Here is a 57,671-nt window from a genome sequence, read left to right on the forward strand (position 1 = left end):
GCAGCTGCGCGGTCTCGGGCTCTCCGGACGCCCGGTAGGTGGCGTAGGCGACGGCCATCGGGCCGCTCAGCGTCTGGTCCTCGCCCTTCTTCACGAGGGGCGAGGCGCCCTTCTTGCCCTTCTCATCCGGATCCGGCACGTCGGCGTTGGTGTCGATGTCGATGTTGCCGACCAGCTCGACGAGGTTGTTGAGGTAGGGGGTGTCGAGCCGCCAGGTGCCCTCGATCTCCGTGCCGAGCAGGGTGTCGAGGGACTCGCGCGTACCGTCCGAGCCGTCGTCGTCGACCGACTTCGCCAGCGTGCTGGTGGTGCCGTCGTCGTCCGCCAGGGCGAGGGAGTTGGGCAGCAGGACGGTGGTGCCCTGCTTGGTCGTGGTGTTGTCGACGAGCAGCGCCGTGGAGGTGCCGCCCTTCTTGGTGTTGTGGAGGTGGACGACGATCACGTCGCGGTTCTGGGCTCCCGCCGCGGCCGTGCCGCCCCCCTTGGTCTCGGCGGACATGCCGGGCAGCTTGCCCGCGTACCAGAGGTAGCCCACTCCGCCGGCGGCGACCAGCGCGAGCACGACGACCAGGGCGACCATGCGGTTGCGTCCGCGGCGCCGGGCCTCCTCGCGCCGCTCGGTGCGGCTCTCGGTGAACTTCAGCCAGTCGATGACATCTTCGGAGTTCTCGTCCGGCTCCTCCACGAAGGAGAACTGCCCGGTGTGGTACTCGCGGTCCTCACGCGGCCCGGACTCCGGCGTCGGCCGGCCCTGCTGCGGGATGTAGGCGGTCTGCTCGGCGGTACGCGCGGCTCCCCGCGGCTCCACACGCGGCTGCGGACCGGTGCCGGAGGCCCGCCCGTACGGGTCGTACGCGGCGGAAGAGGGGCCCGCGTCGCCGGGACCGGCGGACCCGTACGGATCGTAGGAGCCGTACGGGGACACGGGCGGCTGCCGGCCGGTCGACGCCGGGTCGTAGGGCGGGACGGGCGGCTGCTGCCCGGTCGACGCCGGGTCGTACGACGGGGCGGGCGGCTGCTGGCCCGTGGCGTACGGGTCGTAGCCGTAGCCCTGCGGCTGCCCTGAACCGTACGAACCGTATCCCTGAGGGGGCACCTGTGGTGGTTGCGGGGGCACCTGCCGGTAGACCGGCTGCCCGAACTCGTCGTAGCCAACGAGCTCGTACTGGTCGCCGTGGCCCCCGCCCGCCGCGTACCCGTCGTATCGGTCGTTCACCGGTGCCCCTCTCGGCTCACTCGCCGCGGTACAGCTTGCGCTTGTCGATGTAGCGCACGACGCCGTCCGGCACCAAGTACCAGACCGGGTCGCCCTTGGCGACTCTCGCACGGCAGTCTGTGGACGAGATGGCCAGCGCCGGAACCTCCACCAGGGAGACCCCGCCGTCCGGCAGGCCCGGATCGGCCAGCGGATGGCCGGGGCGCGTGACGCCGATGAAGTGCGCGAGGGAGAAGAGTTCGTCCGTGTCCCGCCAGGTCAGGATCTGACCGAGCGCGTCGGCGCCGGTGATGAAGAACAGATCCGTGTCGGGGTTGAGCGCGCGGAGCTCTCGCAGGGTGTCGGTCGTGTAGGTCGGCCCGCCGCGGTCGATGTCGATGCGGCTGACCGAGAACTGCGGGTTCTCGGCGGTCGCGATGACCGTCATGAGATAGCGGTCCTCGGCCGGGGAGACCTGCCGGCCGGTCTTCTGCCAGGGCTGCCCGGTCGGTACGAACACCACCTCGTCGAGGTGGAACTGGGCGGCGACCTCGCTGGCCGCCACCAGGTGGCCGTGGTGGATCGGGTCAAACGTTCCGCCCATGACGCCGAGGCGACGCTTGGCCGTACTCGCCGGACCGGTACCGGTAGGCATGTCCTGCTCTCCCATGCGTGCAGACCCTACCGGCCCGGTCGGCCGGCTCCGGCCGCGAGGGTCACGGCCCGGGGCCCGGGGATCAGCGGTCCCGGTTGAAGCGCGTGGTGATCCACAGCAGCAGAAGCAGGACGAGGAACGCACCGCCGCCGGTGAGGTACGGGCTGAGGCTTTCGTGGTTGCCGCCGTGCTCGCCCTCGGCAGCGAGGGGGACCAGCTGGGCGGCGGTGCTGTAGAGGCTCATCGTCGGCAGGACCTATCCGGAGGTGGGATCGGAAATGACTTCGCGCCCATCGTAAGCGCCGGTCTCGTTCGCGATCACGCCGACTCAGGTGTTGCCGGATGCAGGGCGCGCGGCCTCGTGCCCCATGGGCCCTGGGACGGCACGCCGACCACCTCGCCGAGCGCCGCGGATCAGTCGTTGTCGCCGCTCCCGCCGTCGCCGCCGCCGTCCCTGCGGTACCCCCGCAGCAGGAACCAGGCGAGCAGCACGGAGCCCACGATCGCGACGACCAGCACGGTGCGCAGCAGATTGCCCGCGCCCTGCTGTTCCTGCTGTGCGGCCGCGTTCGCAGCCTCGGTGAGCCAGGCGGCTGCGGGGATGTGCTCCATGACGGGCGACTCCTTCGGTCTGCTGCCCAGCCACGGTAACTCCGCCTACTGTGGACACATCTCGGGGGCAGCCGTACGCCGCGGCGGACGGTCGGCGGACAGACATCGAGGACATGGGGGACGGCATGACCGACGACAGCCACGACAACGTGCCCGGCAGGCAGCGGAGGCGCTTCCCGGGAATCTCGTCCCGGGCGTACGAGCATCCCGCGGACCGTTCGGCGCTGGTGGCCCTGCGCAGGCTCAGCGGATTCGACACCGTCTTCAAGGCGCTCAGCGGACTGCTGCCCGAGCGCAGCCTCCGGCTGCTGTTCCTGTCCGACTCGGTGCGGGTGTCCGACGCCCAGTTCGCGCACCTCAACGACATGCTGCGGGACGCCTGTTACATCCTGGACCTGGAGAAGGTCCCGCCGATGTACGTCAACCAGGACCCGCAGCCGAACGCGATGTGCATCGGCCTGGACGAGCCGATCATCGTGGTCACCACCGGCCTCGTCGAGCTGCTCGACGAGGAGGAGATGCGCGCGGTCGTCGGCCACGAGGTGGGCCACGCGCTCTCCGGCCACTCGGTGTACCGCACGATCCTGCTGTTCCTGACCAGCCTGGCGGTCCGGGTCGCCTGGATCCCGCTCGGCAACTTCGCGATCATGGCGATCGTGACGGCGCTGCGCGAGTGGTTCCGCAAGTCGGAGCTCTCCGCCGACCGCGCAGGGCTGCTGGTGGGCCAGGACCTGCAGGCCTCGATGCGCGGCCTGATGAAGATCGCGGGCGGCAACCATCTGCACGAGATGAACGTGGACGCTTTCCTCGCCCAGGCCGAGGAGTACGAGGCGGGCGGCGACCTGCGCGACTCCGTACTCAAGATCCTGAACGTGCTCCCCCGCTCGCACCCGTTCACCACGGTGCGCGCTGCCGAGCTGAAGAAGTGGGCCGAGACCCGCGACTACCAGCGGATCATGGAAGGTCACTACCCGCGACGCAGCGAGGACAAGGACACTTCGGTCTCGGAGTCCTTCCGCGAGTCGGCGGCGGGCTACGCCAGCGAGGTACGCGAGTCCAAGGACCCGCTGATGAAGCTGGTCACGGACATCGCGGGCGGCGCGGGCGACCTCGGCGGGAAGCTGCGGGACACGTTCCGCGGGGCCGGGGGCCGGGGCAGCAACGGCGACCGCGCGGACTGACCGCGCCTACCGCCGCCAGAGGGCCGGAACCGGAGGGGCCGGGGCGTCGCGGCGCGTCACAGCGAAGGCTGGGCGCCCGGCGCCAGCGTCCCGCACAGCGAGGCCGCATTGTCGGTCGCGAAGGGATCGGTACCGGCTGCGGGGCCGCCCTCCTTCGCCGTCTGGCCGGCGAGCAGCGGTTGCAGCAGGCTCGCCGAGTCCGCCGAGCAGGACAGCGGGCCGGCCTGGACGTACGAGACGACCAGCTCGGCCTGGTGCATCCGCAGGTCGTCGCGGTCGAAGCGGAACTGCAGCTCACGGCGGACGGTGAACAGCGAGGCCTTGTCGTCGCCCTCGGAGCCGGCCGGCCGCAGGGCGTAGACGAAGGTGTGGTCGGAGGTCACCTCGAGCGTGCCCGAGTCCGTCTCGACGGCGTTCAGGGTGCCCTGCACACGGATCTTCGGGTCGGCGAGCTGCGCCTTGGCCGGGTCGAAGCGCACCAGCCAGCCGGTGGCCGCATGCCGCCCGTCGGCGGTGGGGTGGTCGAAGCTCTGGTCGAACTGGTCGAGCTGCTGCGGGTCGAGCAGTATCCGCACGGACCGTACGGGACCGCCGCCGAGCACTTCCGGGTCGAGCGAGGACTCGACGAGATAGTCCTTCGCGGTGGTCAGCGCGGTCACGACCTGGCTGTCGGAGAAGTGCGAGGTGCGCCGGGACGCGGGCAGCGTGATGCCGTCGGCGCCGATCCTGAAGTCCGCGGCCTTGCTGTGCGCGAACAGCGTCTCGGTGTCGGCGGCGCCGGGCACGGGGTTCTGCGGGGCGAGCGGGATGACCGTCATGCGCAGCGGGTCGGGGTGCTGGGCGGTCGTCGGCGCCTGGTAGGGGTGGCGTACGCCCATGTAGATCGCGGTGCCGAAGGCGAGGGCGATCAGCAGGACGAGGATCAGGGCCTGGTGGGAGAAGCCGCGGCGCAGTGCCGGGCGGCGTCGCACAGCCGGGGCGTGGTCGGTCATCCGCTCCCGTGCCGAGGATTCCTGGAGGCGGGCAGCACGAACGAACGACTCGTCGAACACGACGGATCGGTACTCGTCCTCACCACCGCCGGGAGCTCCCTCGGGTACCCCCTCAGGTGGGTCTCCAGGCCCGCCCATACATTCAGAGTAGGTCTCCGGGCTCCCAGGTAAACGCCCTGCTGTGCGCCAAGTTCTGACAGGTTCTCACCAGGAATTCCGACGGGTGCGCACAGGCGCCTGCTGCCGCCCTCGGGGAACGGGCTCAGGGCGTGCGTGGCACGGCCGAGACGGCCGGCTGGGAGTAGTCGGCGGACGCGGAAGGGCCTGTCGGAGCGGGATCTTCCGCTCCCTGCTCCAGTCCGGTCGACGCGGGCGGCGGAGGCATGTCCTGGCTGCCGCCCGTGGAGGCGCCCCGGTAGACCGCGGTGAAGGCCAGGGCGACCATGCCGATGCCCATCAGGAGGGCGAGCATCCACGCGACGGGGCGGTGCCAGCGGGCGTGGCCCGTATAGGTTCCCGTCCGTTCGTATCGCTCCTCGACGAGGTCCGCGTCGTACAGATCGTCGTCGAAGTCGCGGTCGTGGCCGTACCCGATGTCGTCGTCCGGGCCGAAGCCGTCGTCGTAGAGGTCGTCGTCGGCGCCCGGGCCCCTGCCGCCCGCCCGGCGCGCTTCGGCATCCGAGGCCTCGGCACGTGCCTGCGCGGCAGCCACGAGCCGCTCCACGGCGGTGGGCTCGTGGAAGGCTGCCGAGCGGATGAAGTCCTCGTCGAAGACCACGGAGGCGAACTCTTCGTCCGCGCCCCCGCGGTCGTGGTCGTCGTCGGGCTCCCAGCCGTCGGGAAACGGCGTGCCCCCCACGTCCTCCGGCACGGATCCAGAGTAGACCTGGGGGGTCATTTTGGGCAGACGGTATGAGAATTCATGCGCAGGGCGCGCGCCCCCGCCTGATACCGCTCAGCGGGTGTGCCCGTCGCCGGTGACGATGTACTTCGTGCTGGTCAGCTCGGGCAGGCCCATGGGGCCGCGGGCGTGCAGCTTCTGCGTGGAGATGCCGATCTCGGCGCCGAATCCGAACTGGCCGCCGTCGGTGAACCGCGTCGAGGCGTTGACGGCGACCGTCGTCGAGTCCACCAGCTGCGTAAAGCGGCGGGCGGCCTGCTGCGAGGTGGTGACGATCGCCTCCGTGTGCCCGGAGGACCACAGCCGGATGTGCTCCACGGCCTTGTCGAGCGAGTCGACGACGGCGGCCGCGATGTCGTACGAGAGGTACTCGGTCTCCCAGTCGTCGGCGGTGGCCTCGACGACGGTGGCCTTGGACTGTTCGGCGTAGGCCAGGATCCGCTGATCGGCGTGGACGGTCACACCCGCATCGGCCAGGGCGTCCAGCGCGCGCGGTACGAAGGCGTCCGCGATGTCCTGGTGGACGAGGAGCGTCTCGGCGGCGTTGCACACGCTCACCCGCTGCGCCTTGGAGTTGACCAGGATGTCGACGGCCATGTCGAGGTCGGCCTGGGCGTCCACATAGACGTGGCAGTTTCCGGTGCCGGTCTCGATCACCGGGACGATGGACTCGGTCACCACCGTCTTGATCAGGGAGGCACCACCGCGCGGGATGAGCACGTCGACGAGGCCGCGGGCGCGCATCAGCTCGCGGACGGAGTCGCGGCTCTCGCCCGGGACGAGCTGGATGGCGTCGGCGGGCAGCCCGGCGCCGCCCACGGCGTCGCGCAGGACGCGCACGAGGGCGGTGTTCGACTCGTACGCCGAGGACGAGCCGCGCAGCAGCACCGCGTTTCCGGACTTCAGGCAGAGGGCGGCGGCGTCGACGGTGACGTTGGGCCGGGCCTCGTAGATGATCCCGACCACGCCGAGCGGGACGCGGACCTGGCGCAGGTCGATGCCGTTGGGGAGGGTCGAGCCGCGGACGACCTCGCCGACCGGGTCGGGCAGGGCGACGACGTCGCGCACGTCGGAGGCGATGGCCCGCACACGCTCGGGGGTGAGCGTCAGCCGGTCGATGATCGCCTCGCTGGTGCCTGCCTCACGGACCTTGGCGATGTCCTTGGCGTTGGCCTCGACGACCTCGGCCGCACGTACTTCCAGCGCGTCCGCGATGGCGAGCAGCGCGTCGTCCTTCGCGGCGCGCGGCAGCGGCGCGAGCTGCTCGGCGGCGGCCCTGGCCTGGTAGGCGGCCCGGGCGACGGGGGACAGGTTGTCGTACGGCAGGAGCGAGGTCATGGGGGAAGGGTAGTGCGGCGACGGGCCCATCCCAGCCGATGTCCCACAAACCGAGACACCCGCTCGGCCTCAGCCACCGGCCACCGGCCAGCTAGAACGGATGAACCCCCACCGGGCTCGCCGGCAGCGGGCCCTGACCCTCTGCGATGCGCTGGTGGTAGGTGTCCCGGTCGATGACCTCGAGGCCGACGATCTCCCAGGGCGGCAGCTGGGCGCTCTGCCGGTGCTCGCCCCACAGTCGCAGCGCCACCGCGGCCGCGTCGTGCAGGTCGCGGGCCTCCTCCCAGTACCGGATCTCCGCGTGGTCGTTCGCGTACCGGCTGGTGAGCAGGAAGGGGTGGTCGTGGGCGAGCTGCTCGAGGCTCCGGCGGACGTCCTTCAGCGGGGCCTCGTCACCCGAGACGCTCAGCGTGACGTGCCAGAGCCGGGGCGCCTCCCCGGCCTGCCCGTCCTCGCCGGCCTGCCCGTCCTCGTAGGTCTCCCCCGCCGCGACGCTGGTCAGCGCTCGCCCCTCGCCCACCGGACCGAAGGCACGGGAGGCACTCCCGCCGCGGGCCGCCGCTCCTGGGCGCACTCGTCTCACGACGGCCTCCTCCACGCAGTGGTCGTGTGAACCTTCCTGCACAGAAGTTGAGCAGGCCGAGAGCCGTCGTGTGGTGCTTTTACGGAACGTCCACCGGCGGGGCGGGCTTTCGGCCGTTTACGGGTGCAGTACGACCAGATCGTCCCGGTGTACGACCTCACGTTCGTACGCGGGTCCGAGCTCCTTGGCCAGCTCGCGGGTGGAGCGGCCGATCAGCTGGGGGATCTCCTTGGCGTCGAAGTTCACAAGGCCGCGGGCGACCGCGCGGCCCGTGGTGTCCCGCAGCTCGACGGGGTCGCCCGCGGTGAACTCGCCTTCGACCGCCGCGATGCCCGCAGGCAGCAGCGACTTGCGCCGCTCGACGACCGCGCGCACCGCCCCGTCGTCGAGGGTGATCGCGCCCTGCGGGGCCGAGGCGTGCTGCAGCCACAGCAGCCGGTCGGCGGAGCGGCGCCCCGTGGGGTGGAAGTACGTGCCGGTGTCGCGGCCGGCCAGGGCGTCGCCGGCGTCGATCGCGGTGGTCAGGACGACCGGGATGCCGGCCGCGGTGGCGATGTTGGCGGCCTCGACCTTGGTGACCATGCCGCCGGTGCCCACGCCCGCCTTGCCGGCACTGCCGATCTCGACGCCCGCCAGGTCCTCGGGCCCCCGGATCTCCGCGATCCGCGAGGTGCCGGGCTTGCTGGGGTCGCCGTCGTACACGCCGTCGATGTCGGAGAGGAGCACCAGCAGATCGGCGCGGACCAGATGGGCCACGAGCGCCGCGAGCCGGTCGTTGTCTCCGAAGCGGATCTCGTCGGTGGCGACGGTGTCGTTCTCGTTGACGACGGGCAGCGCCCCCATCGCGAGGAGCTTGTCGAGGGTGCGGGAGGCGTTGCGGTGGTGGGCGCGGCGGCTGGTGTCGTCGGTGGTCAGCAGCACCTGGCCGACGCGTACGCCGTAGCGCGCGAACGACGCGGTGTAGCGGGCGACCAGCAGGCCCTGGCCGACGCTGGCGGCGGCCTGCTGCCGGGCGAGGTCCTTGGGGCGGCGGCGCAGCCCGAGCGGGGCGAGCCCGGCGGCGATGGCTCCGGAGGAGACGAGCACGATCTCCTTCTCCCCGCCGCTTCTGCTCTTGGCCAGGACGTCGACGAGGGCGTCGACGCGGTCGGCGTCGAGCCCGCCCGCCGCGGTGGTGAGGGACGAGGAACCGACCTTGACCACGACCCTGCGGGCGTCCGCCACTTCCTGCCTTGCCGCTGACACGCGCTACCCCACCATTCCGACGTGCTCGGATCTCTCTTCTCTTCTGCAATCTACGTGAGAGCGCCCCGGGACGCCCTTGCATTCCGAGGGGCGGACTGGCGACGGGAGGCACGGGACGGTTGTCGAGGGGCCCGGTGGAGGTGACTGAAGGGCGCGTGAAGGTCCACTGAGAGGAGAGTGAAAGCCGTCACCAACTAGTGTCGTTTTCATCTGCTTTGCGGTGATTGTTCTCACTCAAGATTGCTTGCCAGGGTGCGAAAGTCATACGGTCGGTGGTCAGCCTTTCGTCATGTCGGCCCGGCATGACCACCGCGCGTCCCACCATCCGACCCCCCGCCAGGAGCCCAGCCCGTGCCCTCTGCCGGACTCGCCCCCCGCCGCATCGTGCAGCTCTCCGCGCTGTTCGCGATGTTCGCGCTCTTCACAGCGCAGCTAGTCGGCGCACTGCTGCCGAACGTCCCGGTGTTCGTCGCCGCCTCAGCCGCGGGGCTCGCACTCGACACGTATCTGCAGCACAGGCAGCCGGGGCTGCTCTCGCTCCTCGGCAAGGTCCGCTTCGACGTCACCGTGCGTCAGCTCCTGCGCGACATGCTGATCGTGGTGGGCCTGCTGCGCATCGACGGCATCAATCCGCTACGTGAGCAGGCTCCCCTCACCATCGCGCTGCTCTGCGTCTATCTGCTGCACTTCGCCTGCCAGGCGGTCGCCGTGCTGGTGCGCCGCACACGCACGCTGCCGATCGTCACCCGCAACATCGACGCCTCGGCGCTGCGGCTGACCGCCGCCCCGCCGCGCATCCTGGCCCGCCGCGCGAGCCACCGTCTCCTCGTCTTCTCCATCCCCGCGACCGCCGGCCTGCTGATCACCGCGGGCACCACGGCCGCGTACTGGGGCGGCATCGGCCTCGGCATCTCGATCGCGCTGATGCTCCTCGGCACGCTTCACCTCGCCACCTGGCTGCTCCCGAAGAAGCGGGCGAAGAGCGAGCAGAAGGTCATGGAGTGGCTGGACACGTGGCTGGCCGACTACCAGCCGACGGTCGCCATGTACTTCTCGGGCGGCACGTCCTCGGCGTACCAGGCCAACATGTGGCTCTCCACGCTCGCCCAGCTCGACGCCAAGCCGCTGATCGTGCTGCGCGAGCGGTTCATGGTGCAGAAGATCGACGCCACCGACGTGCCGATCATCTGCTTCCCCAAGGTCGCCACGATGTTCTCCCTGGAGAACTCGACGCTGAAGATGATGCTGCACCCGGCGAACTCCGGTAAGACCTCGCAGGTGCTGCGCATCCCCACCATCAAGCACGCATTCATCAACCACGGCGAGAGCGACAAGCTGTCCTCCTGCAACCCGTACGCGAAGGCGTACGACGAGGTGTGGGTCGCGGGCCCCGCCGCCCGCGAGCGCTATGCGCTGGCCGAGGTCGGCGTCGAGGACAAGGACATCGTGGAGGTCGGGCGCCCGCAGCTCGCGCCGATCCGCCCGTACGCGGGCCCGCCCACCGGTGAGTACACGAGCGTGCTGTACGCCCCCACGTGGGAGGGCTGGGACGGCAACCCGGGCAACACCTCGGTGGTCCTCGCCGGCGAGAACATCGTCCGGCAGCTCCTGGCCGACGACGGTGTGCGCCTGCTCTACAAGCCGCACCCGATGACCGGCTCCGTCGACCCGCGCGCGGGCGCCGCCAACGAGCGGATCATGGCGATGATCCGTGAGGCGAACGCCAAGCGGTCCGGTGACCGACCCGGACCGGAGGCCGCGGCCGAGCTGGCCCGCCGCACGGTCGAGCTGGACAAGCTGACCTCCACCGCCTTCCGCGACAGCGCCGACGAAATGGAGCGCATGCTGCTCCAGGGCGCCCCGCAGGGCGACCGCGACGCCGCCATCGCCAAGGCGACGTCGGCCTGGGAGACCGCGTACTGGTCGTCGTTCCCCGAGTGGGAGCACCAGATCATCACCGACGCCCGGCCGGCCATCTTCGCCTGCTTCAACCAGGCGGACCTGCTGATCAGCGACGTCTCCAGCGTGGTCTCGGACTGGCTGTCCAGCGAGAAGCCGTACGCCGTCGCCAACACCTCCGGTATGCCGGAGGTCGCGTTCCGGGCGGGCTTCCCGACGGTGCGGGCCGCCACGATCCTCGCCCCCGAGGCGGACGGCATCCCGTCGCTTCTGGAGTCCGTGCGGGCCCCCGAGAAGGACCGCTTCACGGAGGCGCGCACGGAGCTCAAGCAGCACCTGCTCGGCCCCTCGGACCCACCGTCCCTGGTCCGCTTCGACGAGGCCGCGCGTGCCCTGTGCGCCAAGGCCGACGAGCGGCGCGACCGGATGGCCACACGCCTCGCCGCGGAGATCCCCTCCCCCCGCGGCGCGGCCGACGCCGAGGACTTCGAGACGGATGCGAACGGCGCGGAGGACTCCGTCAACGGCGCCGAGGATTCCGTCAACGCCTAGGGCCTGTGTCGGAAGTGGCGCCTGCCTCGCGACGCCTGGCACGCACGCTCGCCGCGTTGCCGAAATGCCCTAGTAGCTCCTCCCCCAAGGTCTTAAGGACCAGGGGGGACCCCCACCGAGGACATTCCGGCGCCTTGCGATCGCACGCACCAGACGCCGCGAGGCCCGCCCTTCGGGCGAACGACGCCACTTCCGACACAGGCCCTAGGCCGTCACAGCCGATTGGGGCCCCGGGAGCACTCTCCCGGGGCCCTTCGCACAGGGTCACGCCTGATCTTGTACTGCCGCCACAGGAGGGCCCCCCGTACACGCCGGTGTCGACGGCGACCGAGCACACGTGCTCCATCGACCCGTCAACAACCGGCTGATCGTCCGCTACCACCTCAGCGACGGGCAAGCACATCGCGGTCTACGACCTCGCGGCCGCGGCCAACGACGACTTCAGCTCACGGCTGGCCGACTTCAGGCAGCCGAGCCTGCCGACGCTGTCGTCGACGGGCGACCGCCACTCGAACCTGTTCTACGAGAACGCGCTGGTCTGATACGAGAACGCCCTGGCCACCGGCCAGGGCGTTCTTGAAGCTGGGAACGGCCTGAGGCCGCCTAGAACGGCTCGAAGTCGTCGTACTCCTGCTCCGCCTCGTCCCGCTCAGCCTGCCGGTCCTTCCGGCGCTGCGCGGCGGGCCGGGGCGCCTCGAACCGGTGGTCCTCGCCGCGGCGGCCGAGCATCTCGGCGCCGGACATCATCGTCGGCTCCCAGTCGAAGACGACCGCGTTGTCCTCGGGCCCGATGGCCACGCCGTCGCCCGAGCGGGCGCCCGCCTTCATCAGCTCCTCCTCGACACCGAGGCGGTTGAGGCGGTCGGCGAGGTAGCCGACGGCCTCGTCGTTGTTGAAGTCGGTCTGGCGCACCCAGCGTTCGGGCTTCTCGCCGCGGACGCGGTAGAGACCGTCCTCCTCCTGCACGACCGTGAAGCCCGTGTCGTCCACGGCCTTCGGGCGGATGACGATACGGGTCGCCTCCTCCTTGGGCTTCGCGGCACGCGCCTGCCCGACCAGCTCGGCGAGCGCGTACGACAGCTCCTTGAGGCCGATGTGGGCCACTGCGGACACCTCGAAGACGCGGTAGCCGCGCTCCTCCAGATCCGGGCGGACCATCTCGGCCAGGTCCTTGCCGTCCGGTACGTCGATCTTGTTGAGGACGACGATCCGCGGGCGGTTGTCGAGGCCGCCGTACTGCCTCAGCTCCTCCTCGATGATGTCGAGGTCGGAGACGGGGTCGCGGTCCGATTCGAGCGTGGCGGTGTCCAGGACGTGCACGAGGACGCTGCAGCGCTCCACGTGCCGCAGGAACTCCAGTCCCAGGCCTCTGCCCTCGCTGGCGCCCGGGATCAGGCCGGGCACGTCCGCGATGGTGTAGACGGTCTCTCCCGCCGTCACCACACCCAGGTTCGGGACGAGCGTCGTGAAGGGGTAGTCGGCGATCTTCGGCTTGGCGGCCGAGAGGACGGAGATCAGGGACGACTTGCCCGCGCTCGGGTAGCCGACGAGCGCCACGTCCGCGACGGTCTTCAGCTCCAGGACGATGTCCTGGAGATCGCCGGGCTCACCGAGCAGCGCGAAGCCGGGCGCCTTGCGGCGGGCCGAGGCCAGCGCCGCGTTGCCGAGCCCGCCGCGGCCGCCCTGGGCGGCGACGTACGACGTGCCGTGGCCGACCAGATCCGCGAGGACGGTGCCCTGCTTGTCGAGCACGACCGTGCCGTCCGGCACGGGCAGGATCAGGTCCTGGCCATCCTTGCCGGACCGGTTGCCGCCCTCGCCGGGCTTGCCGTTGGTGGCCTTGCGGTGCGGGCTGTGGTGGTAGTCGAGGAGCGTCGTCACGGACTGGTCGACGACGAGGATCACATCACCGCCGCGCCCGCCGTTGCCCCCGTCGGGGCCGCCGAGGGGCTTGAACTTCTCACGGTGGACGGAGGCACAGCCGTGACCTCCGTTACCCGCGGCGACATGCAGCTCGACGCGGTCCACGAAGGTGGTCATGGGATGTGCCTCCAGTTACGACTGTGGTTACGCACAGTCACGTACGTACGGGAATGTCTTACGTCTCAACACGCGAAAGGCGGACCCGCTTCCCGTACGGAATCCGTACGGGAAGTGAGGTCCGCCTCGCGAAAGAACCGTTCTTCGGGTGCCTGAGGTCAGGCGACCGGAACGATGTTCACGACCTTGCGGCCACGGTGGGTACCGAACTCCACCGCACCGGGCTGCAGCGCGAACAGCGTGTCGTCGCCGCCGCGGCCGACGCCCGCGCCCGGGTGGAAGTGGGTGCCGCGCTGGCGGACCAGGATCTCACCGGCGTTGACGACCTGACCGCCGAAGCGCTTCACGCCGAGCCGCTGAGCATTCGAGTCGCGACCGTTCCGAGTGGACGATGCGCCCTTCTTGTGTGCCATCTCTCCTCAGTCCCTTACTTCGCAGCCGTGGGGATCTCAGTGACCTTGATCGCCGTGTACTGCTGGCGGTGGCCCTGACGACGGCGGTAGCCGGTCTTGTTCTTGTAGCGCAGGATGTCGATCTTCGCGCCCTTGGTGTGGTCCACGACCTCGGCCTGGACCTTGATACCGGCCAGCACCCACGGGTCGCTGGTCACGGTGTCGCCGTCGACGAGCAGCAGGGTAGAGAGCTCTACCGTGTCGCCGGCCTTGGCGGTGGAAATCTTGTCAACCTCAACGATGTCGCCGACAGCAACCTTGTGCTGCCGACCACCGCTGCGCACGATGGCGTACACGCGCATCTCTCTCTCGCTCGGAACGGGACCCCCGCAGTCCAGCCGCCCGCACGGACAGCCTCTCCCTGGATATCGGAATCCGCGGCAGAGCCTTGGAATCCCCGGAATCCGGGAGGAAAGGGTTTACAGGGGTGGGGCGCATCAGTGGACACGCCGACGGTCAAGGTTACGGGGCCCGAAGTGAGGGGTCAAACCGGGCCCTCCCCCGGCCCTTCCCGCACCCCACGTCGCGCCCCGTCGCCGCCTCAGGTGACCGGCTTCTCGCCGTCCTGCGGCAGCGGCTTGACGCCCTTGCACAGGTCGGTCGCATCGGCGGTGCCCGGCCAGGCGACCGACCGTACGCGGTCGAAGTGGGCGCGGTACGTGTCGTGCACCGAGTCGTCGTCGACCTTGACGATCGTCTCGTCGTTCTCACGCAGCGCGGGTCCCGTGTAGTTGCCCGACCCGACGAAGCTGACCTTGTTCACCTTGCCGTCGTACATGCCTTCGACGAGCAGGTACTTCGAGTGGATGATGTACGGCGTCGAGATCTTCTTGGTGGGGTCCAAGGGGTCCCGGTCGTCGTTGTAGCAGCTCACGGAGGGGCCGCCAGTCGTGTGGAGGGCCTCCCAGGTGCCCTTGGAGCCCGAGCTCTTGAGGCTGTCGGTCTCGGCGTAGACGATGCTGACCTGGCACCCGGCCTTCTTCAGCGAGACGAGCTTGTCCGCGATGGCCTGCCGCGTGAACTTGAAGATCGCGACGCGGACCTTGGTGCTCTGGGTCACTCCGGCGGAGTTCTTGTACGTGCACTGCACGTTGTTCAGCACCGAGTAGACCGTGTCGGAGTCCCTGGTGGAGCCGGCCCGCGGGAAGAAGTACGCCTTGTACAGGCCGTTGCTCACCGAGCGGTAGTCCCAGGCCGCCCAGTTCTTGCCGACCATCTCCACGAAATAGTCCGAGTAGGCGTCGTACATCGTGGGGTTGTTCGGCAGCAGCAGCGCGTCGTTGAAGAACTTGGTGTGCGCCGACGGCGTGGAGTTCGAGGTGGTCTGCACGACCACGTTCGTGGCGCCCTGGACCGCCGAGAACAGCCAGAACTTGTTGTGCATGATCGACACCCCGTCCTTGGGGTTTCCCATGCAGGACTTGTCGACGGGGCAGGTCGTGACGAAGGACGACAGCTTGGTGTTGGTGCCGAGCGCTGCCGCGAGCGTGTTGTACGAGGTGTTCGTGGGCCGGTCGCTGATGCTCGACTCGTCCAGCAGGATCTGCACGTTCACGCCGCGGCTCTTGGCGTTGACGAGGGCGTTGACGACCGACGCCTCCCACACGTGGTAGACGGCGACCTTGATCGTCGAGCCGGGCAGGGCGGCGTTGGTGAGCTCGATCAGCCGGTTGCGGATCGTCAACTGCTGGTCGGGGACCAGGGGGTCGTTGAAGATCGGGCCCTCGGTCCAGGTGGGCGTGTCCGCCGCCGTGGCCGTCCCCGCCGTTCCGGCTGCCTGGATCCCCGCCGCCGACAGCACAGTGGCCAGCGCCACCGCCTGACGCCCGCCCTTCACCGGCTTCGCTGCGCGGTGACGTCCGGTGCCCTTGAGGCGCACGTGCGCCATCGACCATCCCCTCCCCTGCCGCATGCGCGTGTTCTCCCCAACTCGCGCATGCGCGTTCTCCGTTAGACAGATGAGTTTTACACGGACTTCACCGTGCTCCAAGTGGCGGGGTGGGTCACCGGGAGAGATGTAACGCTTTGCGGCATGCGCGCCCTGACGTGCGAGAACGGCGCTCGCGAGGGCGTGCGAGATCTCGAACTCGAGCGCAGCCACGACACCCGGCCAGGCAGCCCGACGCCCCCGGTGCGGCGACATCGCCGCACCGGGGGCGTCAGACCATCAGGCCTCGTTCGCAGAAGCGGTGACGGTGGACGGCGTCTGCTGCTCGGCCGCCGCCGTCTTCTTGGCCGCCGCGGTGGTCTTCGCCGCCTTCTTGGCCGTGGCCTTCTTGGCGGCCGTCTTCTTGGCCGCCGTCTTCTTCGTGGCAGCCTTCTTCGCGGTCGCCTTCTTGGCCGTCTTGCGCGCCGTCTTCTTGGCCGGTGCGGCCTCCTCGGCGGCCACGTCGCCCGCGGCGGCCTCCTCCGCCTCCGGCTGCTCGCCAGCCGACTGCGGCTCCGCGGCCGACGGCACGACCACGACGGCCGCCTCCTCGGGCGCGGTCGGCGCGGTCTCCTTACGGACCGCTCGGCGCCGCCGGACAGGGGCTGCCGGGGCCACGCTCTCGGCCACCGGCTCGGGCAGGCGCTCCGCCACCGGCCCGGGTTCGGCCTGCGGCTGGGCGTCCACGGCACTGCGCTCGGCCGTCTCCGGGACGGTCACCTCGGCGACCTCCGCACCCTTCGGCGAACCGGCCGGAGCCGTCGCCTTACGGGTCGCCCGACGGCGCGTACGGCCCTTGGGTGCGGCCTCCTCCTGCGCGGCGACCGGAGCCTCCGCCTCGGACGGGGCGACGGCCTGCTCCTCCACAACCGGAGCGGCGGGAGCAGCCGCAGCCTGCGAAGCCGCGACCTCGGCCGCAGGAACCTCCGGCTCCTTCGCCGCCTCGGGAGCCTCAGGAGCCCGCGTCTCCGCCCTGCTGGGCGAGCCTGCCGGAGCCGACGCGCGCCGGGTCGTGCGACGACGCGAGCGGCCCCGGGTGGCAGCGGCCTCCGCCTCGGCGGCGCTGCTGTACAGCTCCTCGTCGGGCGCGAAGCCCGGCGAGGGCAGTGCCACCGGCACGGCGGCCTCGGCAGCCACCTCGGCCTCGGTCTCCGCCTCGATCTCCGGCTCCGTCACGACGACGGCCTCCGCCACGGCCTCGGAGACCTGCTCGGCCCCGCCGCGGCCGCGCTTCTTGCGCTTGCCGCCGTTCCCGGCGACGGACGGCTGCTCCATGTGCACGATCACGCCGCGCCCGTTGCAGTGGACGCAGGTCTCGGAGAACGACTCCAGCAGGCCCTGGCCGACCCGCTTACGGGTCATCTGGACGAGGCCCAGCGACGTCACCTCGGCGACTTGGTGCTTCGTACGGTCCCGGCCCAGGCACTCGAGCAGGCGCCGCAGGACGAGGTCCCGGTTGGACTCCAGCACCATGTCGATGAAGTCGATGACGACGATGCCGCCCAGGTCGCGCAGGCGCAGCTGGCGGACGATCTCCTCGGCCGCCTCCAGGTTGTTCCTGGTGACGGTCTCCTCGAGGTTGCCGCCCTGGCCGGTGAACTTGCCGGTGTTGACGTCGATCACGACCATCGCTTCGGTCTTGTCGATCACCAGCGAGCCGCCGCTCGGCAGCCACACCTTGCGGTCCAGCGCCTTCATCAGCTGCTCGTCGATCCGGTACGTCGCGAAGGCGTCGACCTCGGAGGTCCACCTGGACAGCCGGTCGACCAGGTCGGGCGCGACGTGCGAGACGTATCCGTGGATCGTCTGCCACGCCTCGTCACCGCTGACGATGACCTTGGAGAAGTCCTCGTTGAAGATGTCCCGGACGACCCGGACGGTCATGTCCGGCTCGCCGTACAGCAGCGTCGGCGCGTTGCCGTTCTTGGCCTTCTTCTGGATGTCCTCCCACTGCTGCTGCAGCCGCTCGACGTCCCGGCGCAGCTCGTCCTCGCTCGCGCCCTCGGCGGCGGTGCGCACGATGACGCCCGCGTCCTCGGGGACGATCTTCTTGAGGATGGTCTTCAGACGCGCACGCTCGGTGTCGGGCAGCTTGCGGCTGATGCCGGTCATCGACCCCTCGGGGACGTAGACCAGATAGCGGCCGGGCAGCGAGACCTGGCTGGTGAGGCGGGCGCCCTTGTGGCCGATGGGGTCCTTGGTGACCTGTACGAGGACCGACTGGCCGGACTTCAGGGCTGACTCGATGCGCCGCGGGCCGTTGGCCATGCCCAGCGCCTCGAAGTTGACCTCACCTGCGTACAGGACGGCGTTGCGGCCCTTGCCGATGTCGATGAAGGCGGCCTCCATCGACGGCAGCACGTTCTGCACCTTGCCCAGGTACACGTTGCCGACGTACGAGGTCGACTGCTCCTTGTTGACGTAGTGCTCGACGAGCACGTTGTCCTCGAGGACGCCGATCTGGGTGCGGTCGCCGTTCTGCCGGACGACCATCACGCGCTCGACGGCCTCGCGGCGCGCCAGGAACTCGGCCTCGGTGATGATCGGGACGCGGCGGCGGCCCTGCTCGCGGCCTTCGCGGCGGCGCTGCTTCTTGGCCTCCAGGCGGGTCGAGCCCTTGATGGACTGCACCTCGTCCGAGACGGGCTTCTCCTTGCGCGGCTCGCGGACCTTGACGACCGTACGCTCCGGGTCGTCCTCGCCCGGCTCCGTGTCGACCGGCGCGTCGCCGGCACGGCGACGGCGACGGCGGCGACGGCGGGTGCCGGCGGAGCCGGAGCCCCCGGCCTCCTCGTCGTGCTCGTGCTCCTCGGCGTCCTCCTCGACCTGCTCGGCCGTGTCCTCGGCGTCCTGCTCGGCCTGCTCCGCGGCGATCTCGTCGGTGTCGAGGGACTCGCCCGACTCGGACTCGGCGGACTCGCCACGGCGGCGACGGCGGCCACCGCGGCGGCGGCGACGGCGCGAGCCGGTCTCCTCCGCCTCGTCGGCCTCCTCGGCCTCGGCGATGTCCTCCGCCTCGGTGTCCTCGGCGGTCTCCGGCTGCTGTGCCGTGCCGGGCTCGACGGTCTCGGCGGCAGCCGGTGCCTCGTCGGCGCCCCGACGGCGGCGGCGACGGCGCGGACCGGTGTCCGCGCCCTCCTGCTCCGCGGTGCCCGCCTCGGCGGCCTCCGCGGACTCCTCCGCGGCCTCGGCGGCGGCCGCTGCCGCGGCGCGCTCCGGGGTCTGGAACATCGGCTCGGTGAACACGGGCGGCTGGAAGACGGCGACGGCGGGGCGTGCGGGCCGCCGCGGGCCAGCCGCACTCTCCGCCTCGTCGCCGGGGGCCTGGGCCTGGCGCGCGCTCGGCTGAGCGGGCGCGGTGAAGCCGACGGCTGCCTTACGGGCGGCTCGACGCCGCGTACGCCGGGGAGCGGCGCCCTCGGCCTCGGCCGACGGCTCCGCCTCGGCAACCGGAGCGGCAGCCCCGAGGGGGGCGGTCGCGGCCGGCATCTGCACCGGCTCGGCGGTGGGCGCCTGCGGCGCGGCGACGGCGGCCTGTGCGGAGGCTGCGGCCGGGATCTGCTCCGCCTCGACCGCCACCGCCTTCTCGGCAGCCGGGACGGCTTCCTCCTGCCCGGCCGTCTCGTCGGCCTTGGCCTCCTCGGCAGGGGTGGAGGCGCGGCGCGTGGCGCGACGGCGCGTACGCCGGGGTGCGGCACCCTCATCGGGCGCCTGCGCGGCCGCCTCGACCGGCTGCTCCGTCTCCTGCTGGTCGGCGACGACGGCCTCGGCTTCCGCGGCCGGCGCCTCGGCCTCGGCAAGGAGCGCCTCGGTCTGGGCGGCCGTCTGCGCCTCGGCAGGGGCCTTCGGCGCCCCGGCGGGCGCGGTGGCGCGACGCGTCGCACGACGACGCCCCGACGCGACCGGCGCGGATTCCTGAGCGGTGGCCTCGACCGGCTCCTCCGCCGGCTCGGCGGCCGGTGTCGCCGAAACGGTCTCGGCGCCCACGGTCTCCTCACCTGCAGGCGAGGAGGCCTCGGCGGTCACGACGGCCTTGGGAGCCCCGGCGGGCGCGGTGGCACGGCGCGTCGCCCGACGACGCGTACGTCCGGCGGCGGCAGGCTCAGCAGCCGCGGGTTCGGTGGAGGCAGGCTCGGCAGCCGCGGGTTCGGCGGCCGAAGGCTCGGCCTCCTCGGCGGCGGCAGCGGAGGCGAGGGCCTCCTCCGGCTCGGTCGCTGCCTGCGCGGCCACGGCCTCGGAGGCCTCAAGCGCGTCGGCGACCTCGGCAGCGGCTACTGCCTGCGCGGCCTCGACGGCCTCATCGGTCTCGTTCAGGGGTGACGAAGCGGACACCTCGGCCGGTATGGCCGGGGCGGCGGCCTCGGCGGCCCCCACGGGCGGACCCGCGGGGCGCGACGCGGCGCGGCGCCGACGACGCGGCGGCAGCGTGTCGCTTGGTGTGGTGTTGTTCTCGGAGCCCTTGATGGGTTCGATCGGCTCGAGCATGCGGGCGGTTCTCCCGTCAGGCTCCCGGGCGCCGCACCTGGTCCGGTGACGTCCGCGGCTCGCGCGTCCTGCGCGTTGCCGCCCTCCGGGGCGCGGGCGCCGCTCGGGAGCTCTCTGTGTCTTGTCTCGCCGGTTCCGTACGCCATGTTGCGTACGGCCTGGCGAAAGTCTTCTGGTCGGTGCGCTGCCCGACCCAGGTGGCTCCCGAGTACGAGGGCGGCGCTACGACGTCCGTCCTTACGCGGGACCTTCCGGCTTCTCCCCCAGTGCCTCAAGGGCCTGGGAGGTGCCCCCAGCAGTCGCGGTGGCAGGTCCGGTGGCCCCTCGACTGACAGGTGGGGCGGCCGTGACTGCCTCGCGGTCGGGCGCGAGCGGGTCGGTCACCGTGCCGGTCTCCTCATCGAAAAGCCCCTGCGCCAGCCTGGTCACCGCTGCGGGGACCGGCGGCGCCAGGTCGGCCACAGCTCGGAGACCGGACAGGACGTCGTCGGGTCGTACGGCAGGCGTCACGTGCCGAACAACCAGCCGCAGTATCGCACAGGGCTGGTCGGTAGGCCTATCAGCCCGTGCGTCGTGGGCAGCGAGGCCGTCGTGCGCCTCGATGCTCGCGACCGCCGGACGGGCGTCGAAGGTGCGCAGGCCGTTCTTCGTCCTGCGCTGGACCTCGACGGTGTCCGCCGTCTTGAAGGCCGCGACGGCGCGCTCCGCGTCCGCGGGTTCCACGCCATCGAGGCGCAGCTCCCACACGGAGGCGGTGAGCCGGTCGGCGAGGCCCGAGGTGCGGGCCTCAACGGCCTCGGCGATATCGAGCCCGGTGGGCAGCGACTCGTCGAGGAGCTCACGCAGCTTGTCGGGGTCACACGCCTCGGTGAGCGCGATCTCCAGGTACTCGGCCTCACTGCCCGTGCCGGTGGGTGCGGCATTGGCGTACGACACCTTCGGGTGCGGCGTGAAACCGGCCGAGTAGGCCATGGGCACCTCGGCGCGGCGCAGCGCACGCTCGAAGGCGCGCTGGAAGTCACGGTGGCTGGTGAACCGGAGGCGGCCGCGCTTGGTGTAGCGCAGTCGGATGCGCTGCACCGCTGGTGCGGGCGGCGGGCCTTCGGGCTGTCGCTTGCCCAGTGTCGTTCATTCCTTCGTGAGAGCCGTCGTACTTCTCTCCAGAGTACGTGTCGCGGCGGCCGGGGGTTCCCGCCGGGTTTGGCCGAGCGGATCCGGATCGGGCTTCCGCGGCGTCCCGAAGAGCATCCGCCGGAAGTCCGCGCGGGCCTGCCGGGCCGACTCACGTGCGGAGGCCAGTGCCTGCCGGGTCGCGCGGCCGACGCTCTTCGCGGCCCCGGCGGCGGGCCGCCACACCGCGTCGCGCACCATGTGCCCTACCGGGGTGAGAACGCTCCGGTACATCCAGCGCACCGGCTCCACGAAGATCATCCGGAAAAGTCGCCCGAGGAAGCGCCCGACGGCCAGCGAGAGGTATCCGGCGACGCGCCAGGCGTGCACGAGCGCATCGCCGACCTCTCGCGCGACGACGGCGAGCACCCGCCCGACCGGCGCGAGCACCCATCGCCAGACGGCGAGCGCGGGCAGTACGAGAAGGACGCGCAGCGTCCAGTAGAGGCCGCTGCCGACGATCCGCGAGGTCCAGACGACGCCGGCGGCGAGCGTCCGTGCGGCCCAGGCGATTCCGCGCCCCACCGGAGTGAGGACCCAGCGGTACAGCCACAGGGCCGGGACGACGACCAGGTACCGCACAAGCCAGGCGATGGCGGTGTACACGCCGATCCCGATGGCCGCGAGCACGGTCGCGATGCCCCTGAGCAGCCAGGAGACCCCATGGCCCGCGGGTGTGAGCAGCCGCGCGTACACCCAGGCCAGACCCGCGCCGATCCAGCCCAGCAGCCGGGCCAGCCCGGCGCCGATGCCCCGCACCACCCAGGAGATTCCGTGCCCGACGGGCGTCAGCACCCGCCGGTAGCACCACACGGCAGGCACGACGAGCAGCACGTTGCCGAGCCAGGCGAGCCCCTTGGCCAGGGGTATGGCGACGTACCGCCACAGCGCCACCCACGGCCACACGAACAGGGCCCTGCCGAGCCACAGCAGTGCCCGGCCCACCGGCCGCAGCACCGTGTCGTTCAGAAATCGCCCTGCGACGACGAGCGCGTCCCACACCATGCGCACCGGCACGACCAGCACGAGCACCACGATCCGCACCGGAATGCGGATCGCGACCGCCAGGCAGCCCTCGGCCCGGACGCTCTGCTGCGGCTGCCGATGCCGCTGGTCCACAGGCGGTCCGGGCTTCACGGGCCCCGGCTTCTCCAGATCCATGTCTGCCTAGACGCAGCTACGCCGGGTACGGATGCACCGCCGCGGCGTGCGGTGACGCGCGAGGGCCCGGCCACGGCGTTTCCGCCGGTGCCGGGCCCTTCCGCGAACAGTGCTACTTGACCACCGTCAGCGGCAGCAGCTTCTTGCCCGTCGGGCCGACCTGGATCTGCGTGTCCATCTGCGGGCACACGCCGCAGTCGAAGCACGGCGTCCAGCGGCAGTCCTCGACCTCGGTCTCGTCGAGCGAGTCCTGCCAGTCCTCCCAGAGCCAGTCCTTGTCGAGACCGGAGTCCAGGTGGTCCCAGGGCAGGACCTCCTCGTACGTACGCTCGCGAGTGGTGTACCAGTCGACGTCCACGCCGTACGCGGGCAGCGTCTTCTCGGCGCAGGCCATCCACCGGTCGTACGAGAAGAACTCACGCCAGCCGTCGAAGCGGCCGCCGTCCTCGTAGACGGCGCGGATGACGGCGCCCACGCGGCGGTCGCCGCGCGAGAGCAGGCCCTCGACGATGCCGGGCTTGCCGTCGTGGTAGCGGAAGCCGATGGAGCGGCCGTACTTCTTGTCGCCGCGGATCTTGTCGCGGAGCTTCTCCAGGCGGGCGTCGGTCTCCTCGGCGGAGAGCTGGGGCGCCCACTGGAACGGCGTGTGCGGCTTGGGCACGAAGCCGCCGATCGACACCGTGCAGCGGATGTCGTTGGACCTGGAGACCTCGCGGCCCTTGGCGATGACGTTGGCCGCCATGTCGGCGATCTGCAGTACGTCGTCGTCGGTCTCGGTGGGCAGGCCGCACATGAAGTACAGCTTCACCTGGCGCCAGCCGTTCCCGTACGCCGTGGCGACGGTCCGGATCAGGTCCTCCTCCGAGACCATCTTGTTGATGACCTTGCGGATGCGCTCGGAGCCGCCCTCGGGGGCGAACGTCAGACCGGAGCGGCGGCCGTTGCGGGTCAGCTCGTTGGCCAGGTCGATGTTGAAGGCGTCGACCCGGGTGGAGGGGAGCGAGAGGCCGATCTTGTCGTCCGTGTACCGGTCGGCGAGGCCCTTGGCGATGTCGCCGATCTCCGAGTGGTCCGCGGAGGACAGCGACAGCAGGCCGACCTCCTCGAAGCCGGTCGCCTTCAGGCCCTTGTCGACCATCTCACCGATGCCGGTGATGCTTCGCTCCCGCACGGGGCGCGTGATCATGCCGGCCTGGCAGAAACGGCAGCCGCGCGTGCACCCGCGGAAGATCTCCACGGACATCCGCTCGTGGACGGTCTCCGCGAGCGGGACCAGCGGCTGCTTCGGGTACGGCCACTCGTCGAGGTCCATGACGGTGTGCTTGGACACGCGCCACGGGACGCCGGACTTGTTCGGTACGACACGGCCGATGCGGCCGTCCGGCAGGTACTCCACGTCGTAGAAGCCCGGGACGTACACCCCGCCGGTCTTCGCGAGGCGGAACAGCACCTCTTCGCGGCCGCCCGGACGGCCCTCGGCCTTCCACGCGCGGATGATCTCGGTCATCTCGAGGACGGCCTGCTCGCCGTCGCCGATCACCGCGGCGTCGATGAAGTCCGCGATCGGCTCGGGGTTGAACGCGGCGTGACCGCCGGCGAGCACGATCGGGTCGTCGAGGGTCCGGTCCTTGGCCTCCAGCGGGATCCCCGCGAGGTCCAGCGCGGCCAGCATGTTGGTGTACCCGAGCTCGGTGGAGAAGCTCAGCCCGAAGACGTCGAAGGCCTTGACCGGCCGGTGGCTGTCCACGGTGAACTGCGGCACGCCGTGCTCACGCATCAGCTCCTCGAGGTCCGGCCACACGCTGTACGTGCGCTCGGCGAGTACGCGCTCGCGCTCGTTGAGAACCTCGTAAAGGATCATGACGCCCTGGTTGGGCAGCCCGACCTCGTACGCGTCGGGGTACATCAGCGCCCAGCGCACGTCGCACTCGTCCCAGGGCTTGACGGTGGAGTTGAGCTCTCCACCGACGTACTGGATCGGCTTCTGCACATGCGGGAGCAGGGCTTCGAGCTGCGGGAAAACCGACTCGACAGACATCGCGGGGACTTTCGTGAGCGGACGGCGGTGACCATCCAGCCTAACGCGGCTGGAGCAACACCTCGTACGCCGAGCGAGGCGCCCGTCCGGTGCACGAAGTGGGCACCCGCCCAGTGCACGAAGTCGGCGCCCGCCCGGTCACACCCGCGCCGCCTGCGCGATCCTCGCCCACTCCCCCGGCAGCGCCGCCTCGTACCCGGCGGCCGCCTGCTCCTCGTGTCCGTACAGCAGCCCGTACGTGAACGCGCTCTCCCCCGCCGCATGGGCCTCGGCCGCCAGGTCGCGCAGGGCCAGGCGGGCCATCACGCTGTCCTGGTGCTCACCGAGCAGACCCTGCAGGGACTTCATCGAGCGGACCAGGTCCTGGGCGGGACCGTCGAGTGCCGCGGTCGCCGCCTCCGCCGCGTAGCGGGTGCGCTTGGCCTCCTTGCGGGCCTCGTGCATGGCCAGGTCGCGGTCGTCGCCGGGGGGTGCGTCGAGGGCCTGCTGCACCAGCGATGACAGCCGCTGGAAGTCGCGCCGCACGGCCTTGGCGATCACGTCGCCGGGCTGCCCGGCGGCCGCCTTCAGCAGCGGCGGCCGGTCCAGCAGCGCGTCGATGGCGTCCAGCAGCGCGAGGTACCGCTTCCCGTCCAGCACCGCGATCAGCCGGCGCCGGGAACCGCCGCGCCGGGCGTGCGACCAGGTGCGCAGGCGGGTGCGGACCGGCCCGGTGTGCAGCGCCCGGGGTAGCTCCCCGAGCGCCGCCGTCAGCCGCTCGGTCAGCACTTCCTGGTCCCGGTCCACGCCGAGCTCGCCGGCCAGCCACTTCAGCTCGTCGCCGATGGGGCGGGTGACCGCCCGGTCCAGCACCTTGCCGTACGAGCGGAAGGCGCTGCGCATCCGGCGCGTGGCGACCCGCATCTGGTGCACCGAGTCGGGCAGATCGCGGCGTACGGCGGGATCGAGCACGACGAGGGCGTCGCGCTGGGCGCGAATGTAGGCGAGGACGTGATCGCCCGCGGTCGACGGCTGTGCGCCGTCCCCACGGGCCTTCTTCTCTCCCCGTCCGGGCGACTTTTCCCGTCCGGGCGACGCGGACCGCCCCGGTGCCGTCTCCGCCAGCGCTCTCGCCAGCTTCGAGGGTGCCGCCGATGCCCGCAGCCCCGCCTTGCGCAGCTTCTTGTCGACCTTGTCGAGGAAGCCGGGATCACCGCCGTCCGCGAGCTCTACCTCGATCTCGGTCCAGCCGGCCGTGGCACCGTCTCCGTCCCCGCCGAGCCGCTCCGCGCGTACGGCGTCGATGCTGACCTCGGCGAGCAGCGCACCGTCGGAGTCGAGGAGGTCACGTACGTCGCGAGCCGACCGCAGCCGGACGACGGGAGCCAGTTCGGCGTCGCGGATCAGCGAGCGGACGAGGCCGGAGAGCGCGCGGGGCACCGTGTCCGAGAGCGGTGCCCGGATCTCGTCCCGTACTCCGGTGTCGACGGGCAGCTTCAGATGCCAGCCGGCGTCGTCACCTCCGGTGCGGCGGCGCAGCGTGATGGCGGCGGAGGCGAGCCGCTCGTCCGCGGTGTCGTAGTAGACGGCGTCGAGTTCGTTGACGCCCTTGTCGACGACGGTCGAGATCCCGGCGACACCGCTCAGATCCGGCAGCTGGGCACTCTCGTCGGCTTCGTACTTACGCTCGATCTCACGCTTCGTCTCCGCCATGGACTGAATCTAGACGCGAAGACGGCCGTGGTCAGTACCCAAGGTGTCGCATCTACGACTACTCACGAGTTTTCGTAGATGCCACTACTCACGCCGACATCGGCCGCTGCACCCTGATCGACTGCAGAAGCCCGATCGCCACCCACACCGCGAACATCGACGAACCGCCGTAGGAGACGAAGGGCAGCGGGAGGCCGGCGACCGGCATGATGCCGAGCGTCATGCCGATGTTTTCGAAGGACTGGAAGGCGAACCAGGCGATGATTCCGGCGGCGACGATCGTGCCGTAGAGCTCGGTCGTCTCACGGGCGATACGGCAGGCCCGCCACAGCACGATGCCGAGCAGCACGATGATCAGACCCGCGCCGAGGAAACCGAGCTCCTCTCCCGCGACCGTGAAGACGAAGTCCGTCTGCTGTTCCGGCACGAACTGACCGGTGGTCTGCGAGCCGTGGAAGAGGCCGGTGCCGGTCAGTCCGCCCGAACCGATCGCGATGCGGGCCTGGTTGGTGTTGTAGCCGACGCCCGCCGGGTCCAGCTCCGGGTTCGCGAAGGCCGCGAAACGGTTGATCTGGTACTCGTCCAGGACGCCCAACTGCCAGACCGCGACCGCGCCCGCCGCGCCGGCGCCGAGCAGGCCGAACACCCAGCGGTTGGAGGCGCCGGAGGCCAGCAGCACACCGAGCACGATCATCGCCATCACCATGACCGAGCCGAGGTCGGGCATGAGCATCACGATCATTATCGGCACGGCGGCGAGGCCGAGGGCCTGGACGACGGTGCGGTGGTCGGGGTGGTCCTTGTCGCCGGCGTCGACCCGGGCCGCGAGCAGCATGGCCATGCCCAGGATGATCGTGATCTTCACGAACTCGGAGGGCTGGAGCGAGAATCCGCCGCCCAGGCGGATCCATGCGTGCGCGCCGTTGATGGTCGCGCCGAGCGGGGTCAGCACCAGCAGGACCAGGAAGACGGACACGCCGTACAGGATCGGCACGGCCGTGCGCAGGGTCCGGTGGCCCAGCCAGATGGTGCCGATCATGAGGGCGAGTCCGATGCCGGTGTTGAGGACGTGCCGGAACAGGAAGTAGTACGGGTCGCCCTGGTTGAGCTCGGTGCGGTTGCGGGTCGCCGAGAAGACGAGCGCGGTGCCGATGAGCGAGAGCAGGAGGGACGACAGCAGCATCGGCCAGTCGAGCCTGCGGACCAGGGAGTCCCGGGCGATCAGACGCGCCCAGGCGGAGCGCTCGGGCCCGTACCCGGAGACGGAGAAGCCGTTGGTGCCGCTCATGTGGTCCTCCGCCTCCTGACTCGGCCACCCGGTCCTGGCCCGACCGGTCCTCGGCCGCCCGTACTTCCCCGTCGCCCGCTGCGCCTTCGGGTGTCGCGGTTACTGGCCTCGGGTGACGGCGTGGTCCCCGCGGGCAGCTGCTGGTCGTCCGCCGCCTGCTGTCCTTCCTCGCTCGCCTTTTCCTCCTTGGACGGGTCGTACGTCTCGATCTTCGGGGCGTCGATCGATCCGTCGGACTCGATCTTCGGCAGGCTCTTCTCCGGCTCGGGCAGCAGGGCCTTCTTCAGGTCCTGCTTGCCGTCCTCGTCCAGGCCGTAGATGGCGTTGTAGATCTTGCGTACGGCTGGGCCCGACGCGCCGGAGCCCGTACCGCCCTGGGAGATCGTCATGACGACCGTGTAGTCCTTGGTGTACGTGGCGAACCACGAGGTCGTCTGCTTGCCGTAGACCTCGGCCGTACCCGTCTTGGCGTGCATCGGGATCTTGTCCTGCGGCCAGCCGCCGAAGCGCCAGGCGGCCGTACCACGGGTGGCGACTCCCGCGAGGGCTTGGTCTATCTCGTCGCGGGTCTTCTGCGACATCGGCAGCTTGCCGTGCGACTTGGGCTTGATCTCCTGGATGCTCTTGCCGTCGGGGCTGATGACCGCCTTGCCGACGGTGGGGTCGTAGAGCGTGCCGCCGTTGGAGATGGCCGCGTAGATCGTGGCCATCTGGATCGGCGTGACGAGGGTGTCGCCCTGGCCGATGGAGTAGTTGACGGAGTCACCGGCGCGCAGCCTGTTGCCCTCGAGGCAGTTCTCGTACGCGATCTTCTCGGCGTAGGAGCCGTCCTTCTTTCCGGACTTGCACCAGGCGTCCTTGTTGGCCTCCCAGTAGTCCTTCTTCCACTGGCGGTCGGGGATACGGCCCGAGACCTCGTTGGGCAGGTCGATGCCGGTCTCCTGGCCGAGGCCGAACTGGTGGGCGGTGTTGTAGAACCAGTCCTTGGCGTCCTTCTTCGGCTTCATGCCGCCGTCCTTCAGCCACTCCTGGTGCGAGAGGCGGTAGAAGACGGTGTCGCAGGAGACCTCCAGCGCCCGGCCGAGGCTGATGGGGCCGTAGCTCTGGGACTCGAAGTTCTTGAAGACCTGGCCGCCGATCGAGTACGAACTGGAGCAGTCGTAGTTCCCGTCGAACGGGTATCCGGCGTTGATCGCCGCGGCGGTCGGGACGACCTTGAAGATCGAGCCCGGTGCCGCCTGGCCCTGGATCGCCCGGTTGAGCAGCGGGTAGTTGGAGTCTTTGCCGGTGAGCCTGGCGTAGTCCTTGCCGGAGATGCCGCCGACCCAGGCGTTGGGGTCGTACGTCGGGTTGGACGCCATGGCGACGACGCGGCCGGTCTTGGCCTCCATGACGACGACGGCACCGGAGTCGGCCTTGTAGTTCTCGTTGGTGTTGTCGTCGAACTCCTTGCGGGCCGCCTTCATCGCCTCGTTGAGCTCGTACTCGGCGACGCGCTGCACGCGCGCGTCGATGCTCGTGACGAGGTTCGCGCCGGGCTCGGCCTCGTCGGGCTTGGCCTGGCCGATGACACGTCCGAGGTTGTCGACCTCGTACCGGGTGACGCCCGCCTTGCCGCGCAACTCCTTGTCGTACGCGCGCTCCAGGCCCGAGCGTCCGACCTGGTCGGAGCGGAGGTACGGCGAGTCGGAGTCCTTGGCCTTCTCGATCTCCTCGTCGGTGACGGGCGACAGATAGCCGAGCACCTGTGCGGTGTTGGCCTCACCGGGGTTCGGGTAGCGGCGGACCGCGGTGGGTTCGGCGGTGATGCCGGGGAAGTCCTCGGAGCGCTCGCGGATCTGCAGGGCCTGCCGGGGCGTGGCCTCGTCCGTGATCGGGATGGGCTGGTACGGCGAGCCGTTCCAGCAGGGCTGCGGGGTCTCGGCGTTGCACAGCCGGACCTTGTCCATGACGTCCTTGGGCTTCATGCCAAGGACGCCGGCGAGCTTGGTCAGGACCCCTTTGCCGTCGTCCTTCATCTTCATCAGGTCGGTGCGCGAGGCGGAGACGACGAGCCGCGTCTCGTTGTCGGCGAGCGGCACCCCCCGGGCGTCGAGGATCGAGCCGCGTACCGCGGGCTGGACGACCTGCTGGACGTGGTTACCGGAGGCCTCCTTGGCGTACTCCTCGCCGTTGCGGACCTGGAGGTACCACAGGCGGCCGCCGAGGGTCATCAGGAGGGAGATGACGAGGACCTGCATGATGACGAGCCGGATCTGGACCCGCGGAGTCCGGCCGGTCTCCGGAATGTTCGTCACAGCCGCTTGACCCCCTTGATGCGTCCCGCGCGCGCCACCCGTGCCTTCGCCGCTCTGCCGCGCAGGCCGTTGCCGCGCAGCCCGCCGCGCGGGGAGCCGATACTCAGCCCGGTGCCGGAGGCGAACCAGCCGGAGGAGAGGTTGCCCGCCGCGCCGGCGGCGCCGGTCTCGGCGAGCGGATCAGGCTCGGCCCGTCTGGCCAGGGCCATGATCGCCGGGACGACGAACGGCGCCAGCAGCAGGTCGTAGAGCGCGGCGGTGAACAGCAGGCCGGCCAGGCCGACATGGCGGGCGGCGGTGTCGCCGACGAGGGCGCCCACGCCCGCGTACAGCAGGGTCGAGCCGATGGCGGCGGCGACCACGACGAGCATGGGTGCGGTGGCCGACTTGAGCTGTCCGTTGTCCGGTTTGACGAGGCCCGCGAGATAGCCGATGACGCAGAGCACGAGGGCGTAGCGGCCGGCGGCGTGGTCGGCGGGCGGCGCCAGGTCCGCGAGGAGGCCTGCGCCGAAGCCGATGAGGGCGCCGCCGACATGGCCGTAGACGAGGGCGAAGCCGAGCACGGTGAGGAGCATCAGATCCGGGACGGCGCCGGGCAGTTGGAGGCGGGCGAGGATGGTCACCTGGATCACCAAGGCCACGATCACCAGCGTGGTGGAGAGCAGCATCCGGTTGAAGCGCATGGGACTCAGCTCCTACTGCTCTTGCTCTGCGGCCGCGCCCGTGGACGCCTCGGCGGAGGGTGTGACGGTGACCGTCACGGTCGGCGTGGGCGTGGCCTTCGGTTCGGGTGGCAGGACCGTGTCGCGCGGGTCCTTGCGGGGGGCTTCGACGACGACGCCGACGATGTCGAGCTTGGTGAAGCCGACATACGGCTTGACGTAGACGGTGCGGGTCAGGTCGCCGCCGGAGGGGTCGACGCGCGAGACCACGCCGACGGGGACGCCGGGCACGAACGGCTTGTCGGCCTGCGAGCCGAAGGTGACCAGACGGTCGCCCTTCTTCACCTTGGCCTTGCCGTTGAGCAGTTGGACGCGCAGGGGGCGGTCGCCCTGGCCCGAGGCGAAGCCGAGTTCGTCGGTCTTCTCCATCCGGGTGCCGACCGTGAAGTCCGGGTCGGTGGCGAGCAGCACGGTGGAGGTGCTGGGGCCGACCGTGGTGACGCGGCCGACGAGTCCGTCGCCGTTGAGCACGGTCATGTCGCGCTTGATGCCGTCGTCGGCGCCGGCGTCGATGGTGACGGTCCAGGAGAAGCCCTGGGCGGCTCCGATCGCGATGACCTCGGCGCCCTTGATGCCGTACTGCCCGGTGCCCGCGGTCTTCAGCATCTTGTCGAGCTGCTCCACCCGGCTGCGGTTGCGGTCGTCGCTGCCCAGCTTCGCCTTCAGCGCGGCGTTCTCCCGCTCGAGTCTCGCGATGCGGTCGTGCCGGCTGCCGGAGTCGCGGACCGCGTCGATCGCGTTGCCGAGCGGATCGACGGCGGACGACACGCCGTTCTCCACCGGGCCGAACACCGTGGCGGCGGCCCGGCGTGCGCCGTCGACCGGGGAGTCCTCGCCGCCGCGGATGTCCACCGTGATCAGCGCGAACGCGATGGCGATCAGCAGCACCAGGAGCAGTCGGCTCTCTCTGGAGTCCCTCACGTGCGGCGGCCGTGCCTTCCTCGTCGGAATCCTTGTCGCTCTTGCCTCTATATCAACGATCCGCCGCACGGGAGAGCACGTGCGCTCCGTACGGCGGATGAAGCGCCCGTGTCATACCGGGCGCGCGCCCCGTACGGACGAAGCAACGCGTGTCATCCCGGATACGCGCGCCACGTGGCACCGCACGCACGCGTCATCTGCGCGGCTGGGCGTCCAGCACCTGCTGGAGCGCCTCGAACTCCTCGACACACTTGCCGGATCCGAGCGCGACGCTGTCCAGCGGGTCCTCGGCGATGTGGATCGGCATGCCGGTCTCGCGGCGCAGCCGCTCGTCGAGGCCGCGCAGCAGGGCGCCGCCGCCGGTGAGGACGATGCCGCGGTCCATGATGTCGCCGGAGAGCTCCGGCGGGCACTTGTCGAGGGTGGTCTTGACCGCGTCCACGATCGCGTTGACTGGTTCCTCGATGGCCTTGCGGACCTCGGCCGCGGAGATGACCACGGTCTTGGGCAGGCCGGAGACCAGGTCGCGGCCGCGGATCTCGGTGTGCTCCTCGCCGTCGAGGTCGTACGCGGAACCGATCGTGATCTTGATCTGTTCGGCGCTGCGCTCACCCAGCAGGAGCGAGTACTCCTTCTTGATGTGCTGGATGATCGCGTTGTCCAACTCGTCGCCCGCGACGCGGATCGACTGCGCCGTGACGATGCCGCCGAGGGAGATGACCGCGACCTCGGTCGTGCCGCCGCCGATGTCCACGACCATGTTGCCGGTGGCCTCGTGGACGGGGAGACCGGAGCCGATGGCCGCGGCCATCGGCTCCTCGATGATGTGCACCTGGCGCGCACCGGCCTGCGAGGACGCCTCGATCACCGCGCGGCGCTCGACTCCCGTGATTCCGGAGGGCACGCAGACCACGACCCGCGGACGGGCGAGATAGCGCCGCTTGTGGATCTTCAGGATGAAGTAGCGGAGCATCCGCTCGGTGATCTCGAAGTCGGCGATCACACCGTCCTTGAGCGGTCGCACCGCCACGATGTTGCCCGGAGTCCGGCCGATCATCTTCTTCGCCTCGGCGCCGACCGCGAGGATGCCACCGGTGTTGGTGTTGATCGCGACGACGGACGGCTCGTTGAGAACGATCCCCCGGCCCCTGACGTACACCAGCGTGTTGGCGGTCCCGAGGTCGACAGCCATGTCACGGCCGATGAACGACATGTTGTTCCCCATGAGGATGCGTCTGGCCTTCCTAAATCGAGCGTTGATGGCTTGTTAGGCAGGCGAGGTGGGTGCTGCTGTGGCGTGAAGGCTTCCATCGTAGTCTCGCCCCCGCGGACATCGCGCGATGGTCTGTCGCCAATGTCAGCAGATGCTGTGCCGCCTCGCTTCTTGGAGACGTACCAACGGAGGCACGGGTTCCCCCGATCGTGGCGCATATGCCAAGGGACGGCGGGGAATTCCCTGCCGTCCCCGGTCAGAGCACCCAGACTGTTGACAGTGTGTCAGAAAATCCGGGTGCGGCGGCCGAGCCGGCCGCGTGCGCGTCGACGGACGTCAGACACGCCCGGGGAAGAAGATCTTCAGCTCGCGCTCGGCGGACTCCTCGGAGTCCGAGGCGTGGATCAGGTTCTCACGGGTGATCGTGCCGAAGTCACCGCGGATGGAGCCGGGGGCCGCGGCGATCGGGTCGGTCGGGCCCGCCAGGGCCCGGACACCCTCGATGACCCGCTCGCCCTCGACGACCAGGGCGACGACCGGGCCGGAGGACATGAAGGCGACCAGCGGCTCGTAGAACGGCTTGCCCTGGTGCTCGCCGTAGTGCTGCTCCAGGGTGTCCTGGTCGAGCGTGCGCAGCTCCAGCGCGGTGATCTGCCAGCCGGCCTTGCGCTCGATACGGCCGATGATCTCGCCGATCAGGCCGCGACGGACGGCGTCGGGCTTGAGCAGGACGAGGGTGCGCTGGGACATGGTGTGCGGCTCCTTCGAGGTCGCTGGATGTGCGGGGGTCCGAGGCTACAGGGCCGGTCTGAGCATCTGTTATGCGGCGTCAGGCCCTGGCTGGGCCGGTGCCGCCGCGCTCTGCGCCGCGAAGCGGGCCTTGGCCTCGTCGATCTTGCGGCCGAAGTGCACCGAACACGCCCAGAGGACGGCGAACACGGCGCCCAGGAAGAACATCACCGGGACGATGAAACCGCTCGCGATCAGACCGATCTGCAGGGCCCAGCCGAGCTGCACCCCGCCGGGGCGGGTGATCATCCCGCAGAGCAGCACGGACAGCACCATCGCGACGCCGGAGACCGTCCACACCGTCCCCATCGACAGATCCGGGTCCTTCATCGCGACCAGTCCGGCGAAACCGATCACGAAGAACTCGCCGATCAGAGTCGAAGCACAGAGCGTACGCACGGCAGTCAGCCCTTCCCCAGAAGCAGTCGGGCCTCGCCGACCGTGATGACGGAACCGGTGACGAGGACGCCGCCTCCCGCGTACTCGCCCTCCTCCTCGGCGAGCGTGATGGCGGCCTCCAGGGCGTCGTCCAGGCGCGGTTCGACCTGTACGCGGTCCTCGCCGAAGACCTCGACGGCGATCGCGGCCAGCTCGTCCGCGTCCATCGCACGGTGGCTGGAGTTCTGGGTGACCACGACCTCGGCGAAGATCGGTTCGAAGGCCTCGAGCAGACCGCGGACGTTCTTGTCGCCGCTCGCACCGACCACGCCGATCAGCCGGCTGAAGTCGAAGGCCTCACGGATCCCCTCGGCGGTGGCGTGGGCACCCGCCGGATTGTGCGCCGCGTCCAGGACGACGGTCGGCGAGCGGCGTACGACCTCCATCCGGCCGGGCGAGGCGACCGACGCGAACGCCTTGCGGACCACGTCGATGTCGATCGGCTGGGCGCGCTGCGCACCGACGCCGAAGAACGCCTCCACGGCGGCGAGCGCCACAGCGGCGTTGTGCGCCTGGTACGCGCCGTGCAGCGGCAGGAACACGTCCGCGTACTCACCGCCGAGACCGCGCAGCGTCAGCAGCTGCCCGCCGACGGCGACCTGGCGGCTGACGACTCCGAACTCCAGCCCTTCACGGGCGACGGTGGCGTCCACCTCCACGGCCTTCTTCAGCAGCACCTGGGCCGCTTCGACCGGCTGCTGGGCGAGGATCACGGTCGCGCCCTGCTTGACGATCCCGGCCTTCTCACCGGCGATCTCCCCGGGCGTCTCACCGAGCCGGTCCGTGTGGTCCAGATCGATCGGCGTGACCACGGCGACGTCCGCGTCGATCACGTTCGTCGCGTCCCAGCTGCCGCCCATCCCGACCTCGACGACGGCGACATCGACGGGCGCGTCCGCGAACGCCGCATACGCCATGCCCGTGAGCACCTCGAAGAAGGAGAGCCGGAACTCCTGCTGTCCGTCGACCATCTCGACGTACGGCTTGATGTCGTTGTACGTCTCGACGAATCGCTCGGCGGAGATGGGGGCGCCGTCGAGGCTGATCCGCTCGGTGATCGACTGCACGTGCGGCGACGTGTACCGCCCGGTGCGCAGCTCGAAGGCGCCGAGCAGCGCCTCGATCATGCGGGCCGTGGACGTCTTGCCGTTCGTGCCCGTGATGTGCACCGACGGGTACGCGCGCTGGGGCTCGCCCAGCACGTCCATCAGCGCCGAGATCCTGCTGACCGACGGCTCGAGCTTCGTCTCGCCCCAGCGGGTGGCGAGCTCCGCCTCGACCTCGCGCAGCGCCTTGTCGACCTCGGGGTCGGTGGGGCGGGCCGGCACCTGGTCGGCCCCCTCCGGCGGCCCGGCCTGGGTACGCAGGGTGCGGCTGCCGGCCTCGATCACCGCGAGGTCGGGGTCGCGGGTGGTCTCGGCCTCGACGATCTCGTCGAACTGCGCCAAGGGGTCGGGGTCGCTGTCGTCGGGCAGGTTGTCGTGCGGGGGGAGGTCGCTCACGGGGTCCAGTCTACGGAGGGGTGCGGCGAGGGGTGCTTTGTCCCCCCACCCGCCCCTTCCCGAAACGGGGGCTCCGCCCCAGACCCCGGTCGTCTTTCAGCCCGTCCGGCGTTTGAGGACGAGGCGGCGAAGCCGCCGATAAACGGGGGTCCAGGGGCGAAGCCCCATGGTTACGGGAAGGGGCGGGGTGGGGGAATGGCCCGCCGCAGGCGCCCTCAGCCCTGCGGAAGCCGATCGAGCTGCGCCTTGATCCGCGCGATGTCCTCGTCCGCCTTTGCCAGGCGGACGCGGATCTTCTCCACGACGTGGTCGGGGGCCTTGGCCAGAAACGCCTCGTTCCCCAGCTTCCCCGTAGCCTGCGCCTTCTCCTTCTCGGCGGCTGCCAGATCCTTGGCGAGCCGCTTCCGCTCAGCCGCGACATCGATCACACCGGAGAGGTCGAGCGCGACCTCGGCGCCGGCGACCGGCAGGGTCGCCGTAGCGGTGAAGGACTCCCCTTCCGGCTGCAGCCGCAGCAGCTGCCGGATGGCGGCCTCATGCGGCGCCAGATCCGTCCCGTCGAGCGTCAGCCGTGCCGGCACCCGCTGCCCGGGCTGCAGGCCCTGGTCGGCGCGGAAGCGGCGGACCTCCGTGATGACCTGCTGAAGGGTCTCGATCTCCTTCTCCGCGGCGGCGTCACGGAACCCGCCCGGGGCGTCAGCCCCAGGAACAAACACAGCGGTCGGCCACTCGGCGACCACGACGGACTCACCACCTGTGAGGGTGGTCCACAGCGTCTCCGTCACGAAGGGAACAACCGGGTGGAGGAGCTTCAGCGTGACGTCGAGCACCTCGCCCAGGACCCGCTTGGAGACCTCGGCCGCCGGGCCGCCCGCCTGGAACGTCGTCTTGGACAGCTCGACGTACCAGTCGAAGACCTCGTCCCACGCGAAGTGGAAGAGCGACTCGGACAGCTTGGCGAACTGGTAGTCCTCGTAGTAGGCGTCGACCTCGGCGACGACCGCGTTGAGCCGCGACAGGATCCACCGGTCGGTGGCGGACAGCTGCTCGGCGGGCGGCAGGTCGCCCTCGACCGTGGCGCCGTTCATCAGCGCGAACCGCGTGGCGTTCCAGATCTTGTTGGCGAAGTTGCGGGAGCCCTGCACCCAGTCCTCGCCGATCGGCACGTCGACACCCGGGTTGGCGCCGCGCACCAGCGTGAACCTCAGAGCGTCGGAACCGTACTTGTCCATCCAGTCCAGCGGATTGACCGCGTTCCCGAAGGACTTCGACATCTTCTTGCCGAACTGGTCGCGGACCATGCCGTGCAGGGCGATGGTGTGGAACGGCGGGGTGCCGTCCATCGCGTACAGGCCGAACATCATCATCCGGGCGACCCAGAAGAAGAGGATGTCGTAGCCGGTGACCAGCACGGAGTTCGGATAGAACTTCTTGAGGCTCTCGGTCTGCCCGGGCCAGCCGAGCGTGGAGAACGGCCACAGGCCGGAGGAGAACCAGGTGTCGAGGACGTCGGTGTCCTGCGTCCAGCCGTCACCGCTCGGCGGCTCCTCGTCGGGCCCGACGCAGACGACTTCACCCTCAGGGCCGTACCAGACCGGAATCCGGTGGCCCCACCACAGCTGACGCGAGATGCACCAGTCGTGGAGGTTGTCGACCCAGTCGAAGTACCGCTTCTCCATCTCCTGCGGGTGGATCTTGACCCGCCCGTCGCGGACGGCGTCACCTGCGGCCTGCGCGAGCGGGCCGACCTTGACCCACCACTGCATGGAAAGCCGCGGCTCGATGGTGGTCTTGCAGCGCGAGCAGTGGCCCACCGAGTGCGTGTACGGGCGCTTCTCGGCGACGATCCGGCCCTCTGCGCGCAGGGCCGCGACGATGGCGCTGCGCGCCTCGAGACGGTCCAGGCCCTGGAAGGGGCCGTGTGCGGTGATGACCGCGTGCTCGTCCATCACGGTGATGGACGGCAGGTTGTGGCGCTGCCCGATCTCGAAGTCGTTCGGGTCGTGGGCGGGCGTCACCTTGACGGCGCCGGTGCCGAACTCCGGGTCGACGTGCTCGTCGGCGACGACGGGGATCGACCGTGCGGTCAGCGGCAGCTTGATGGTCTTGCCGACGAGGTGCCTGTACCGCTCGTCGTCGGGGTGCACGGCGACGGCTGTGTCACCGAGCATGGTCTCCGCACGGGTCGTGGCGACGACGAGAGTCTCGTCCCCTTCCCCGTACTTGATCGAGACGAGCTCGCCGTCGTCCTCCTGGTACTCCACCTCGATGTCCGAGATGGCCGTCAGACAGCGCGGGCACCAGTTGATGATGCGCTCGGCCCGGTAGATCAGCTCGTCGTCGTAGAGCTTCTTGAAGATGGTCTGGACAGCCTGGGACAGGCCCTCGTCCATGGTGAAACGCTCACGGGCCCAGGCGACACCGTCGCCGAGACGGCGCATCTGCCCGGAGATCTGCCCACCGGACTCGGCCTTCCACTGCCACACCCGCTCGACGAACGCCTCGCGGCCCAGGTCGTGCCGGGACTTGCCCTCCTTGCCGAGCTCGCGCTCGACGACGTTCTGCGTGGCGATGCCCGCGTGGTCCATGCCGGGCTGCCACAGCGTCTCGTACCCCTGCATGCGCTTCCGGCGCGTGAGCGCGTCGATGAGCGTGTGCTCGAACGCGTGCCCGAGGTGCAGGCTGCCGGTGACGTTCGGCGGCGGGATGACGATGGTGTACGGCGGCTTGTCGCTCTTCTCGTCGGCCTCGAAGTAGCCGCGCTCTACCCAGCGCTCGTACAGCTTCCCCTCTACCTCGGCCGGCGCGTACTGGGTCGGCAGTTCGGTGGTGGTCGCTGCTTGCTGCTGCTGAGTGTTCTCGGTCACGGGGCTCAGTTTAGTGGTGTCACGGAAGCGCACTGAAACCGGAAGGTTCGTAACGGTGGGGGCCATGACGCCCCCGTGCCGCAACGGCTTCGGCAAGGATGTCAGGGACGCATAAACAACAGAGGGGGACTGAGACCTCGATGAGCTACAACCAGCCGGGCCCGTACGGCGGTCAGCCCCAGCAGCCCGGGCCGTACGGCCAGCCGGGCCCCTATGGCCAGCCGCCGCAGGCACCCCAGCCCGGCTACGGCCAGCCGCCGCAGGCACCCCCGCAGCCCGGCTACGGCCAGCCGCCGCAGGCCGCCCCACAGCCCGGCTACGGCTATCCGCAGCAGGCTCCGCAGGGTGTACCGCAGCAGCCGAATCCGTACGGCCAGCCCAACCCCTACGGCCAGCCGAACCCCTACGGCCAGCCGAACCCCTACGGCCAGCCGAACCCCTACGGGCAGCAGCCTCCCTACGGCCAGCAGCCTCCGGGCGCTCCGTACGGAATGCCGCAGCCGCCGGCTCCGGCGGACGGCAAGAAGAAGGCGGGGCTCGTCATCGGCGCGGTCGCGGTGGTCGTGGCGCTCGGGGTCGGCGCGTACTTCGTCTTCGCCGGGGGCGGGTCCGGTCTGGCGGACGACGGGCCGCACAAGCTGGCGACGCCGGCCACGTTGCTCAGCGACTACAAGCGCATCTCCGACGACGGCGCGGGTGCCGGCGAGAGCGACGACTCCGTGAAGGAGCTGGAGGAGAGCGGCATCAAGAACGGTACGTCCGTCGTCGGCATGTACTCCACCGCCGATCTCAGCAACTACGACCCCAGCGACCCGAGCACCCTGCCCGACGGCATCGAAACGGCGAAGGGCGTGACGTTCCTCGGTGGTTACGGTGAGATCGCGGACCCCGCGGCGGCCCTGGACAAGTTCTTCGCCACGCTGAAGAAGCAGTCGGAGAGCGGCTCCGGGAGCAGCAGCGAAACCAAGTCCGAGCTGGTCGGCGAGCCCGTGGAGGCCGACCTCGAGGGCGCGGTCATGAAGTGCCAGGCCGCCAAGGGCCAGGACCTGGTCACGAAGAAGGAGAAGACCGACTGGTTCTGCGCGTGGGCCGACTACAGCACCATGGCCATGGTCACCCCCGGTGACCGCACCCAGGACGTGACGAAGGACGTCGCGGTGGACATCACCACGAAGCTGCGCGACGAAATCCGCGTCGCGAAGTAGCAGTCCGCGAACGGCGGTACGCGAACGAAGGGGCGCCCGGCGGAAATCCGCCCGGCGCCCCTTCGGCGTACTGTGCCGTGCCGCTTACGCGGACTTCTGCTCGCCCGGTCCGCGCCCGCGCGCGTCCCGCGGAATCAGCGTCGGGTTGACGTTGGAGTGGACGACGTCGGGGGTGATGACGACGCGGGCGACGTCCTTGCGGGACGGGACCTCGTACATCACCGACATCAGGACCTCCTCCATGATGGCGCGCAGACCGCGGGCGCCCGTCTGGCGGAGGATCGCCTGATCGGCGATGGCTTCGAGGGCCTCGCGCTCGAAGTCCAGCTCGACACCGTCGAGTTCGAACAGGCGCTGGTACTGCTTCACCAGCGCGTTGCGCGGCTCGACCAGGATCTGCAGCAGCGCCTCCCGGTCGAGGTTGTGCACCGAGGTGATGACCGGGAGGCGGCCGATGAACTCGGGGATCATCCCGAATTTCACCAGGTCTTCGGGCATCACGTCCTCGAACTGGTCCTTCGCCTCGAGCTCGCGCTTGGAGAGGATGGTCGCGCCGAAGCCGATGCCCTTCGCGCCCGCCCGGGACTCGATGATCTTCTCCAGGCCCGCGAAGGCGCCGCCCACGATGAACAGCACGTTCGTCGTGTCGATCTGGATGAACTCCTGGTGCGGGTGCTTGCGGCCGCCCTGCGGCGGAACCGAGGCGGTGGTGCCCTCCAGGATCTTCAGCAGGGCCTGCTGGACGCCCTCGCCGCTGACATCACGCGTGATCGACGGGTTCTCGCTCTTACGGGCGACCTTGTCGATCTCGTCGATGTAGATGATGCCGGTCTCGGCCTTCTTGACGTCGTAGTCGGCGGCCTGGATGAGCTTCAGGAGGATGTTCTCGACGTCCTCGCCGACATAGCCGGCCTCCGTCAGCGCCGTCGCGTCGGCGATGGCGAAAGGGACGTTGAGCATCCGGGCCAGTGTCTGCGCCAGAAGTGTCTTGCCGGAGCCCGTGGGCCCCAGCAGCAGGATGTTGGACTTCGCCAACTCGATGGCGTCGTCGCGTCCTTGGCCCCCGCCGTTCTCGCCGGCCTGAACCCGCTTGTAATGGTTGTACACAGCGACCGAGAGGGCCTTCTTCGCGGCCTCCTGGCCGACGACGTACCCCTCGAGGAACTCGTAGATCTCGCGGGGCTTGGGCAGTTCCTCCCAGCGCACCTCGCTCGTCTCGGCGAGCTCTTCCTCGATGATCTCGTTACAGAGGTCGATGCACTCGTCGCAGATGTACACACCGGGGCCTGCGATGAGCTTCTTGACCTGCTTCTGGCTCTTTCCGCAGAACGAGCACTTGAGCAGGTCGCCGCCGTCACCGATGCGTGCCACGAGGTGCTTCCCCTTCGCCTGGGAGACGCCACGTTCAGCGGCTCCTGGTGCCTCTATCCGACGGTACCTTGCCGGGCCCCCCGTTCGGGCCCCCCTTGGCACGGTTGACTGTGACGTACACCGTGCCAAGGGCGGCACATGCTACTGCGCTTGCTCAGACGACCAAGGGGTTGTTCATCTTCCGCGTGGAGATGATCTGGTCGATCAGGCCGTACGACAGCGCTTCCTCGGCAGTGAGGATCTTGTCGCGCTCGATGTCCTCGCGGATCTTCTCGATCGGCTGCGTGGAGTGCTTGGCCAGCATCTCCTCCAGCTGCGCACGCATCCGGAGGATCTCGTTCGCGGCGATCTCCAGGTCGGAGACCTGACCGCGCCCGGTCTCGCTGTACGGCTGGTGGATCAGCACGCGGGCGTTCGGCAGCGCCATGCGCTTGCCCGGGGTGCCCGCCGCGAGGAGCACGGCGGCCGCGGAGGCGGCCTGGCCCATGCAGACCGTCTGGATGTCCGGCTTCACGAACTGCATCGTGTCGTAGATGGCCGTGAGCGCCGTGAAGGAGCCGCCGGGGCTGTTGATGTAGACCGAGATGTCACGGTCGGGGTCCATCGACTCCAGGCACAGCAGCTGCGCCATGACGTCGTTGGCGGAGGCGTCGTCGATCTGGACGCCGAGGAAGATCACGCGCTCCTCGAAGAGCTTCGCGTACGGGTCGTACTCGCGGACGCCCTGCGAGGTGCGCTCGACGAAGCGCGGGATCACGTAGCGGGACTCGGCGCGGGGGCCGGTGTACTCGGCCTGGCCGCGCTCGGCGCGCGTGCGCTCGTACAGGCCGCTGCCGGGAAAGTCGTTCACGGTGTTCTCCTACTAAGGCCTAAGGCTGTGGCGGTCGGCTGGGGGCTGAAGGGGCTCAGGCCGCCCCGGTGCCGCCGCCGCCCGGCATGCCGGCAGCGGTGGGCATGATGTCGTCGATCAGGCCGTACTCCTTGGCCTCCAGCGGGTCGAACCAGCGGTCGCGGTCCGAGTCGCGGGTGATCTGCTCCACGCTCTGGCCGGTGTGGAAGGCTGTCAGCTCCGCCATCCGCTTCTTGGTGTGCAGCAGCCGCTCGGCGTGGATCTTGATGTCCGACGCGGAGCCCGCGAGGCCCGCGGAGGGCTGGTGGATCAGGATCTCGGCGTTCGGCAGGGCGAAGCGCTTGCCGGGCGTGCCTGCGCTCAGCAGGAACTGACCCATGGACGCCGCCATACCCATGGCGATCGTCACCACGTCGTTCTTGATGTACTGCATGGTGTCGTAGATCGCCATGCCCGCGGTGATCGAGCCGCCGGGGCTGTTGATGTAGAGGTAGATGTCCTTGTCGGGGTCCGAGGCAAGGAGCAGCAGCTGTGCGGTGATCTTGTTGGCGATGTCGTCGTCGACCGGCTGGCCGAGGAAGATGATCCGCTCGTTGAGCAGCCGGTTGTAGACCTGGTCGCCGAGGCCACCACCGATGGAAGGCTCGCCGGCGGCGGAGGGCATCAGATTCGTCACGTATCCACCTGCTCGTCTTACGACGGCGCCGGGCCGTCTCACGTCTTCTGCTAGGCCTGGGAACCCCGCCGCGTAACCGTCTGCCGACGGCGTGTGGGGACTCCCCTGCCCTCGTATTCATGGACCCTAACGCGCAGGCAGGCGGGTGCCATCCCGCATTCGGAACTGTTCGCTGTGAGCGCAGGTTCCCACCGCCGTGGGCAGGCGTTCCGCAGGGCTGGGGGCACCTCCCACGCCCTTAAGGCAGTGGGGGAGGGTGGGCACAGCCCACGAGGGAGGGTGCCCTTCAGGGCGTTCAGAGGCCGCCGTAACGGCCGACGGGCCCCGGGGTGCCGTAGCACTCCAGGGCCCGTCGTTCAGCGCGGGAGACGCGAGGCTCAGGCCTCGGACTTCTCGTCGTCGCCGGAGGCCTCGGCGGCAGCGTCAGAGGTGGCCTCGACGGTCTCGCCCGTCTCGTCCTCCTCGTCGTCCAGGTCGACGACCTCACCGTTCGTGTCCTTGACCGTGGCCGCCTCGACCACGACCGCCAGCGCCTTGCCACGGGCGACCTCGCCCACGAGCATCGGCACCTGGCCGCCCTGGACGACGGCCTGGGCGAACTGGTCGGGGGACATGCCGGAGGAGGCCGCACGGCGCATGAGGTGCTCGGTGAGCTCCTCCTGGCTGACGTTGAGCTTCTCCTTGGAGACCAGCTCGTCGAGGACGAACTGGGTCTTGATGCCCTTGACCGCCGCTTCCTTGGTCTCGGCGTCGAACTCCTCGACCGTCTTGCCCTGGATCTCCAGGTACTGCTCGAGGTTCAGGCCCATCTGGCCGAGCTGGTGGTGCTCGAGGTTGTGCTTACGGGTGTTGATCTCGTCCTCGAGGAGCTTCTCGGGGACCGGGACCTCGACCAGCTCGAGCAGCTTGTCCAGCACGCGCTCCTGGGCCTGGGTGGCCTGGTCGTACTGCTTCATGTTCTCGAGGCGCTTGCGGCTGTCCGCCTTGAGCTCCTCGAGGGTGTCGAACTCCGAGGCGAGCTGAGCGAACTCGTCGTCCAGCTCCGGCAGCTCACGCTTGGCGACCTGGGTGACCTTGACGGTGACCTCGGCCTCCTTACCGGCCGCCGAGCCGCCCTTGAGCTCGGAGGCGAAGGTGGCCTCAGCCCCGGCCTCCAGGCCCTTCACGGCGTCGTCGATGCCGTCCAGCAGCTCGCCGGAGCCGATGGTGTACGAGACACCTTCGGCGACGCCGTCCTCGAGGACCTCGCCGTCGACCTTGGCCTCCAGGTCGATCGTCACGACGTCGCCGTCCTCGGCGGCGCGCTCGACCGGGGAGGTGGACGCGAAGCGCTCGCGGAGCTCCTCCACGGCCTTCTCGACGTCCTCGTCGCTGACCTCGACGGCGTCGACCTCGACCTCGATGCCGGAGTAGTCCGGGATCTCGATGGTCGGGCGGACGTCGACCTCGGCGGTGAAGGTCAGCAGCTCGCCGTCCTTCAGCTCGGTGATGTCGACCTCGGGCTGACCGAGGACGTTCAGCTCACCCTCGTTGACCGCCTCGGTGTAGAGCTTCGGGAGAGCGTCATTGACGGCCTCCTCGAGCACGGCGCCACGACCGAACCGCTGGTCGATGATGCGGGCCGGAATCTTGCCCTTCCGGAAACCCTTCACCGTGACCTGCTGGTTGATCTTCTTGTACGCCGCGTCGAGGCTGTCCTTGAGCTCCTCGAAGGGCACCTCGACAGTGAGCCGAACCCGGGTCGGGTTCAGGGTCTCCACGGCGCTCTTCACGGTTCGGTCTCCTTGTGGCTGACTTCTTGGTTTTGCTGAGCCAGAGGGCTTCAGCGGATCGCGTCGCCCGGAAGACATCAGACCTGAGACACACGGGCGTGCAGTCTGCATAGTAACGGCAGGTGGTACACGCCCCAAAAGGCGATCAAGGACCCTGCCGGTCAACCGGCCCAGGATCCCGGTGGTGGTCGGGGTGGCGGGATTTGAACCCACGGCCTTCCGCTCCCAAAGCGGACGCGCTACCAAGCTGCGCCACACCCCGTCGGTGCGACACGTAGAGTACATGCCCGCACGCAGTGCGGCTTCCCGTAATTACAGGCCGGGCGCCGTGCGGGGCCGGAAGCAGGGCCGGGGCACCCCCGGGGGTGTGCGGCGAGGGGGTGCGACCCGCTACGATGCTTTCCGTGCCGCGGTCGGTGACCTGCGGTGCACGCCATGCGGGCGTAGCTCAATGGTAGAGCCCTAGTCTTCCAAACTAGCTACGCGGGTTCGATTCCCGTCGCCCGCTCTGTGGCCTCCGGCCCGGTTCGCAGATTTACGCGGACCGGGCCGGAGCCGTTTTTGCAGGCTTACGGAAGCCCGCGCCCCCTCCGGGACACGATCTTGGTCTCAGAAATTGATCGAGTTGATCGTCTCCGCTATCGAGTTCAGGAAGCGGTTGATCGACGGGGCCATTCCTGTCGAGGCGAGGAAGAAGCCGAAGAGCACCGCGACGATCGCGGGGCCCGCCTTGATCGAACCCCCGCGGATCAACACCACAAGGATGATCGCCAACAGCAGCACCACTGACAGTGAAATGGCCACAACTGATCACACCCTAGGTCGGTCCGCTCTCCCGGCCCGGAGGTGCGACCCCGCACACCCCCGCCCAGAACCATCGTGCCACCAACCAGGCCGGGGTATGCGACGGGTGACGCATCGTCGGCCATGTGTGCGTCGGCCGCCTGCGGCCGGACGCCCTTGGGCCCCATGAACCGCACGCGCGCGTGCGGCAATTCAGCTGGCCCGCACGGTCACGAATTCGGCTTGATCGTTTCCATCCCCACACAAGGTGTGCGCAGGGAATTCGAATTGTTGCCACAGGCACATCAGCGAGCCTGACGACACGTCAAAGCCATCCACTAAAAGACCAATGAACCGGACATTTCACCAGAGTCGCCCCCGGACGTTATGCCCTAATTAATACGGATGAGTGTGGACGTAGCGGTCAACAGCCAGCTGCTCAGAAGAGATACGGACCACCATGTCGACTTCGCTGAATCCGGGGTACTCGCAGGCCATAAGCAGATTCGAGTTGGTGGTTTTACGAAATCCCACAGACAACGCTAGGGTGCCTCAGATGTTCCACGCTGCCCCGTCCCCCGTAAGCGCAGTGGGGTCCAGGACCGTCTCGCCGAGCACTTGGTGGGAGGGCCTGTGACGAACTCGCTGCGACCGCACGGCAACCACAGAGCGCCACTTCCCCCGGTACAGGAACCGGCGGCGGGAGTGCCGAGCCCGCGCTCCCCACGGACCACCCAGGCGGCCGACACCTCCCCCGCCCCCGGGTCCAACGCCCCGGTCAGCCGGGCCCCGAGCGGCGGCGCTCCGCTCAACAAGCCCGCGAAGCAACGCGACGCGTTCTTCGACAACGCCAAGTACCTGGCGATCGTGCTGGTCGCGATGGGTCACGCGTGGGAGCCGCTGACGGATCACAGCCGGGCCGCCGAGGCCCTGTACATGACCGTCTACACGTTCCACATGCCGGCCTTCATCCTGATCTCCGGCTACTTCTCGCGCAGTTTCGACATGCGCCCGGACCGGCTCAGGCGGCTGGTGACCGGCGTCGCTGTGCCGTACGTCATCTTCGAAGTGACGTATTCCTTCTTCAAGCGGTGGGCGGACGACGACCCGGCGCACCCCATCAGCCTGCTCGACCCCTGGTATCTCACCTGGTTCCTGGTCGCCCTCTTCGTCTGGCGGCTCACAACCCCGCTGTGGAAGGTGGCCCGCTGGCCGGTGCCGATCGCGCTCGGCATCGCCATGCTGGCCACCGTCTCGCCCGACATCGGCGACGACCTGGACCTCCAGCGCGTCCTGCAGTTCCTGCCGTTCTTCGTCATGGGCCTGTTCATGAAGCCCGAGCACTTCCAGATGCTGCGGCGGCGTGAGGTACGGCTGCTGTCCGTCCCCGTCTTCGCGGGCGCGCTCGTGGTGGCGTACTGGGCCGCCCCGCGCATGTCGTCGGCGTGGTTCTACCACCGGGACAGTGCACAGGAACTCGGCGCGCCCTGGTGGGCCGGTGCCGTGATGACGCTCGCGCTGTTCGGCTGCTCGATGGTGCTCACCGCGTGCTTCTTCGCCTGGGTGCCGCGCCGGCGGATGTGGTTCACGGTTCTCGGCGCGGGCACGCTGTACGGCTATCTGCTGCACGGCTTCCTCGCCAAGGGCTCGCGCTTCTGGGGCTGGTACGAGGACTACGAGTGGCTGCACAAGCCGCTGGGTGAGATCTTCGTGACGCTCGCCGCGGCCGCGGTCGTCACCGTGCTGTGCACACCGCCCGTGCAGCGCATGTTCCGGTTCGCGATGGAGCCGAAGATGGAGTGGGCCTTCAAGAGGGACGCGGCGGAGCTGGCGCGGGAGCGGGCGAAGGCCACGTCGTAGCCAGCCGTCAGTGGGCCGCGAGGCCCAGCAGGTCTCTCATCGTCGCGTACTTCCGTGTCAGGCGGGCGCGTGTGGGCTCGTCCAGCAGGGCGAGGCGGGCCGGGTCCGCGTTGTCGGCGAGGTCCGCCTCCTTCACCAGGAGGGCGCCGGGGGTGGCCAGAATGCGCCGCGCGTACGCCTCAGGGGTCTCGCCCTCGCGCTTGGTGAGCGCCAGCACGATGTCCTTGGTGCGCTGCGTCAGCGGGGCGGCGCGCAGCCACTCCTCGGACAGCGCGTCGTCCTCGACGGCGTCGTGCAGCCAGGCCGCGGCTATCTGCTCGTCGCTGCCGCCGCGGGCGCGTACGCCCTCGGCCACCTCGCGCAGATGCTCGGTGTAGGGGCGGCCCGCCTTGTCGGTCTGGGTCGCGTGCGCCTCACGGGCGAGGGTCTCGACCTCGGGCAGCGTCATGATCTCGTGGGTGTTGTTCCGCGTCACATGTCGAGTGTCCCGCGCTCGTACGTCCAGTGGCTCTCATCCGCAATTCGAGGGCTCGCTCGTCCGGTGGCCCTCGTCCGCACCACGAGGGTCCCGCGGCCGCACCTCGAGGGTCCGGCAGAGCGGTCACGTCTCCCGGCAGATCAGCAGCAGCGCCCGGTCGTCGTTGACGTCCTTCGCCACCGCCTCGATCAGGTGCCAGGCCGCCCCGTGGAAGCCGCCTGCGACATAGCGGTCGGCCTCGCCGGTGAGGCGGTCTATGCCCTCCGAGATGTCCCGGTCGGCGGTCTCGACGAGGCCGTCGGTGAAGAGCATCAGGACGTCGCCGGGGCGCAACGAGCCCTTGACCGGGTCGAACTGGGCTCCGTCGTAGACGCCGAGCAGCGGCCCCTCCGCCGCCTTCTCCTCCCAGCGGCCGGTACCCGCGTGCAGTTGTACGGCCGGCGGGTGGCCCGCGGTGAAGAGTTCGTAGTCGCCGGAGTCCAGGTCCAGGACGAGGTGGATGGAGGTGGCGAAGCCCTCGTCCCAGTTCTGGCGCAGCAGATAGCCGTTCGCTGCGGGCAGGAACGCGTGCGGCGGCAGGGACCCGAGGAGGCCGCCGAACGCTCCGGACAGCAGAAGGGAACGGGAGCCCGCGTCCATGCCCTTGCCCGAGACGTCCGTGAGGACGACCTCCAGGGTGCGACCGCCGTTGGTGCGGGCCGCCACGACGAAGTCGCCGGAGAAGGACTGGCCGCCGGCCGGCCGGAGCGCGATCTCGCGGTGCCAGCCCGTCGGCAGGACGGGCAGCTTCCCGTGCACGCGGATGCGTTCACGCAGGTCGAACAGCATGGTGCCGCCGCGCCGCCACGGCACACCCACCCGGCTGCGGAACTGGGCGATCAGCAGTCCGAAGAAGCCGCAGGCGGCCACCACCAGGACTGTTCCGGGGGTGACCCGGGCGGGACCCTCCGCGTATGGACCGAGTTCCACCGACTCCACGATCAGGGCGGTCGCCGCCGCGGCGTACAGGCCGAGGAGGCTCGCGGGGCGCAGCAGCAGGCCGCCCGCCACGATCGGCAGGACGAGGACGGCCGGGGCACACCACACGGGATTGGCGATCGTGACCCCCGCGATCAGCGGGACGGTCAGCAGCAGACCGGCGAGGGCTATCCAGTCGGAGCCGTCTCCGCGGAAGTAGTCGACGCCGGATTTGCGCAGGCCGACGCGGACCCGGTGCAGTTGCCTCTTCATCCGGGCCGGGAACGTCTCGGCTGCCGCGCGTTGTCCTGCCATTGCTCGGGACCTTATCCATCAGGCCAGGCGCCGCGCACGGGAGGTCCCACTTGTCCCCCTCCTGAGAGCAGTCGTCGCTGTCCTGAGAGGGCTCGGTGGCGGCTTCCGGCGGGCTGGGCGAAATAGGCTCGCCCAGGCCTCAACTCCCTGGTACTGATTGCATATGACATCAGACCTGCGGGTGCTTCAACCGTCGGAGTGGGACACCTGGTACGGGAAGCTGGTGCTCGCGTTCGGCGGAGTGCCGGAGGCGGACGAGGAGCGTGCGCTGTGGAACCGCCTGACCGAGTTCGACCGGTCGCTCGGCGCCTGGGACGGCGACGACTGCGTGGGGACGGCGGGGGCCTTCTCGTTCAGGCTCACGGTGCCGGGTGGTGCCCTGGTGTCCGCGGCGGGCGTGACGATGGTGAGCGTGGCGGCGACGCATCGCCGGCGCGGCGTGCTCACGGCCATGATGCGGCGTCAGCTGGACGACGTCCGCTCCTGGGGCGAGCCGCTCGCCGTGCTGACCGCTTCGGAGCCGGCGATCTACGGCCGGTTCGGATACGGCGCCGCCACCCAGCTGTTGTCCGCCGAGATCGACACGGCGCGGGTCCGGCTCTCCGTACCGCCGGGCACGGATGACGTACGTCTGCGGTTCGCCGCCCCGGGTGATGTGGTGGAGGCGTGCGAGGCCGTGTATGCGCGGCGGGTGCCGGGACGGCCGGGGATGCTCGCCCGGCGGCCCGGCTGGGAACAGCTTCCGCTGCTCGACCCGGAGAGCGACCGGCAGGGTTCCTCACCGCTGCAGTGCGTGCTGGCCGAGCGGGCCGGGGAGGTCGTGGGCTATGCCCGCTTCCACAACAAGCCCGAGTGGGACACGGCGGGGCCCAACGGGACGATCGTCCTGCGCGACCTCGAAGCGCTCGATCCGGCGGCGTACGCGGCGCTGTGGCGGTTCCTGTTCGAGATCGATCTGACGTCCACGCTGGAGGTGCGCAGCCGTCCCGTGGACGACGCCTGGCAGCACCTGGTGTCCGACATCCGCCGGTGCCAGGTTCGGCTGCGGGATTCCCTGTACGTACGGCTCGTGGATGTGGGCGCGGCGCTGGAGGCTCGTACGTACCAGACGCCGGTGGACGTCGTCTTCGAGGTAGAGGACGGCTTCTGCCCCTGGAACCAGGGGCGTTGGCGGCTCACAGGCGACAGCAAGGGCGCATCCTGCAAGCGGACGGACGAGGACGCCGATCTGGTCCTGTCCGTACGCGAGTTGGGCGCGGTCTACCTCGGCGGTGTGTCCCTGTCGGCGCCGGCCGCCGCCGGGCGGGTGCGGGAGCTGCGGGCGGGTGCGGTCACGGAGGCTTCGGTGGCCTTCTCCTCGGCGGTGGCGCCGTGGCTGCCGCACGGGTTCTAGGGCCTGTGTCGGAAGTGGCGTCGTTCGCCCGAAGGGCGGGCCTCGCGGCGTCTGGTGCGTGCGATCGCAAGGCGCCGGAATGTCCTCGATGGGGGCACCTCCCATGCCCTTAAGGCAATGGGGGAGGAGCTACTAGGGCATTTCGGCAACGCGGCGTGGGGGCACCTCCCAGCGTTAGCTGGGGGAGTGCGTGCCAGGCGTCGCGAGGCAGGCGCCACTTCCGACACAGGCCCTAGCAGGGGGGTTTCCGGCTCGCGCCGACCGCGCTCGCCGCCGCGCGGCGCGGCGGAGCCACGGCTCGGTTCATCCGGGCGGCTGGCAGCCGGGGCACCAGAAGAGATTGCGGGCGGCGAGATCGGCGGTGCGGATCTCGCCGCCACAGATGTGGCAGGGCTGGCGCGCCCTGCGGTACACGTACACCTCACCGCCGTGGTCGTCGACGCGCGGCGGGCGCCCCATCGCCTCGGGGGTGTGCTCGGGGCGCACGGTGTCGATGCGGTTGTTGCGTACGCCCTCGTGCATCAGCTCGACCAGGTCCGCCCAGATGGCGGTCCATTCGTCGTACGTCAGGTCCCTGCCCGGTCGGTACGGATCGATGCCGTGCCGGAAGAGGACCTCCGCCCGGTAGACGTTGCCGACGCCCGCGATGACCTTCTGGTCCATCAGGAGGGCGGCGATGCTCGTACGGCTGCGGGAGATGCGCCGGTACGCGCGGCCGGGGTCGTCGTCCGGGCGGAGCGGGTCGGGGCCGAGGCGGTCGTGTATCGCCTGCTTCTCGGTGTCCGTGATGAGGGCGCAGGTCGTGGGGCCGCGCAGATCGACGTACGCCGTGTCGTTGCGCAGACGGAGGCGGACCGTTTCGGTCGGCGGGGGCGCGGGGACCTCGCCGAAGCCGACCTTGCCGAAGAGGCCCAGGTGGATGTGGACCCAGTCCGGGCCCTCGAAGCCGAGGAAGAGGTGCTTGCCGTGGGCGTCCGCGTCGGTGAGGACCGTGCCGGTCAGGAGGGCGGCGGCGTCCGCGAACTTGCCCTGCGGGCTTTCGGCTTGCGCCGGGCGGCCGCCGAACCGTGACAGGTAGTCCTTGGCCAGGCGGTGGATCGTGTGCCCCTCCGGCACGGGTTCCCCTCTTCTCGTCTTTCCTCCGCCGCTCGCGGCGAACCAACGCGCGGCGCCCCCGGTCCGCGGTTACTGCTGCGGGTGGTGTGCCGGGATCGGGGGAAGTTCGCCCTTCGTCTCGTACGCCGAGAGCATGTCGATGCGGCGGACGTGACGTTCGTCACCGGAGAACGGCGTGTTGAGGAAGGTCTCGACGAACTTCACGGCCTCGTCCGTGGTGTGCATGCGGGCGCCGACGGCGACGACGTTGGCGTTGTTGTGCTCGCGGCCGAGCGAGGCGGTCTGCTCGCTCCAGGCCAGTGCCGCGCGGACGCCCTTGACCTTGTTCGCGGCGATCTGCTCGCCGTTGCCCGAGCCGCCGATCACGATGCCGAGGGACTCCGGGTCCGCGGCCGTCCGCTCGGCCGCACGCAGGCAGAACGGCGGGTAGTCGTCCTGGGCGTCGTAGATGTGGGGCCCGCAGTCGACGGGCTCGTGGCCGTGGGCCTTGAGCCACTCGACGAGGTGGTTCTTGAGTTCGAAGCCGGCATGATCCGAGCCGAGGTACACGCGCATGATCCGAGTGTGGCATGCCGTGGTGCCGGTGGCCGCGTGCGGGTCGGGGACACGCTCCCGAGCGCCTCGGGAGGCATCGATATCCGAAACATGTGCCGCTATGCGAAACACAACAATCCGGAATCGCGTCTTCCGTGCGTAACATCCCTGCGTTTGAATGCGAGGGCTCGTCCCCGAGAACTTAAGGATTCGTCTATGACCTCGCAACCATCCCTTGCGAAGGCAGACACCAAGGCCGCCGACCCCGGTAAACCGCAGGGCGAAGGCGGAGACGGCCTGAAGGCCGGACTCAAGAACCGCCACCTCTCGATGATCGCCATCGGCGGTGTCATCGGAGCCGGCCTGTTCGTCGGTTCCAGCTCCGGCATCGCCACGGCCGGGCCCGGCATCCTCCTGTCGTACGCCCTGGTCGGCACGATGGTCGTCCTCGTGATGCGCATGCTCGGCGAGATGTCCGCCGCCAACCCGACCTCCGGCTCCTTCTCGGCACACGCGGACCGTGCTCTGGGTCGCTGGGCCGGCTTCTCGATCGGCTGGCTGTACTGGTTCTTCTGGGTCGTCGTGCTCGCGGTCGAGGCGACCGCGGGCGCGGTGATCCTGGAGGGCTGGATACCGTCCGTGCCGCAGTGGGCTTGGGCTCTGATCGTGATGGTGGTGCTCACCGGGACCAACCTGGGCTCGGTCGCCTCCTACGGCGAGTTCGAGTTCTGGTTCGCGGGCATCAAGGTCGTCGCGATCTCGGCGTTCATCATCATCGGCGGGCTCGCCATCTTCGGCGTGCTGCCGGGCGTGGACAGCGACAGCGCGGGCCTGGGCAATCTGACCGAGCACGGCGGCTTCCTGCCGAACGGGCCCGGCGCGATCCTCACCGGCATGCTGCTGGTCGTCTTCTCCTTCATGGGCAGCGAGATCGCCACCCTGGCCGCGGGCGAGTCCGAGGACCCGCAGCGCGCGGTCACCAAGTCCACCAACAGCATCATCTGGCGTATCGCCGTCTTCTACCTCGGCTCGATCGCCGTCGTGGTGTGTCTGCTGCCGTGGAACGACGCGAGCATCGCCAAGGACGGTTCGTACGTCGCCGCGCTGAACTCGCTGGCCATTCCGAACGCCGGTCAGATCATGAACTTCATCGTTCTGACCTCCGTGCTGTCCTGCCTCAACTCGGGCCTGTACACCGCTTCCCGTATGGCGTTCTCGCTCGGTGAGCGCGGTGACGCGCCGAAGGCCTTCGCGCGGACGACGAGCCGCGGGGTGCCGATGGTGGCGATCCTGGCGTCGGTCGTCTTCGGGTTCGTCGCGGTCTTCTTCAACTACGCCTACCCGGACACGGTGTTCCTGTTCCTGGTCAACTCCTCGGGCGCCGTCGCCCTGTTCGTCTGGCTGGTGATCTGCTTCTCGCAGCTGCGGATGCGGAAGATCATCCAGCGCGAGTCGCCGGAGAAGCTGGTCGTCCGCATGTGGCTGTACCCGTACCTGACCTGGGCGACGATCGCGCTGATCGTGTTCGTCCTCGGGTACATGCTCACCGACACCGAGCACGACGGCCGCAAGACGGTGCTGCTGTCGCTGCTGGTCGGGGCGTTGGTCGTGGGCATCGCGGTGGTCCGGGAGAAGGCCAAGCGGGCCAAGGTCTGACGCCGTTCCGCTCCCTTCCGTGCGACTGAGTGACGTACGGCATACGAAGAAGCCCCCGCGGTCACCGCGGGGGCTTCTTCGTATGCGTTCAGGCGGGCTGTGAGCGGGCGTCAGCCGCGGCGCTCGGCCAGCTTCCAGGCGGTGGGCAGCGCGCCCATCGCGAGGGCGGCCTTCAGCGCGTCGCCGATGAGGAAGGGGGTGAGTCCGGCGGCGACGGCCTGGGTCAGCGTCATGCCGGTGGCGAGGGCCAGGTACGGGACGCCGATCGCGTAGATGACGGCCTCGCCGAGCAGCATCGTGCCGGCGGTGCGGAGCATGGAGCGGTCGCCGCCGCGGCGGGCCAGCGCACCGACCAGGGTGGCGGCCAGGAGCATGCCGAGGACGTAGCCGAAGGACGGGGCGGCGACTCCGGAGCCGCCCTCGGCGAACCACGGGACGCCGGCCATGCCGACGAGGGTGTACACGGCGAGCGACAGGAAGCCGCGGCGGGCGCCCAGTGCGGTGCCGACGAGCAGCGCGGCGAAGGTCTGGCCGGTCACCGGCACGGGCGAGCCGGGGACGGGCACCGCGATCTGGGCCGCGACCCCGGTGAGCGCGGCACCGCCGAGCACGAGCGCGATGTCCCGGACACGGGACGCGGACGCGGGCAGCAGATCGGCGAGGACCTCGCCGGGGCGGGTGGAGACTGCAGCAGTGCTCATCGGGGACTCCGCTGGGTGACGGCAGTGGGACAGGGTGACGCTATCCCAGCGCCCGGTCGCCGATCACCGTCAGCGGCCGACAAAGGGTGGAACAAGCGCTTCGTGGGCTCCTCACAAAGAGCCCCGGGTATGCGTCTGACGGCGTGACGCTTGTCACTGGTGGCCATCCGCGTATGGCCCGTTTTGCGTCGGCGGGTGGCGCGCGGAGAGACTGTAGGGTCTCGCCAATCGGCCGGGACACCGCAACGGAGGCACGAACTCCCCGACGGTCCAGCCCCGCTGGGCCTCCCGGACCCGTTCCGGACCTCCCAGAGCCGCGAGGGCACGAGCCGCACCATGCACAACGAACCGCCCGATCAGGCCCGGACCGCGGTCGCGGGGCCGCATTCCGCCACCGCCGCACCCCTGGGCCAGGAGCAGGAACCCCTGTCGGGCGGGCTCAAGCAGCGGCACCTGACCATGCTCGGTCTTGGCGGCGTGATCGGTGCGGGGCTGTTCGTCGGCTCCGGGGCGGGGATCGCCGTGGCCGGTCCTGGGATCGTCGTGTCGTATCTGGTGGCGGGTGCGCTGGCGATGTGCGTGATGCGGATGCTCGGCGAGATGTCGGCGGCGATGCCCGCGTCGGGGGCGTTCTCGGTGCATGCGGAGCGGGCGCTCGGCCGGTGGGCGGGGTTCACCGTCGGCTGGCTGTACTGGTTCATGCTCGTCGTCGTACTCGCCGTGGAGGCGACGGGCGCGGCGACGATCGCGCACGGCTGGGTGCCGTCGGTACCGCAGTGGACCTGGGTGCTGATCTTCATGGTGGTCTTCACGGGGGTGAATCTCGCCGCCGTGAAGAACTTCGGCGAGTTCGAGTTCTGGTTCGCCGCGCTGAAGGTCGCCGCGATCGTGCTCTTCCTCGCGCTGGGCGTCCTCGCGATCCTCGGACTGCTGCCGGACACCGATCCCGTGGGCCTGACGAATCTCACGGGGCACGGCGGGTTCCTCCCGCACGGCTGGGAGGGGGTCGTCTCCGGTGTGCTCGCGGTCGTCTTCGCCTTCGGCGGCCTGGAGGTGGTGACGATCGCCGCGGCCGAGTCCGACGATCCGGCCCGCTCGGTCGCGCGGGCGGTGCGCAGCGCGGTGTACCGGATCCTCTTCTTCTACGTCGGGTCGATGCTAGTCATCGTGACGGTGCTGCCCTGGACGGCGCAGCGGGCGGGACTCAGCCCGTATGTGAAGGTGCTGGACTCGATCGGGGTGCCGTCCGCGGGCACGATCATGAACATCGTGGTGTTCGTCGCGCTGCTGTCGGCGCTGAACGCGAATCTGTACGGCTCGTCCCGCATGGTCTTCTCGCTCGCCGAGCGTGGCGAGGCGCCGAAGGCGCTGCTCAGGGTGGATCGCGGCGGGGTCCCGCGGCGCGCGGTACTCGCGTCCGTGGCCTTCGGTTTCGTGTCCGTGCTGCTCAATCTGAAGTGGCCCGACACGGTCTTCCTCTACATGCTGAACGCGGTCGGCGCCGTGCTGCTGCTCGTATGGGCGCTGATCGCGGTGTCGCAGCTGCGGCTGCGGCGGCGTATCGAACGGGAGGCGCCGGAGCGGCTGGTGCTGAAGATGTGGGCGTTCCCGTGGCTGACATGGGCGGCGCTGGCCGGGATGGCGGCCGTGCTCGTGCTGATGCTGACGGACGACGGGACGCGGCCGCAGGTGCTGTGGTCGGCGGGGGCGACGGCGGTGGTGCTGGTGTGTGCAGGCGTCCGCGAGTTGATGGAGCGGAGGGCCGCCTGACCCTTCGGGTGGATGGCCCACCGGCAGCCCGCTTGATCGCGCTCAGCGCTCCGCTACTCACGCTCCGCACAGCCATCGTCCGAATATCGGTCATGATCTTCGTCTGAGCGGGGCTGGTGTTCACACTGTGCCGTTGGAAACGCCGTCTCACGTAACGGACAACCCGCCCATGTCTCGGACCACCCCGTCCGTCGAGCCCTCGCCGGCCGACACCCCGACCCGCTCCGAGAGCGCCGCGCCTGCCGGCGACTCGCTCTCGCACGGTCTCAAGCAGCGGCATCTGTCGATGATCGCCCTCGGTGGCGTGATCGGCGCCGGGCTCTTCGTCGGATCGGGTGCGGGCATCGCGGCCGCGGGCCCGTCCATCGTCATCGCCTATGCGGTGTCGGGTCTCCTTGTCATGCTCGTGATGCGGATGCTCGGTGAGATGTCCGCCGCGTATCCGTCGTCGGGCTCCTTCTCCGCGCATGCGGAGCGGGCGATCGGGCCGTGGGCCGGCTTCACCGCGGGCTGGTCGTTCTGGGTGCTGCTCTGCACGGCCGTGGGCCTGGAGGGCATCGGCGCAGCGAAGATCGTCAGCGGCTGGCTGCCCGGTACGCCGGAGTGGGCATGGGTGGCGCTGTTCATGGTCGTCTTCTGCGCGGCGAACCTGGCGGCCGTGAAGAACTTCGGTGAGTTCGAGTTCTGGTTCGCCGCGCTCAAGGTCGGCGCGATCACGCTGTTCCTCGTCCTCGGCGTCCTGGCGATCCTCGGTGTCCTGCCCGGCAACGACGCTCCCGGCCTGAGCAACCTCACCGGTGACGGCGGTTTCCTGCCGAACGGCAGCGAAGGCCTGGTCATCGGCCTGCTCGCCTCGGTGTTCGCGTACGGCGGCATCGAGACGGTCACCATCGCGGCCGCCGAGTCCGAGAAGCCGGTCGAGGGCGTCTCGAAGGCCGTGCGCACCGCGATGTGGCGCATCGCGCTCTTCTACATCGGCTCGATGGCGGTCATCGTCACGCTGGTGCCGTGGGACGACAAGGCGGTCGTCGAGAAGGGCCCGTACGTGGCGACGCTCGACCACCTGGGCATCCCGGGCGCCGGGCAGCTGATGAACGTGGTCGTGCTGGTCGCTCTGCTCTCCGCGATGAACGCCAACATCTACGGCTCCTCGCGCATCGCGTACTCCCTGGTCGAGCGCGGCCAGGGCCCGAAGGCGCTGGGCAAGGTCTCGGGCGGTGTGCCGCGCGCGGCCGTGCTGGCGTCCTGCGTCTTCGGCTTCGTCTGCGTGGTGCTCAGCTACTGGCGGCCCGACGACGTGTTCGCCTGGCTGCTGAACATGATCGGCGCGGTCATCCTGGTCGTCTGGTTCTTCATCGCCGTCTCCCAGCTGCGGATGCGCCGGGGGCTGGAGCGCGAGGCACCCGAGAAGCTGGTCGTGCGGATGTGGGCGTTCCCGGTGCTGACCTGGGTCGCGCTGGCCGGGATGGCCGCGATCTTCATTCTGATGGCGCGTCAGCCGGACACCCGGGTGCAGCTGTACTCGACGGGCGGGATGACGCTGTTGCTGGCGGTCGTCGGGTACGCGTGGCAGAGGGCACGGGCGAGGGACTGACCCGCGCACTGCGCACCGACAGCGAGCGGCCCTCGCACGGAGAATGTCCGTGCGAGGGCCGTCTCATCGCGAGCAGTCGACTGAGCCGCGTTGTCAGACGCGCCCCGTCCCTTCGGGATCAGAGGTTGCTGAAGTCCGGCCCCTTGGTGCGCGTGCGCTTGATCTCGTAGAAGCCCGGGACCGAGGCGACGAGGAGGGTGCCGTCCCACAGCTTCGCCGCCTCCTCGCCCTTCGGGGCCGGAGTGACGACCGGGCCGAAGAAGGCGATCTGCTCGCCGTCCGCGCCGGGCACGGCGATGACCGGGGTGCCGACGTCCTGGCCGACCTTGTCGATGCCCTCCTTGTGGGAGGCGCGCAGCTCGGCGTCGTACGGGGTGGAGTCCCAGTGGTCGAGGAGGGACTCGGGCAGGCCGACGTCCTTCAGTGCGGCGGCGATGACGTCCTTCTCGATGCCCTGGCCCTGGTTGTGAGCCCGCGTACCGATC

General features: G+C 69.9%; 46 protein-coding genes and 2 tRNA genes (2 of these 48 only partly in view). 9 read left to right on the forward strand and 39 right to left on the reverse strand.

Annotated features, from left to right (window positions below):
• From ACSMXV_RS15605 to ACSMXV_RS15620, 4 genes are all read right to left on the reverse strand, one after another.
• Window positions 1–1,216, reverse strand: the 5' portion of a protein-coding gene (locus ACSMXV_RS15605) for an LCP family protein (RefSeq protein ID WP_473178207.1). 605 nt of this gene lie to the left of the window's left edge; 1,216 of the gene's 1,821 nt are visible here — the first part of the coding sequence; its start codon is at window positions 1,214–1,216; the stop codon falls past the left edge of the window.
• 16 nt (window positions 1,217–1,232) lie between these two features.
• Window positions 1,233–1,865, reverse strand: coding sequence for a nicotinate-nucleotide adenylyltransferase (gene nadD / locus ACSMXV_RS15610; RefSeq protein ID WP_473178208.1), 633 nt, complete (start codon window positions 1,863–1,865; stop codon window positions 1,233–1,235).
• A gap of 67 nt (window positions 1,866–1,932) precedes the next feature.
• On the reverse strand, window positions 1,933–2,094 hold the full coding sequence (locus ACSMXV_RS15615; RefSeq protein WP_473178209.1) for a hypothetical protein: 162 nt from the start codon (window positions 2,092–2,094) through the stop codon (window positions 1,933–1,935).
• 170 nt (window positions 2,095–2,264) lie between these two features.
• Window positions 2,265–2,462: a hypothetical protein gene (locus tag ACSMXV_RS15620; RefSeq protein WP_473178210.1), complete on the reverse strand. Its 198-nt coding sequence runs from the start codon at window positions 2,460–2,462 to the stop codon at window positions 2,265–2,267.
• A gap of 125 nt (window positions 2,463–2,587) precedes the next feature.
• Here ACSMXV_RS15620 and ACSMXV_RS15625 point away from each other — a divergent pair, with 125 nt between their 5' ends.
• Window positions 2,588–3,643 (forward strand): M48 family metallopeptidase, encoded by a 1,056-nt coding sequence (locus tag ACSMXV_RS15625; protein WP_181863762.1) that lies wholly within the window; start codon window positions 2,588–2,590, stop codon window positions 3,641–3,643.
• Window positions 3,644–3,699: 56 nt separating this feature from the next.
• On the opposite strand, the gene ACSMXV_RS15630 is transcribed toward ACSMXV_RS15625, so the two are convergent.
• The 5 genes from ACSMXV_RS15630 to proB form a co-directional block, all read right to left on the reverse strand.
• Window positions 3,700–4,773, reverse strand: a complete 1,074-nt coding sequence (locus ACSMXV_RS15630) for an SCO2583 family membrane protein (protein ID WP_473178211.1) — start codon at window positions 4,771–4,773, stop codon at window positions 3,700–3,702.
• Window positions 4,774–4,897: 124 nt separating this feature from the next.
• A complete protein-coding gene (locus ACSMXV_RS15635; RefSeq protein WP_473178212.1) occupies window positions 4,898–5,506 on the reverse strand; it encodes an SCO2584 family spore wall biosynthesis protein in 609 nt (202 codons plus the stop codon).
• 84 nt (window positions 5,507–5,590) lie between these two features.
• The gene (locus ACSMXV_RS15640; protein WP_473178213.1) at window positions 5,591–6,874 is read right to left on the reverse strand and encodes a glutamate-5-semialdehyde dehydrogenase; all 1,284 of its coding nucleotides are present in this window, start codon (window positions 6,872–6,874) and stop codon (window positions 5,591–5,593) included.
• 91 nt (window positions 6,875–6,965) lie between these two features.
• The gene (locus tag ACSMXV_RS15645) at window positions 6,966–7,457 is read right to left on the reverse strand and encodes a hypothetical protein (protein ID WP_473178214.1); all 492 of its coding nucleotides are present in this window, start codon (window positions 7,455–7,457) and stop codon (window positions 6,966–6,968) included.
• A 117-nt stretch (window positions 7,458–7,574) separates the two neighbouring features.
• Window positions 7,575–8,681 (reverse strand): glutamate 5-kinase, encoded by a 1,107-nt coding sequence (gene proB / locus ACSMXV_RS15650; RefSeq protein ID WP_473178959.1) that lies wholly within the window; start codon window positions 8,679–8,681, stop codon window positions 7,575–7,577.
• 372 nt (window positions 8,682–9,053) lie between these two features.
• Here proB and ACSMXV_RS15655 point away from each other — a divergent pair, with 372 nt between their 5' ends.
• Window positions 9,054–11,153, forward strand: coding sequence for a hypothetical protein (locus ACSMXV_RS15655; RefSeq protein ID WP_473178215.1), 2,100 nt, complete (start codon window positions 9,054–9,056; stop codon window positions 11,151–11,153).
• 603 nt (window positions 11,154–11,756) lie between these two features.
• Here ACSMXV_RS15655 and obgE read toward each other — a convergent pair.
• The 18 genes from obgE to ACSMXV_RS15745 all read right to left on the reverse strand — a co-directional run bounded on the left by obgE (window position 11,757) and on the right by ACSMXV_RS15745 (window position 38,155).
• Window positions 11,757–13,193 (reverse strand): GTPase ObgE, encoded by a 1,437-nt coding sequence (gene obgE / locus ACSMXV_RS15660; RefSeq protein WP_473178216.1) that lies wholly within the window; start codon window positions 13,191–13,193, stop codon window positions 11,757–11,759.
• Window positions 13,194–13,351: 158 nt separating this feature from the next.
• Window positions 13,352–13,606: a 50S ribosomal protein L27 gene (gene rpmA, locus ACSMXV_RS15665; protein ID WP_020940020.1), complete on the reverse strand. Its 255-nt coding sequence runs from the start codon at window positions 13,604–13,606 to the stop codon at window positions 13,352–13,354.
• Window positions 13,607–13,620: 14 nt separating this feature from the next.
• Window positions 13,621–13,941, reverse strand: a complete 321-nt coding sequence (gene rplU / locus ACSMXV_RS15670) for a 50S ribosomal protein L21 (protein WP_067272111.1) — start codon at window positions 13,939–13,941, stop codon at window positions 13,621–13,623.
• A 245-nt stretch (window positions 13,942–14,186) separates the two neighbouring features.
• Window positions 14,187–15,533 carry a phospholipase D-like domain-containing protein gene (locus ACSMXV_RS15675; RefSeq protein ID WP_473178217.1) on the reverse strand — a complete coding sequence of 449 codons (1,347 nt, stop codon included), beginning with the start codon at window positions 15,531–15,533 and terminating at the stop codon, window positions 14,187–14,189.
• A 279-nt stretch (window positions 15,534–15,812) separates the two neighbouring features.
• The gene (locus tag ACSMXV_RS15680; RefSeq protein WP_473178218.1) at window positions 15,813–20,057 is read right to left on the reverse strand and encodes an Rne/Rng family ribonuclease; all 4,245 of its coding nucleotides are present in this window, start codon (window positions 20,055–20,057) and stop codon (window positions 15,813–15,815) included.
• Between the two features lie 237 nt (window positions 20,058–20,294).
• Window positions 20,295–21,137, reverse strand: coding sequence for a TIGR03936 family radical SAM-associated protein (locus tag ACSMXV_RS15685; RefSeq protein ID WP_473178219.1), 843 nt, complete (start codon window positions 21,135–21,137; stop codon window positions 20,295–20,297).
• A 48-nt stretch (window positions 21,138–21,185) separates the two neighbouring features.
• Window positions 21,186–22,388: a hypothetical protein gene (locus tag ACSMXV_RS15690; protein WP_473178220.1), complete on the reverse strand. Its 1,203-nt coding sequence runs from the start codon at window positions 22,386–22,388 to the stop codon at window positions 21,186–21,188.
• Between the two features lie 112 nt (window positions 22,389–22,500).
• Complete coding sequence (locus tag ACSMXV_RS15695; RefSeq protein ID WP_473178221.1) at window positions 22,501–24,426, reverse strand: TIGR03960 family B12-binding radical SAM protein; 1,926 nt, start codon at window positions 24,424–24,426, stop codon at window positions 22,501–22,503.
• Window positions 24,427–24,564: 138 nt separating this feature from the next.
• Window positions 24,565–26,118, reverse strand: a complete 1,554-nt coding sequence (locus tag ACSMXV_RS15700; protein ID WP_473178222.1) for a CYTH and CHAD domain-containing protein — start codon at window positions 26,116–26,118, stop codon at window positions 24,565–24,567.
• Window positions 26,119–26,206: 88 nt separating this feature from the next.
• A complete protein-coding gene (gene rodA, locus ACSMXV_RS15705) occupies window positions 26,207–27,406 on the reverse strand; it encodes a rod shape-determining protein RodA (protein WP_473178223.1) in 1,200 nt (399 codons plus the stop codon).
• On the reverse strand, window positions 27,403–29,703 hold the full coding sequence (mrdA, locus tag ACSMXV_RS15710) for a penicillin-binding protein 2 (protein ID WP_473178224.1): 2,301 nt from the start codon (window positions 29,701–29,703) through the stop codon (window positions 27,403–27,405). Before mrdA ends, rodA begins: the two co-directional genes overlap by 4 nt.
• Window positions 29,700–30,386: a rod shape-determining protein MreD gene (gene mreD / locus ACSMXV_RS15715; RefSeq protein ID WP_473178225.1), complete on the reverse strand. Its 687-nt coding sequence runs from the start codon at window positions 30,384–30,386 to the stop codon at window positions 29,700–29,702. Before mreD ends, mrdA begins: the two co-directional genes overlap by 4 nt.
• A 12-nt stretch (window positions 30,387–30,398) precedes the next feature.
• Window positions 30,399–31,346, reverse strand: a complete 948-nt coding sequence (gene mreC / locus ACSMXV_RS15720; RefSeq protein WP_473178226.1) for a rod shape-determining protein MreC — start codon at window positions 31,344–31,346, stop codon at window positions 30,399–30,401.
• Window positions 31,347–31,539: 193 nt separating this feature from the next.
• The gene (locus tag ACSMXV_RS15725) at window positions 31,540–32,559 is read right to left on the reverse strand and encodes a rod shape-determining protein (protein ID WP_181660230.1); all 1,020 of its coding nucleotides are present in this window, start codon (window positions 32,557–32,559) and stop codon (window positions 31,540–31,542) included.
• Window positions 32,560–32,895: 336 nt separating this feature from the next.
• A complete protein-coding gene (gene ndk / locus ACSMXV_RS15730) occupies window positions 32,896–33,309 on the reverse strand; it encodes a nucleoside-diphosphate kinase (protein ID WP_473178227.1) in 414 nt (137 codons plus the stop codon).
• 69 nt (window positions 33,310–33,378) lie between these two features.
• Window positions 33,379–33,747 carry a DUF4233 domain-containing protein gene (locus ACSMXV_RS15735; RefSeq protein ID WP_181660165.1) on the reverse strand — a complete coding sequence of 123 codons (369 nt, stop codon included), beginning with the start codon at window positions 33,745–33,747 and terminating at the stop codon, window positions 33,379–33,381.
• Window positions 33,748–33,752: 5 nt separating this feature from the next.
• A complete protein-coding gene (gene folC / locus ACSMXV_RS15740; RefSeq protein WP_473178228.1) occupies window positions 33,753–35,288 on the reverse strand; it encodes a bifunctional tetrahydrofolate synthase/dihydrofolate synthase in 1,536 nt (511 codons plus the stop codon).
• A gap of 215 nt (window positions 35,289–35,503) precedes the next feature.
• A complete protein-coding gene (locus ACSMXV_RS15745; RefSeq protein WP_473178229.1) occupies window positions 35,504–38,155 on the reverse strand; it encodes a valine--tRNA ligase in 2,652 nt (883 codons plus the stop codon).
• A gap of 140 nt (window positions 38,156–38,295) precedes the next feature.
• Here ACSMXV_RS15745 and ACSMXV_RS15750 point away from each other — a divergent pair, with 140 nt between their 5' ends.
• Window positions 38,296–39,360 (forward strand): hypothetical protein, encoded by a 1,065-nt coding sequence (locus tag ACSMXV_RS15750; protein ID WP_473178230.1) that lies wholly within the window; start codon window positions 38,296–38,298, stop codon window positions 39,358–39,360.
• Window positions 39,361–39,444: 84 nt separating this feature from the next.
• On the opposite strand, the gene clpX is transcribed toward ACSMXV_RS15750, so the two are convergent.
• The 5 genes from clpX to ACSMXV_RS15775 all read right to left on the reverse strand — a co-directional run bounded on the left by clpX (window position 39,445) and on the right by ACSMXV_RS15775 (window position 44,291).
• Entirely contained in the window at window positions 39,445–40,731 is a 1,287-nt protein-coding gene (gene clpX, locus ACSMXV_RS15755; RefSeq protein WP_473178231.1) for an ATP-dependent Clp protease ATP-binding subunit ClpX, read from the reverse strand.
• A gap of 154 nt (window positions 40,732–40,885) precedes the next feature.
• On the reverse strand, window positions 40,886–41,581 hold the full coding sequence (locus tag ACSMXV_RS15760) for an ATP-dependent Clp protease proteolytic subunit (protein ID WP_309484446.1): 696 nt from the start codon (window positions 41,579–41,581) through the stop codon (window positions 40,886–40,888).
• Between the two features lie 55 nt (window positions 41,582–41,636).
• On the reverse strand, window positions 41,637–42,245 hold the full coding sequence (locus ACSMXV_RS15765) for an ATP-dependent Clp protease proteolytic subunit (protein ID WP_067017216.1): 609 nt from the start codon (window positions 42,243–42,245) through the stop codon (window positions 41,637–41,639).
• Between the two features lie 389 nt (window positions 42,246–42,634).
• On the reverse strand, window positions 42,635–44,029 hold the full coding sequence (gene tig, locus ACSMXV_RS15770) for a trigger factor (protein ID WP_473178232.1): 1,395 nt from the start codon (window positions 44,027–44,029) through the stop codon (window positions 42,635–42,637).
• A gap of 185 nt (window positions 44,030–44,214) precedes the next feature.
• Window positions 44,215–44,291 (reverse strand) — tRNA-Pro (locus ACSMXV_RS15775).
• Window positions 44,292–44,466: 175 nt separating this feature from the next.
• Between ACSMXV_RS15775 and ACSMXV_RS15780 the strand changes: the two genes are divergently transcribed.
• Window positions 44,467–44,537: transfer RNA gene (locus ACSMXV_RS15780), tRNA-Gly, on the forward strand.
• A 101-nt stretch (window positions 44,538–44,638) separates the two neighbouring features.
• Here ACSMXV_RS15780 and ACSMXV_RS15785 read toward each other — a convergent pair.
• Window positions 44,639–44,833, reverse strand: coding sequence for a hypothetical protein (locus ACSMXV_RS15785; RefSeq protein WP_099928874.1), 195 nt, complete (start codon window positions 44,831–44,833; stop codon window positions 44,639–44,641).
• 612 nt (window positions 44,834–45,445) lie between these two features.
• On the opposite strand from ACSMXV_RS15785, the gene ACSMXV_RS15790 reads away from it, so the two are divergent.
• On the forward strand, window positions 45,446–46,672 hold the full coding sequence (locus tag ACSMXV_RS15790) for an acyltransferase family protein (protein ID WP_473178233.1): 1,227 nt from the start codon (window positions 45,446–45,448) through the stop codon (window positions 46,670–46,672).
• A 7-nt stretch (window positions 46,673–46,679) separates the two neighbouring features.
• Here ACSMXV_RS15790 and ACSMXV_RS15795 read toward each other — a convergent pair whose 3' ends face one another.
• Both ACSMXV_RS15795 and ACSMXV_RS15800 read right to left on the reverse strand, forming a co-directional pair.
• Window positions 46,680–47,120: an HD domain-containing protein gene (locus ACSMXV_RS15795; RefSeq protein ID WP_473178960.1), complete on the reverse strand. Its 441-nt coding sequence runs from the start codon at window positions 47,118–47,120 to the stop codon at window positions 46,680–46,682.
• Window positions 47,121–47,273: 153 nt separating this feature from the next.
• A complete protein-coding gene (locus ACSMXV_RS15800) occupies window positions 47,274–48,422 on the reverse strand; it encodes a PP2C family protein-serine/threonine phosphatase (protein WP_473178234.1) in 1,149 nt (382 codons plus the stop codon).
• Between the two features lie 163 nt (window positions 48,423–48,585).
• Between ACSMXV_RS15800 and ACSMXV_RS15805 the strand changes: the two genes are divergently transcribed.
• Window positions 48,586–49,815 (forward strand): GNAT family N-acetyltransferase, encoded by a 1,230-nt coding sequence (locus ACSMXV_RS15805; protein WP_473178235.1) that lies wholly within the window; start codon window positions 48,586–48,588, stop codon window positions 49,813–49,815.
• Window positions 49,816–50,118: 303 nt separating this feature from the next.
• On the opposite strand, the gene ACSMXV_RS15810 is transcribed toward ACSMXV_RS15805, so the two are convergent.
• The gene (locus ACSMXV_RS15810; RefSeq protein WP_181660174.1) at window positions 50,119–50,931 is read right to left on the reverse strand and encodes an Fpg/Nei family DNA glycosylase; all 813 of its coding nucleotides are present in this window, start codon (window positions 50,929–50,931) and stop codon (window positions 50,119–50,121) included.
• Between the two features lie 69 nt (window positions 50,932–51,000).
• Complete coding sequence (locus ACSMXV_RS15815; RefSeq protein ID WP_181863737.1) at window positions 51,001–51,486, reverse strand: ribose-5-phosphate isomerase; 486 nt, start codon at window positions 51,484–51,486, stop codon at window positions 51,001–51,003.
• A gap of 195 nt (window positions 51,487–51,681) precedes the next feature.
• Between ACSMXV_RS15815 and ACSMXV_RS15820 the strand changes: the two genes are divergently transcribed.
• Window positions 51,682–53,121 carry an amino acid permease gene (locus ACSMXV_RS15820; RefSeq protein ID WP_473178236.1) on the forward strand — a complete coding sequence of 480 codons (1,440 nt, stop codon included), beginning with the start codon at window positions 51,682–51,684 and terminating at the stop codon, window positions 53,119–53,121.
• A 110-nt stretch (window positions 53,122–53,231) separates the two neighbouring features.
• Here ACSMXV_RS15820 and ACSMXV_RS15825 read toward each other — a convergent pair whose 3' ends face one another.
• Window positions 53,232–53,822: a biotin transporter BioY gene (locus tag ACSMXV_RS15825; protein ID WP_473178237.1), complete on the reverse strand. Its 591-nt coding sequence runs from the start codon at window positions 53,820–53,822 to the stop codon at window positions 53,232–53,234.
• 336 nt (window positions 53,823–54,158) lie between these two features.
• Here ACSMXV_RS15825 and ACSMXV_RS15830 point away from each other — a divergent pair, with 336 nt between their 5' ends.
• Both ACSMXV_RS15830 and ACSMXV_RS15835 read left to right on the forward strand, forming a co-directional pair.
• Window positions 54,159–55,592, forward strand: coding sequence for an amino acid permease (locus ACSMXV_RS15830; protein ID WP_473178238.1), 1,434 nt, complete (start codon window positions 54,159–54,161; stop codon window positions 55,590–55,592).
• Between the two features lie 169 nt (window positions 55,593–55,761).
• Window positions 55,762–57,186 carry an amino acid permease gene (locus ACSMXV_RS15835; RefSeq protein WP_473178239.1) on the forward strand — a complete coding sequence of 475 codons (1,425 nt, stop codon included), beginning with the start codon at window positions 55,762–55,764 and terminating at the stop codon, window positions 57,184–57,186.
• Window positions 57,187–57,304: 118 nt separating this feature from the next.
• On the opposite strand, the gene ACSMXV_RS15840 is transcribed toward ACSMXV_RS15835, so the two are convergent.
• Window positions 57,305–57,671, reverse strand: the 3' portion of a protein-coding gene (locus tag ACSMXV_RS15840; RefSeq protein WP_473178240.1) for a mycothiol-dependent nitroreductase Rv2466c family protein. The gene runs 272 nt beyond the window's last position; 367 of the gene's 639 nt are visible here — the last part of the coding sequence; its start codon lies off the right edge, out of view; it ends in the stop codon at window positions 57,305–57,307.

It is taken from the genome of Streptomyces sp. DSM 42067, from assembly GCF_055792885.1.

Coding starts and splice junctions, on each gene's coding strand:
- ACSMXV_RS15820 (WP_473178236.1), top strand. CDS start 51,682: ATGACCTCGCAACCATCCCTTGCGAAGGCAGACACCAAGGCCGCCGAC.
- ACSMXV_RS15805 (WP_473178235.1), top strand. CDS start 48,586: ATGACATCAGACCTGCGGGTGCTTCAACCGTCGGAGTGGGACACCTGG.
- ACSMXV_RS15765 (WP_067017216.1), bottom strand. CDS start 42,245: ATGCCCTCCGCCGCCGGCGAGCCTTCCATCGGTGGTGGCCTCGGCGAC.
- ACSMXV_RS15625 (WP_181863762.1), top strand. CDS start 2,588: ATGACCGACGACAGCCACGACAACGTGCCCGGCAGGCAGCGGAGGCGC.
- ACSMXV_RS15700 (WP_473178222.1), bottom strand. CDS start 26,118: ATGGCGGAGACGAAGCGTGAGATCGAGCGTAAGTACGAAGCCGACGAG.
- ACSMXV_RS15690 (WP_473178220.1), bottom strand. CDS start 22,388: ATGGATCTGGAGAAGCCGGGGCCCGTGAAGCCCGGACCGCCTGTGGAC.
- ACSMXV_RS15695 (WP_473178221.1), bottom strand. CDS start 24,426: ATGTCTGTCGAGTCGGTTTTCCCGCAGCTCGAAGCCCTGCTCCCGCAT.
- ACSMXV_RS15825 (WP_473178237.1), bottom strand. CDS start 53,822: ATGAGCACTGCTGCAGTCTCCACCCGCCCCGGCGAGGTCCTCGCCGAT.
- ACSMXV_RS15795 (WP_473178960.1), bottom strand. CDS start 47,120: ATGACGCTGCCCGAGGTCGAGACCCTCGCCCGTGAGGCGCACGCGACC.
- ACSMXV_RS15640 (WP_473178213.1), bottom strand. CDS start 6,874: ATGACCTCGCTCCTGCCGTACGACAACCTGTCCCCCGTCGCCCGGGCC.
- ACSMXV_RS15815 (WP_181863737.1), bottom strand. CDS start 51,486: ATGCGCGTGTACCTCGGCTCGGATCATGCCGGCTTCGAACTCAAGAAC.
- ACSMXV_RS15835 (WP_473178239.1), top strand. CDS start 55,762: ATGTCTCGGACCACCCCGTCCGTCGAGCCCTCGCCGGCCGACACCCCG.
- ndk (WP_473178227.1), bottom strand. CDS start 33,309: ATGTCCCAGCGCACCCTCGTCCTGCTCAAGCCCGACGCCGTCCGTCGC.
- ACSMXV_RS15620 (WP_473178210.1), bottom strand. CDS start 2,462: ATGGAGCACATCCCCGCAGCCGCCTGGCTCACCGAGGCTGCGAACGCG.
- ACSMXV_RS15675 (WP_473178217.1), bottom strand. CDS start 15,533: ATGGCGCACGTGCGCCTCAAGGGCACCGGACGTCACCGCGCAGCGAAG.
- obgE (WP_473178216.1), bottom strand. CDS start 13,193: ATGACCACCTTCGTGGACCGCGTCGAGCTGCATGTCGCCGCGGGTAAC.
- rodA (WP_473178223.1), bottom strand. CDS start 27,406: ATGAGCGGCACCAACGGCTTCTCCGTCTCCGGGTACGGGCCCGAGCGC.
- mreD (WP_473178225.1), bottom strand. CDS start 30,386: ATGCGCTTCAACCGGATGCTGCTCTCCACCACGCTGGTGATCGTGGCC.
- ACSMXV_RS15750 (WP_473178230.1), top strand. CDS start 38,296: ATGAGCTACAACCAGCCGGGCCCGTACGGCGGTCAGCCCCAGCAGCCC.
- ACSMXV_RS15615 (WP_473178209.1), bottom strand. CDS start 2,094: ATGAGCCTCTACAGCACCGCCGCCCAGCTGGTCCCCCTCGCTGCCGAG.
- rpmA (WP_020940020.1), bottom strand. CDS start 13,606: ATGGCACACAAGAAGGGCGCATCGTCCACTCGGAACGGTCGCGACTCG.
- ACSMXV_RS15725 (WP_181660230.1), bottom strand. CDS start 32,559: ATGTCGTTCATCGGCCGTGACATGGCTGTCGACCTCGGGACCGCCAAC.
- nadD (WP_473178208.1), bottom strand. CDS start 1,865: ATGGGAGAGCAGGACATGCCTACCGGTACCGGTCCGGCGAGTACGGCC.
- ACSMXV_RS15830 (WP_473178238.1), top strand. CDS start 54,159: ATGCACAACGAACCGCCCGATCAGGCCCGGACCGCGGTCGCGGGGCCG.
- ACSMXV_RS15800 (WP_473178234.1), bottom strand. CDS start 48,422: ATGGCAGGACAACGCGCGGCAGCCGAGACGTTCCCGGCCCGGATGAAG.
- ACSMXV_RS15630 (WP_473178211.1), bottom strand. CDS start 4,773: ATGGGCGGGCCTGGAGACCCACCTGAGGGGGTACCCGAGGGAGCTCCC.
- ACSMXV_RS15680 (WP_473178218.1), bottom strand. CDS start 20,057: ATGCTCGAGCCGATCGAACCCATCAAGGGCTCCGAGAACAACACCACA.